At 54.3% G+C, this 55,991-nt stretch carries 59 protein-coding genes, 2 rRNA genes and 7 pseudogenes (1 of these 68 running past the window's edge); 55 read left to right on the top strand and 13 right to left on the bottom strand.

Going from position 1 to position 55,991, the window contains the following annotated elements; translation table 11 throughout:
* From LH86_RS00300 to LH86_RS00290, 3 genes are all read left to right on the top strand, one after another.
* Positions 1-2,521: ribosomal RNA gene (locus LH86_RS00300) — 23S ribosomal RNA — on the top strand; it begins 385 nt to the left of the window's first position.
* A 92-nt stretch (positions 2,522-2,613) separates the two neighbouring features.
* Positions 2,614-2,729: ribosomal RNA gene (gene rrf, locus LH86_RS00295) — 5S ribosomal RNA — on the top strand.
* 385 nt (positions 2,730-3,114) lie between these two features.
* Complete coding sequence (locus LH86_RS00290; RefSeq protein ID WP_039297379.1) at positions 3,115-4,413, top strand: MFS transporter; 1,299 nt, start codon at positions 3,115-3,117, stop codon at positions 4,411-4,413.
* Between the two features lie 34 nt (positions 4,414-4,447).
* Here the strand turns inward: LH86_RS00290 and pssA are convergent, their stop codons facing one another.
* The 4 genes from pssA to trxC form a co-directional block, all read right to left on the bottom strand.
* Positions 4,448-5,803 carry a CDP-diacylglycerol--serine O-phosphatidyltransferase gene (gene pssA, locus LH86_RS00285; RefSeq protein WP_039297376.1) on the bottom strand — a complete coding sequence of 452 codons (1,356 nt, stop codon included), beginning with the start codon at positions 5,801-5,803 and terminating at the stop codon, positions 4,448-4,450.
* 114 nt (positions 5,804-5,917) lie between these two features.
* Positions 5,918-8,578: a bifunctional acetate--CoA ligase family protein/GNAT family N-acetyltransferase gene (locus tag LH86_RS00280; protein WP_039297373.1), complete on the bottom strand. Its 2,661-nt coding sequence runs from the start codon at positions 8,576-8,578 to the stop codon at positions 5,918-5,920.
* A gap of 32 nt (positions 8,579-8,610) precedes the next feature.
* Entirely contained in the window at positions 8,611-9,312 is a 702-nt protein-coding gene (locus LH86_RS00275; protein ID WP_039305796.1) for a tRNA-uridine aminocarboxypropyltransferase, read from the bottom strand.
* 76 nt (positions 9,313-9,388) lie between these two features.
* Positions 9,389-9,808 carry a thioredoxin TrxC gene (gene trxC, locus LH86_RS00270; protein WP_038479759.1) on the bottom strand — a complete coding sequence of 140 codons (420 nt, stop codon included), beginning with the start codon at positions 9,806-9,808 and terminating at the stop codon, positions 9,389-9,391.
* Positions 9,809-10,014: 206 nt separating this feature from the next.
* Between trxC and LH86_RS00265 the strand changes: the two genes are divergently transcribed.
* The gene (locus LH86_RS00265; protein ID WP_039286821.1) at positions 10,015-11,085 is read left to right on the top strand and encodes a tRNA/rRNA methyltransferase; all 1,071 of its coding nucleotides are present in this window, start codon (positions 10,015-10,017) and stop codon (positions 11,083-11,085) included.
* A gap of 56 nt (positions 11,086-11,141) precedes the next feature.
* Here LH86_RS00265 and ung read toward each other — a convergent pair whose 3' ends face one another.
* Positions 11,142-11,831, bottom strand: coding sequence for a uracil-DNA glycosylase (ung, locus tag LH86_RS00260; protein ID WP_039297370.1), 690 nt, complete (start codon positions 11,829-11,831; stop codon positions 11,142-11,144).
* A 319-nt stretch (positions 11,832-12,150) separates the two neighbouring features.
* Here ung and grcA point away from each other — a divergent pair, with 319 nt between their 5' ends.
* The gene (gene grcA, locus LH86_RS00255) at positions 12,151-12,534 is read left to right on the top strand and encodes an autonomous glycyl radical cofactor GrcA (protein WP_008459527.1); all 384 of its coding nucleotides are present in this window, start codon (positions 12,151-12,153) and stop codon (positions 12,532-12,534) included.
* Between the two features lie 49 nt (positions 12,535-12,583).
* On the opposite strand, the gene eamB is transcribed toward grcA, so the two are convergent.
* Positions 12,584-13,171, bottom strand: a complete 588-nt coding sequence (gene eamB, locus LH86_RS00250) for a cysteine/O-acetylserine transporter (protein WP_039297368.1) — start codon at positions 13,169-13,171, stop codon at positions 12,584-12,586.
* A gap of 104 nt (positions 13,172-13,275) precedes the next feature.
* Between eamB and LH86_RS00245 the strand changes: the two genes are divergently transcribed.
* Positions 13,276-14,160, top strand: coding sequence for a LysR family transcriptional regulator (locus tag LH86_RS00245; RefSeq protein ID WP_039297366.1), 885 nt, complete (start codon positions 13,276-13,278; stop codon positions 14,158-14,160).
* A gap of 28 nt (positions 14,161-14,188) precedes the next feature.
* Here LH86_RS00245 and srmB read toward each other — a convergent pair whose 3' ends face one another.
* Positions 14,189-15,526 carry an ATP-dependent RNA helicase SrmB gene (srmB, locus tag LH86_RS00240; protein ID WP_039297364.1) on the bottom strand — a complete coding sequence of 446 codons (1,338 nt, stop codon included), beginning with the start codon at positions 15,524-15,526 and terminating at the stop codon, positions 14,189-14,191.
* A gap of 121 nt (positions 15,527-15,647) precedes the next feature.
* On the opposite strand from srmB, the gene trmN reads away from it, so the two are divergent.
* Positions 15,648-16,385, top strand: a complete 738-nt coding sequence (gene trmN, locus LH86_RS00235) for a tRNA(1)(Val) (adenine(37)-N(6))-methyltransferase TrmN (protein ID WP_008459522.1) — start codon at positions 15,648-15,650, stop codon at positions 16,383-16,385.
* Here the strand turns inward: trmN and nadB are convergent.
* Positions 16,370-17,986 carry an L-aspartate oxidase gene (nadB, locus tag LH86_RS00230; RefSeq protein WP_039305794.1) on the bottom strand — a complete coding sequence of 539 codons (1,617 nt, stop codon included), beginning with the start codon at positions 17,984-17,986 and terminating at the stop codon, positions 16,370-16,372. The genes trmN and nadB overlap by 16 nt on opposite strands.
* 175 nt (positions 17,987-18,161) lie before the next feature.
* Here nadB and rseD point away from each other — a divergent pair, with 175 nt between their 5' ends.
* From rseD to acpS, 12 genes are all read left to right on the top strand, one after another.
* Positions 18,162-18,422, top strand: a complete 261-nt coding sequence (rseD, locus tag LH86_RS23000) for a rpoE leader peptide RseD (RefSeq protein ID WP_039297362.1) — start codon at positions 18,162-18,164, stop codon at positions 18,420-18,422.
* Positions 18,419-18,994, top strand: coding sequence for an RNA polymerase sigma factor RpoE (gene rpoE, locus LH86_RS00220; protein WP_008459517.1), 576 nt, complete (start codon positions 18,419-18,421; stop codon positions 18,992-18,994). Before rseD ends, rpoE begins: the two co-directional genes overlap by 4 nt.
* A gap of 31 nt (positions 18,995-19,025) precedes the next feature.
* A complete protein-coding gene (rseA, locus tag LH86_RS00215) occupies positions 19,026-19,673 on the top strand; it encodes an anti-sigma-E factor RseA (RefSeq protein ID WP_039286790.1) in 648 nt (215 codons plus the stop codon).
* On the top strand, positions 19,673-20,638 hold the full coding sequence (gene rseB / locus LH86_RS00210) for a sigma-E factor regulatory protein RseB (protein WP_039297360.1): 966 nt from the start codon (positions 19,673-19,675) through the stop codon (positions 20,636-20,638). The genes rseA and rseB overlap by 1 nt, the downstream gene beginning before the upstream one ends.
* Positions 20,635-21,117: a SoxR-reducing system protein RseC gene (gene rseC, locus LH86_RS00205; protein WP_039297358.1), complete on the top strand. Its 483-nt coding sequence runs from the start codon at positions 20,635-20,637 to the stop codon at positions 21,115-21,117. Before rseB ends, rseC begins: the two co-directional genes overlap by 4 nt.
* A gap of 194 nt (positions 21,118-21,311) precedes the next feature.
* Positions 21,312-23,111 (top strand): translation elongation factor 4, encoded by a 1,800-nt coding sequence (lepA, locus tag LH86_RS00200; RefSeq protein ID WP_039297355.1) that lies wholly within the window; start codon positions 21,312-21,314, stop codon positions 23,109-23,111.
* 14 nt (positions 23,112-23,125) lie between these two features.
* Entirely contained in the window at positions 23,126-24,100 is a 975-nt protein-coding gene (gene lepB / locus LH86_RS00195) for a signal peptidase I (protein WP_008459507.1), read from the top strand.
* A gap of 172 nt (positions 24,101-24,272) precedes the next feature.
* Positions 24,273-24,953 (top strand): ribonuclease III, encoded by a 681-nt coding sequence (rnc, locus tag LH86_RS00190; protein ID WP_008459505.1) that lies wholly within the window; start codon positions 24,273-24,275, stop codon positions 24,951-24,953.
* Positions 24,950-25,858 (top strand): GTPase Era, encoded by a 909-nt coding sequence (gene era / locus LH86_RS00185; protein WP_039297352.1) that lies wholly within the window; start codon positions 24,950-24,952, stop codon positions 25,856-25,858. Before rnc ends, era begins: the two co-directional genes overlap by 4 nt.
* Positions 25,859-25,863: 5 nt before the next feature.
* Positions 25,864-26,601 carry a DNA repair protein RecO gene (gene recO, locus LH86_RS00180; protein WP_039297349.1) on the top strand — a complete coding sequence of 246 codons (738 nt, stop codon included), beginning with the start codon at positions 25,864-25,866 and terminating at the stop codon, positions 26,599-26,601.
* A 74-nt stretch (positions 26,602-26,675) separates the two neighbouring features.
* Positions 26,676-27,407: a pyridoxine 5'-phosphate synthase gene (pdxJ, locus tag LH86_RS00175; protein WP_039297347.1), complete on the top strand. Its 732-nt coding sequence runs from the start codon at positions 26,676-26,678 to the stop codon at positions 27,405-27,407.
* The gene (gene acpS, locus LH86_RS00170; protein ID WP_008459499.1) at positions 27,407-27,787 is read left to right on the top strand and encodes a holo-ACP synthase; all 381 of its coding nucleotides are present in this window, start codon (positions 27,407-27,409) and stop codon (positions 27,785-27,787) included. Before pdxJ ends, acpS begins: the two co-directional genes overlap by 1 nt.
* Here the strand turns inward: acpS and LH86_RS00165 are convergent.
* Positions 27,784-28,044 carry a YfhL family 4Fe-4S dicluster ferredoxin gene (locus tag LH86_RS00165; RefSeq protein WP_039297344.1) on the bottom strand — a complete coding sequence of 87 codons (261 nt, stop codon included), beginning with the start codon at positions 28,042-28,044 and terminating at the stop codon, positions 27,784-27,786. The genes acpS and LH86_RS00165 overlap by 4 nt on opposite strands.
* A 261-nt stretch (positions 28,045-28,305) precedes the next feature.
* Between LH86_RS00165 and LH86_RS00160 the strand changes: the two genes are divergently transcribed.
* From LH86_RS00160 to LH86_RS21780, 21 genes are all read left to right on the top strand, one after another.
* Positions 28,306-29,052 carry a LexA family transcriptional regulator gene (locus LH86_RS00160; protein ID WP_008459494.1) on the top strand — a complete coding sequence of 249 codons (747 nt, stop codon included), beginning with the start codon at positions 28,306-28,308 and terminating at the stop codon, positions 29,050-29,052.
* A gap of 286 nt (positions 29,053-29,338) precedes the next feature.
* On the top strand, positions 29,339-29,674 hold the full coding sequence (locus LH86_RS00155; RefSeq protein ID WP_039297341.1) for an antitermination protein N: 336 nt from the start codon (positions 29,339-29,341) through the stop codon (positions 29,672-29,674).
* A gap of 57 nt (positions 29,675-29,731) precedes the next feature.
* Positions 29,732-30,031: a hypothetical protein gene (locus tag LH86_RS00150; protein ID WP_039297337.1), complete on the top strand. Its 300-nt coding sequence runs from the start codon at positions 29,732-29,734 to the stop codon at positions 30,029-30,031.
* Entirely contained in the window at positions 30,031-30,522 is a 492-nt protein-coding gene (locus LH86_RS00145; RefSeq protein ID WP_039297335.1) for a lysozyme, read from the top strand. The genes LH86_RS00150 and LH86_RS00145 overlap by 1 nt, the downstream gene beginning before the upstream one ends.
* Positions 30,519-30,971, top strand: coding sequence for a lysis protein (locus tag LH86_RS22390; RefSeq protein WP_039297332.1), 453 nt, complete (start codon positions 30,519-30,521; stop codon positions 30,969-30,971). The genes LH86_RS00145 and LH86_RS22390 overlap by 4 nt, the downstream gene beginning before the upstream one ends.
* A gap of 50 nt (positions 30,972-31,021) precedes the next feature.
* Complete coding sequence (locus LH86_RS00135) at positions 31,022-31,900, top strand: esterase/lipase family protein (RefSeq protein ID WP_039305791.1); 879 nt, start codon at positions 31,022-31,024, stop codon at positions 31,898-31,900.
* Positions 31,901-31,944: 44 nt separating this feature from the next.
* Positions 31,945-32,484: a hypothetical protein gene (locus LH86_RS00130; RefSeq protein WP_039297331.1), complete on the top strand. Its 540-nt coding sequence runs from the start codon at positions 31,945-31,947 to the stop codon at positions 32,482-32,484.
* A gap of 3 nt (positions 32,485-32,487) precedes the next feature.
* Complete coding sequence (locus LH86_RS00125) at positions 32,488-33,627, top strand: DUF3383 domain-containing protein (protein ID WP_039297328.1); 1,140 nt, start codon at positions 32,488-32,490, stop codon at positions 33,625-33,627.
* A 10-nt stretch (positions 33,628-33,637) separates the two neighbouring features.
* Positions 33,638-34,078, top strand: coding sequence for a phage structural protein (locus tag LH86_RS00120; RefSeq protein ID WP_039297325.1), 441 nt, complete (start codon positions 33,638-33,640; stop codon positions 34,076-34,078).
* 3 nt (positions 34,079-34,081) lie between these two features.
* On the top strand, positions 34,082-34,495 hold the full coding sequence (locus LH86_RS00115) for a phage tail assembly chaperone (RefSeq protein WP_039297322.1): 414 nt from the start codon (positions 34,082-34,084) through the stop codon (positions 34,493-34,495).
* Positions 34,495-34,683 carry a DUF6889 family protein gene (locus LH86_RS00110; protein ID WP_052045528.1) on the top strand — a complete coding sequence of 63 codons (189 nt, stop codon included), beginning with the start codon at positions 34,495-34,497 and terminating at the stop codon, positions 34,681-34,683. The genes LH86_RS00115 and LH86_RS00110 overlap by 1 nt, the downstream gene beginning before the upstream one ends.
* Positions 34,673-36,424 (top strand): hypothetical protein, encoded by a 1,752-nt coding sequence (locus tag LH86_RS00105; RefSeq protein ID WP_039297320.1) that lies wholly within the window; start codon positions 34,673-34,675, stop codon positions 36,422-36,424. The genes LH86_RS00110 and LH86_RS00105 overlap by 11 nt, the downstream gene beginning before the upstream one ends.
* A complete protein-coding gene (locus LH86_RS00100; RefSeq protein ID WP_039297317.1) occupies positions 36,424-37,002 on the top strand; it encodes a phage baseplate protein in 579 nt (192 codons plus the stop codon). Before LH86_RS00105 ends, LH86_RS00100 begins: the two co-directional genes overlap by 1 nt.
* Before the next feature lie 9 nt (positions 37,003-37,011).
* Positions 37,012-37,320 carry a phage baseplate plug family protein gene (locus tag LH86_RS00095; RefSeq protein ID WP_039297315.1) on the top strand — a complete coding sequence of 103 codons (309 nt, stop codon included), beginning with the start codon at positions 37,012-37,014 and terminating at the stop codon, positions 37,318-37,320.
* A 10-nt stretch (positions 37,321-37,330) separates the two neighbouring features.
* Complete coding sequence (locus tag LH86_RS00090) at positions 37,331-38,332, top strand: hypothetical protein (RefSeq protein WP_039297313.1); 1,002 nt, start codon at positions 37,331-37,333, stop codon at positions 38,330-38,332.
* A 44-nt stretch (positions 38,333-38,376) separates the two neighbouring features.
* A complete protein-coding gene (locus tag LH86_RS00085) occupies positions 38,377-39,060 on the top strand; it encodes a Gp138 family membrane-puncturing spike protein (protein WP_039297311.1) in 684 nt (227 codons plus the stop codon).
* On the top strand, positions 39,057-39,407 hold the full coding sequence (locus LH86_RS00080) for a hypothetical protein (protein ID WP_039297308.1): 351 nt from the start codon (positions 39,057-39,059) through the stop codon (positions 39,405-39,407). Before LH86_RS00085 ends, LH86_RS00080 begins: the two co-directional genes overlap by 4 nt.
* Positions 39,408-40,607, top strand: a complete 1,200-nt coding sequence (locus LH86_RS00075; RefSeq protein WP_039297306.1) for a baseplate J/gp47 family protein — start codon at positions 39,408-39,410, stop codon at positions 40,605-40,607.
* Positions 40,604-41,284 (top strand): DUF2612 domain-containing protein, encoded by a 681-nt coding sequence (locus tag LH86_RS00070; protein ID WP_039297303.1) that lies wholly within the window; start codon positions 40,604-40,606, stop codon positions 41,282-41,284. The genes LH86_RS00075 and LH86_RS00070 overlap by 4 nt, the downstream gene beginning before the upstream one ends.
* A complete protein-coding gene (locus LH86_RS22385; protein WP_081942985.1) occupies positions 41,284-41,970 on the top strand; it encodes a hypothetical protein in 687 nt (228 codons plus the stop codon). Before LH86_RS00070 ends, LH86_RS22385 begins: the two co-directional genes overlap by 1 nt.
* 13 nt (positions 41,971-41,983) lie before the next feature.
* Positions 41,984-42,169: a hypothetical protein gene (locus LH86_RS21780; RefSeq protein WP_039306461.1), complete on the top strand. Its 186-nt coding sequence runs from the start codon at positions 41,984-41,986 to the stop codon at positions 42,167-42,169.
* Here LH86_RS21780 and LH86_RS00060 read toward each other — a convergent pair.
* The gene (locus LH86_RS00060) at positions 42,150-42,749 is read right to left on the bottom strand and encodes a tail fiber assembly protein (protein WP_039297299.1); all 600 of its coding nucleotides are present in this window, start codon (positions 42,747-42,749) and stop codon (positions 42,150-42,152) included. The genes LH86_RS21780 and LH86_RS00060 overlap by 20 nt on opposite strands.
* Complete coding sequence (locus tag LH86_RS21775) at positions 42,749-43,228, bottom strand: phage tail protein (RefSeq protein ID WP_071842800.1); 480 nt, start codon at positions 43,226-43,228, stop codon at positions 42,749-42,751. Before LH86_RS21775 ends, LH86_RS00060 begins: the two co-directional genes overlap by 1 nt.
* Positions 43,229-43,257: 29 nt before the next feature.
* Between LH86_RS21775 and LH86_RS00055 the strand changes: the two genes are divergently transcribed.
* Positions 43,258-43,815, top strand: coding sequence for a recombinase family protein (locus LH86_RS00055; protein ID WP_039297296.1), 558 nt, complete (start codon positions 43,258-43,260; stop codon positions 43,813-43,815).
* Here LH86_RS00055 and LH86_RS00050 read toward each other — a convergent pair.
* On the bottom strand, positions 43,812-44,660 hold the full coding sequence (locus LH86_RS00050) for a MurR/RpiR family transcriptional regulator (protein ID WP_039297293.1): 849 nt from the start codon (positions 44,658-44,660) through the stop codon (positions 43,812-43,814). The two genes, LH86_RS00055 and LH86_RS00050, sit on opposite strands and share 4 nt — an antisense overlap.
* A 265-nt stretch (positions 44,661-44,925) precedes the next feature.
* On the opposite strand from LH86_RS00050, the pseudogene yfhb reads away from it, so the two are divergent.
* Both yfhb and tadA read left to right on the top strand, forming a co-directional pair.
* Positions 44,926-45,497 (top strand): annotated as a pseudogene (gene yfhb, locus LH86_RS00045) (phosphatidylglycerophosphatase C).
* A 96-nt stretch (positions 45,498-45,593) separates the two neighbouring features.
* Positions 45,594-46,064, top strand: a complete 471-nt coding sequence (gene tadA, locus LH86_RS21770) for a tRNA adenosine(34) deaminase TadA (RefSeq protein ID WP_286175196.1) — start codon at positions 45,594-45,596, stop codon at positions 46,062-46,064.
* On the opposite strand, the pseudogene mltF reads toward tadA, so the two are convergent.
* A pseudogene (gene mltF, locus LH86_RS00035) lies at positions 45,955-47,504 on the bottom strand (membrane-bound lytic murein transglycosylase MltF). The gene tadA and the pseudogene mltF overlap by 110 nt on opposite strands.
* A gap of 267 nt (positions 47,505-47,771) precedes the next feature.
* On the opposite strand from mltF, the gene LH86_RS22995 reads away from it, so the two are divergent.
* The 12 genes and pseudogenes from LH86_RS22995 to LH86_RS00005 all read left to right on the top strand — a co-directional run.
* The gene (locus LH86_RS22995; protein ID WP_419656283.1) at positions 47,772-47,933 is read left to right on the top strand and encodes a hypothetical protein; all 162 of its coding nucleotides are present in this window, start codon (positions 47,772-47,774) and stop codon (positions 47,931-47,933) included.
* Complete coding sequence (locus tag LH86_RS22990; protein WP_039297287.1) at positions 47,930-48,160, top strand: hypothetical protein; 231 nt, start codon at positions 47,930-47,932, stop codon at positions 48,158-48,160. The genes LH86_RS22995 and LH86_RS22990 overlap by 4 nt, the downstream gene beginning before the upstream one ends.
* Positions 48,157-50,114 (top strand): annotated as a pseudogene (gene purL / locus LH86_RS22985) (phosphoribosylformylglycinamidine synthase); the annotation flags it as partial. The gene LH86_RS22990 and the pseudogene purL, both read left to right, overlap by 4 nt.
* A complete protein-coding gene (locus LH86_RS22980; protein WP_419657220.1) occupies positions 50,088-50,516 on the top strand; it encodes an AIR synthase-related protein in 429 nt (142 codons plus the stop codon). The pseudogene purL and the gene LH86_RS22980, both read left to right, overlap by 27 nt.
* Positions 50,517-50,634: 118 nt before the next feature.
* A complete protein-coding gene (locus LH86_RS22975; protein ID WP_419656281.1) occupies positions 50,635-50,790 on the top strand; it encodes a hypothetical protein in 156 nt (51 codons plus the stop codon).
* Positions 50,791-50,840: 50 nt separating this feature from the next.
* The gene (locus tag LH86_RS22970; RefSeq protein ID WP_419656279.1) at positions 50,841-51,194 is read left to right on the top strand and encodes a phosphoribosylformylglycinamidine synthase subunit PurQ; all 354 of its coding nucleotides are present in this window, start codon (positions 50,841-50,843) and stop codon (positions 51,192-51,194) included.
* The gene (locus tag LH86_RS22965; RefSeq protein WP_419656277.1) at positions 51,109-51,369 is read left to right on the top strand and encodes a phosphoribosylformylglycinamidine synthase subunit PurQ; all 261 of its coding nucleotides are present in this window, start codon (positions 51,109-51,111) and stop codon (positions 51,367-51,369) included. The genes LH86_RS22970 and LH86_RS22965 overlap by 86 nt, the downstream gene beginning before the upstream one ends.
* A gap of 35 nt (positions 51,370-51,404) precedes the next feature.
* On the top strand, positions 51,405-51,689 hold the full coding sequence (locus LH86_RS22960) for a phosphoribosylformylglycinamidine synthase subunit PurQ (RefSeq protein WP_419656275.1): 285 nt from the start codon (positions 51,405-51,407) through the stop codon (positions 51,687-51,689).
* 595 nt (positions 51,690-52,284) lie between these two features.
* Positions 52,285-53,719: pseudogene (locus tag LH86_RS00020) on the top strand (sensor histidine kinase).
* A pseudogene (gene qseG, locus LH86_RS22955) lies at positions 53,712-54,470 on the top strand (two-component system QseEF-associated lipoprotein QseG). The pseudogenes LH86_RS00020 and qseG overlap by 8 nt, the downstream one beginning before the upstream one ends.
* A pseudogene (glrR, locus tag LH86_RS22950) lies at positions 54,467-55,789 on the top strand (two-component system response regulator GlrR). The pseudogenes qseG and glrR overlap by 4 nt, the downstream one beginning before the upstream one ends.
* A 66-nt stretch (positions 55,790-55,855) precedes the next feature.
* Positions 55,856-55,990, top strand: a pseudogene (locus LH86_RS00005) (P-II family nitrogen regulator); the annotation flags it as partial.
* Position 55,991 lies beyond the last annotated feature (1 nt).

The raw sequence follows: 55,991 nt of genomic DNA, 5'->3' as shown, positions 1-55,991 counted from the left end.
GTGGTATCCTGTCTGAATATGGGGGGACCATCCTCCAAGGCTAAATACTCCTGACTGACCGATAGTGAACCAGTACCGTGAGGGAAAGGCGAAAAGAACCCCGGCGAGGGGAGTGAAAAAGAACCTGAAACCGTGTACGTACAAGCAGTGGGAGCCTCTTTATGGGGTGACTGCGTACCTTTTGTATAATGGGTCAGCGACTTATATTCTGTAGCAAGGTTAACCGTATAGGGGAGCCGCAGGGAAACCGAGTCTTAACTGGGCGTTAAGTTGCAGGGTATAGACCCGAAACCCGGTGATCTAGCCATGGGCAGGTTGAAGGTTGGGTAACACTAACTGGAGGACCGAACCGACTAATGTTGAAAAATTAGCGGATGACTTGTGGCTTGGGGTGAAAGGCCAATCAAACCGGGAGATAGCTGGTTCTCCCCGAAAGCTATTTAGGTAGCGCCTCGTGAACTCATCTTCGGGGGTAGAGCACTGTTTCGGCTAGGGGGCCATCCCGGCTTACCAACCCGATGCAAACTACGAATACCGAAGAATGTTATCACGGGAGACACACGGCGGGTGCTAACGTCCGTCGTGAAGAGGGAAACAACCCAGACCGCCAGCTAAGGTCCCAAAGTCATGGTTAAGTGGGAAACGATGTGGGAAGGCACAGACAGCCAGGATGTTGGCTTAGAAGCAGCCATCATTTAAAGAAAGCGTAATAGCTCACTGGTCGAGTCGGCCTGCGCGGAAGATGTAACGGGGCTAAACCATGCACCGAAGCTGCGGCAGCGACACTATGTGTTGTTGGGTAGGGGAGCGTTCTGTAAGCCGTTGAAGGTGAACTGTGAGGTTTGCTGGAGGTATCAGAAGTGCGAATGCTGACATAAGTAACGATAAAGCGGGTGAAAAGCCCGCTCGCCGGAAGACCAAGGGTTCCTGTCCAACGTTAATCGGGGCAGGGTGAGTCGACCCCTAAGGCGAGGCCGAAAGGCGTAGTCGATGGGAAACAGGTTAATATTCCTGTACTCGGTGTTACTGCGAAGGGGGGACGGAGAAGGCTATGTTAGCCGGGCGACGGTTGTCCCGGTTTAAGCATGTAGACGGGAAGTTTAGGTAAATCCGGACTTCTGTTAACGCTGAGGTGTGATGACGAGGCACTACGGTGCTGAAGTAACAAATGCCCTGCTTCCAGGAAAAGCCTCTAAGCATCAGGTAACATTGAATCGTACCCCAAACCGACACAGGTGGTCAGGTAGAGAATACCAAGGCGCTTGAGAGAACTCGGGTGAAGGAACTAGGCAAAATGGTGCCGTAACTTCGGGAGAAGGCACGCTGTCGTTAGGTGAAGGGATTTACTCCTGGAGCTGAAGGCAGTCGAAGATACCAGCTGGCTGCAACTGTTTATTAAAAACACAGCACTGTGCAAACACGAAAGTGGACGTATACGGTGTGACGCCTGCCCGGTGCCGGAAGGTTAATTGATGGGGTTATCCGTAAGGAGAAGCTCTTGATCGAAGCCCCGGTAAACGGCGGCCGTAACTATAACGGTCCTAAGGTAGCGAAATTCCTTGTCGGGTAAGTTCCGACCTGCACGAATGGCGTAATGATGGCCAGGCTGTCTCCACCCGAGACTCAGTGAAATTGAAATCGCTGTGAAGATGCAGTGTACCCGCGGCAAGACGGAAAGACCCCGTGAACCTTTACTATAGCTTGACACTGAACATTGAGCCTTGATGTGTAGGATAGGTGGGAGGCTTTGAAGCGTGGACGCCAGTCTGCGTGGAGCCAACCTTGAAATACCACCCTTTAATGTTTGATGTTCTAACGTAGACCCGTGATCCGGGTTGCGGACAGTGTCTGGTGGGTAGTTTGACTGGGGCGGTCTCCTCCTAAAGCGTAACGGAGGAGCACGAAGGTTAGCTAATCACGGTCGGACATCGTGAGGTTAGTGCAAAGGCATAAGCTAGCTTGACTGCGAGAGTGACGGCTCGAGCAGGTGCGAAAGCAGGTCTTAGTGATCCGGTGGTTCTGAATGGAAGGGCCATCGCTCAACGGATAAAAGGTACTCCGGGGATAACAGGCTGATACCGCCCAAGAGTTCATATCGACGGCGGTGTTTGGCACCTCGATGTCGGCTCATCACATCCTGGGGCTGAAGTAGGTCCCAAGGGTATGGCTGTTCGCCATTTAAAGTGGTACGCGAGCTGGGTTTAGAACGTCGTGAGACAGTTCGGTCCCTATCTGCCGTGGGCGCTGGAGAATTGAGGGGGGCTGCTCCTAGTACGAGAGGACCGGAGTGGACGCATCACTGGTGTTCGGGTTGTCATGCCAATGGCATTGCCCGGTAGCTAAATGCGGAAGAGATAAGCGCTGAAAGCATCTAAGCGCGAAACTTGCCCCGAGATGAGTTCTCCCTGACCCTTTAAGGGTCCTGAAGGAACGTTGAAGACTACGACGTTGATAGGCTGGGTGTGTAAGCGTAGCGATACGTTGAGCTAACCAGTACTAATGATCCGTGAGGCTTAACCTTACAACACCGAAGGTGTTTTAGAGAGATTTTCAGCTTAGTTCAGGATTAGATTGATGGTTGTGTGCAAGCATAACGGTCAATAACAGAATTTGCCTGGCGGCCGTAGCGCGGTGGTCCCACCTGACCCCATGCCGAACTCAGAAGTGAAACGCCGTAGCGCCGATGGTAGTGTGGGGTCTCCCCATGCGAGAGTAGGGAACTGCCAGGCATCAAATAAAACAAAAAACCTCAGCCTGACGGCTGGGGTTTTTTGTTTATCTGGTATCAGGAAATTCTCTGCACGAGCATGGGCATGCGACAAAAGTGTCGGGAACACTTTTGAACACCGCTCGCGGCGGCCCCGGAGGGGCGAGTATCAGGATGATACGAGTATTGTAGGGAACTGCCAGGCATCAAATTAAGCATTAACCCCGACCGAAAGGCCGGGGTTTTTTGCTTTTCAAGCCATACATTTCGCAAAAAGATCCGTCCGCTCACAAAAGTCAATGTAACAACTCCGCAACAAGATACTTCACCTCACAAAATTTCTTTCTCCTGCTTTACTGGATCCTGGGCTATTAGACCCATTCAGGAAGACAGGAGAAGAAAATAAAATGATTGAAACAACAAGTGAAGTAAATGTTGTGGCGTCGGCGGCCGATACCCGCCGTCGCGTTTGGGCCATTGTGGGTGCTTCATCGGGAAATCTGGTTGAGTGGTTTGATTTTTATGTTTATTCGTTCTGCTCGCTCTATTTCGCACATATCTTTTTCCCAACGGGAAACACCACGACTCAGCTTCTGCAAACCGCCGGCGTTTTTGCCGCAGGTTTTTTGATGCGGCCGATTGGAGGTTGGTTATTCGGATACATTGCCGATAAACATGGACGTAAAAACTCCATGCTGATCTCCGTATGTATGATGTGTTTTGGATCGCTGGTCATTGCCTGCCTGCCAGGATACGCCACCATTGGTACATGGGCCCCGGCGTTATTACTATTAGCTCGCCTGTTCCAGGGCTTATCTGTTGGAGGGGAGTACGGCACCAGCGCAACTTACATGAGTGAGGTGGCGGTTGAAGGCCGTAAAGGGTTCTATGCCTCATTCCAGTACGTTACGCTCATTGGTGGCCAACTGGCTGCGTTGCTTGTTGTGGTTGTTCTCCAGCAAGTACTAAGTGATGAAGATTTGCGTAGCTGGGGATGGCGAATTCCTTTTGCTATTGGGGCCGTACTGGCTATTGTTGCTCTCTATCTTCGCCGTTCTCTGGATGAAACATCGGATAAAGCAACCCGCTCGCACAAGGATGCCGGTACGCTTTCCGGGCTATGGAAAAATAAAAAAGCTTTCATTATGGTGCTTGGCTTCACCGCCGGCGGCTCCCTGGCTTTCTATACCTTCACCACCTATATGCAGAAATACCTGGTAAATACCGCTGGAATGCATGCGAATACGGCCAGCGCGTTGATGACCTTTGCGTTATTTATCTTTATGGTACTTCAGCCGTTCTTCGGTGCGCTGTCGGATAAAATTGGTCGTCGAAGCTCTATGCTTTGCTTTGGTGGACTGGCAGCGGTGCTGACTGTGCCTATTTTAACGGCTCTGCAGAATGTTAGCTCACCGTATGCAGCCTTTGCTCTGGTGATGGTGGCGATGCTAATTGTCAGTTTTTACACTTCAATCAGCGGCATCCTTAAGGCAGAAATGTTCCCGCCGGAAGTCCGTGCGCTAGGTGTAGGCCTGTCTTATGCGGTTGCGAATGCCTTGTTTGGTGGCTCGGCAGAATATGTCGCCTTATCGCTGAAATCGATGGGCAGCGAAACAACCTTCTTCTGGTATGTCTCTGCGATGGGGGCGCTGGCATTTGCTGTTTCTCTGCTGCTGCACCGCAAAGGGAAAGGGATCAAGCTCTAGAAAGAAAAAGCCCTGCAGTGCAGGGCTTAAACGTTTAGAGAATACGGCTTATTAGTCGGTCGATACGGATACGGCGCAGGCGGCGAATCAGCTTGCGAACCTTCACCGGATATTCGGCGATGCTTTGCAGATCGCGATAATGCTTAACAACCGTTGTATGAGTGCGGATAAGCTCCAGCTCCTTGGTGCGAATACCCTCAAGCTCTCTTTTGGGATCGTGAATCAGCAGGGCATTTTCCAGATCCAGGCGCCAGGCGCGCGGATTAAGGTTATTCCCGGTCAGCAGCATCCACTCGTTGTCCACCCACATGCCTTTCAGGTGGTAACTGTTATCCCCATCTTTCCACAAACGCACAATCAACTGTCCGGTATTCACATAATATTGCAGGCGGCTGAGGAAGCGGCGCAGGTTAATTTCATAGAGATAAGGCAGCGCGCCAATAATCTTGAATGGCTGATCTTCCGGAATATAGAAGTCATTCGCTGTCTTATCGCCAACGATAATCTCAACCTGTTTACCGTCCCGCAGCAGCTGTATGATATTGCGGACCAGGACAGCTGGCAGGTTGAAATATGGCGTGCAGATAGTCAGCTTCTGCTCTGCGCAAGGCATCAGATGGAAGATGGTTTTATTCAGCAGGCTGGATTTTCCCAGCCCGACCAGCGGCGTAACCGAAAGCTGATCGTTATCTGCATCGCCCTGGAAGACAAAGTTAGCGTCACGCAATTCCTGGCGGAAGAGGCGGATATCGTTTTTGATTTCCGGGCTTTTTACGCGCTCGGCGACATCCAGACGATGAACCGCCCGGCCATTCACCAGATTTTGGTTAACCCAGCCATGCATGATATCTGCCAGGGCGCGGTTGCGAATGATTTGATAGCGGTCATAGCGATATTTATCATGCTGATGCAGGTAAACATCGTTGAGGCTGGCGCCGCTATAGATGACGCTGTCATCAATAATAAAGCCTTTGAAATGCAACACGCCAAGGGCTTCGCGAGTATTGACGGGAACGCCATAGACAGGAACACTCACATCGGGGAACTGCTCGGCCATGCGGTGATACCAGTCCGCATTGGTGTTGGATGCGGCAACACCAATACGTCCGCGCTGGGCGCGGTGCCAGTCAACCAGCACGGAAACATCTAAATCTGGCCGCTGCTGTTTGGCTTGATAAAGCGCGGACAGAATTCCTTTGCCGCCGTCATCCTGTTCAAGATACAACGCGATAATGCAAATACGCCGCGTTGCGCTGGCGATTTTTTTCAACAGCGTTTCACGGAAATCCGCTGGGGAGAACAGGGTTTCTACATCATCAACTGATTGAGAAAGCTTCGGTAGCTGGGCAAGGTGTTGTTGATGTTTATTACGCTTAAATTTAGACAACATCACAGTGCTTATCTTCTCTCTTCATTGGATGGCCTTCTGCAAAATCCAGACGTCAGAACTTGCTGATAATACCACTACTGCTGCGCAAAGTGAGTATGTTTTCCAGTACCTTACTCACGAATCTGCGCTTTTGCTCAGTGGGAGCGTCAGACTGACAATGCCGTCTTCCAGCTGAATATCGACGCTGAAACCCAGTTTGCGGGCCAGGGTAATCATGCCCTGGTTGTTCGGCATCGTGATGCCATTCAGTCGCTGAAGGCCATGTTGTCTGGTGTAATCGATGAGCTTAGTCAGTAAGCGTCGGCCGAGCCCGAGGCCTTTTAAGTCGGAGCGAACCAGCACGGCGAACTCGGCATCAACGTTGTCAGGGTCAGAAATGGCGCGTGTGACGCCGAGGATTTCATCGTTGCCTTTTGTTCTTCTGACTGCCACGAACGCCATTTCTCGATCGTAGTCGATCTGCGTCATATTGGCTAAATCTTCGTGGGTAAATTCATTGATCTCGCTGAAATAGCGATAGTAGAGATCTTCTTTTGTTACCTGGGCAATAAAACGCTGCAGCTGAGGTTCGTCCTCGGGCAGGATCGGCCGGAACAGGCAGCGGTCACCGTTTTTCAGCTGCACCAGCTCCTCAAGCTGATGAGGATAAGGACGCACGGCCAGCCTGGCATCCGCATCCCCCGTAAACTCGGCCAATTCCAGAGTGACATCGAGCAGGGTGAATTCACTGCCTGATGCCAGTAGAGGGTGAATATCGAGTCTGACAATCTCGGGGCAATCAACGATCAGGTTAGAGACTTGCACCAGGACTTCGCTGATCCCGGCGATATCCAGCGGGCGTAATGCGCTTCGGCTGCGGATCTTGCCGCTTTTGATCGCCTGAATGACAAGGTATCGGGCCAGATTCATGTTTAGCGGGGGGAGAGCAACCGCCGCCTGTCTCTCAGGTCGCCACTCTACGCCGCCTTCGCCCAGCATGATCAATGGGCCAAATACCGGATCGTGCTCAACGACGACTCTTAGTTCCTGCGCGCCTGCGCGGTTTGCCATGCTTTGTACTAGCAAGCCGTGAATACGAGCCTGAGGCCACGCCATTTTTACACGATCGATGATGGCTTCGGCGGCCTGCTGCACTTCACTGGCCGTTCTCAAATAAAGCATAACGCCCTGAACTTCCGACTTATGGGGAATATCCGGAGAACGAAGCTTTAATGCGACGGGATAACCAATTTGCTCGGCAATATGCACCGCTTCTGCACTGTCTCCCGCAATCCATGTCGGCAGGGTTGTTAAGCCATAAGCTTCAAGTACCGGCCTGACTTCATGGGTATCCAGCGTTGTTGCTCCCTGATGCAATGCCTGCTGAATCAGATGGTGAGCGTCGCTGGTATTGGCCGTCAGGTTTGCCGGCAGTGCAGGGGTTTCGCGCAGCTGTTTCTGATTACGGCGATACTCGACCATGTGCATAAACGCCGTGACCGCGCCCTCTGGCGTTCTGTAAGTCGGAATACCGGCATCGCTAAACAGGCGCCTGGCCTCCTGGGAGGAATACTCCCCGCACCAGTTGGTGACAATGGTGAGATATTTGCCACGAGGATGCCGCTGCAGCAGATCGATCAGCGCCAGAGCGCTGGCGGTTCCTGGAGCGGCGGCGCTGGGGGAATGAATAACCATTAAGGCATCAAAATCATGGCTATCCAGCAATTTCTCTACAGCCAGCAGGTAGCGGCCGGGCGTGGCATCATCCCGCAGATCTATCGGGTTTCCGGCCTCAACGCCAGGAGGGAGCACTTCAGCCAGAGACTGCAGGGTTGCTTCATTTAACGTCGCCAGTTTGCCGTTACGTAGCCACAGCTCATCAAGTGCCAGCGCTGCAGGTGCCGCGCCGTTACTGACAATCATCAGCCGCTCACCGCGCAGGGGCCGCATGTGGCTGAGGGTTTCTACGGCGGAAAACAGCTCATGTGTATCCTGTACCCGAAGCAAACCTGCTCGTTGGATAGCTGCGTCCCAGGCGGCATCCAGGCCCGGATGGGTTTTCAGTAGCGTTTGTGCTTTGCTGCTGCGCCCGCTTTTGATGACCAGAATCGGCTTGTTGCGTGAGGCGCTTCTTGCGGCGGAAACAAAGCGTCGGGCATCGCTCAGATGTTCAAGATACAGCAGGATGGCGCTGGTTTTGGTATCTCTGGAGAGATAATCAAGCAGTTCATCCACATCGATATCCAGGCTATCGCCAAGCGCAATAAACCAGGAGAAGCCCATCTCGCGCTGCTGCGCCCAGTCCAGAATGGTGTTGGATACCGCTGCCGACTGAGAAATAAACGCCAGTTTACCCTTTTGGATAGGGACAGGAGAGAAGCTGGCATTTAGTCCCTGCCACGGAGCCAGAAGGCCAAGGCTGTTCGGCCCAAGCAGACGAATTTGCCAGCGAGCGGCGCAGGCCAGCAATTCGGGTAATTGCTCAGGTGGGGCAGATAAGATAATGCAGGCCTTGCAGCCTTTATTACCCAGTGCTTCCAGTAGCGTTAGGTTACGTCGGGAATTCGTACAGATAATCGCGAGGTCGGGAGTCATCGGCAGGCTGGTAATATCCGGCCAGGCAAGCACCCCGCACACGGCTTTATGAGTCGGTGTCACCGGCAATACCGGACCGTTGAATCCACCAGCGAGCAAGTTACGCATCATTAAATAACCGGCGCGGTCGGTTTTTGCCGAAGCGCCGATAACGGCAATGGATTTTGGACGCAGCAGCGCTTCCAGGCCTCGTTGACTCACGACTCTCTCCCCTGAGTGATGTTCAGGAGAGTCTAAACGTTTTCTTCCACTTCTGCTGTGATGCTGCCCTGATGATGGGGTTTCCCCGCCAGATAGCGCTCGCGGAAAAGGGTGAAGTGTTGAGTTAGCCCTTCTGAGGCTACCGTATCACCCGCCAGTTCTAGCAGGGCTGCGGCAACTTCCGCGGTGCAATACTGGCCGTCCGCATGGGCCTCGCGCAGGCGATAAGCCGAGGTAATACTTAAATCTACGGAAATTACCGGTAGCGCATCGAGATAAGGGCTTTTACGAAACATTTTACGCGCTTCAGTCCACGTGCCATCAAGCATGATAAACAGCGGCGGCTTGCCGGTGGTTGGCGGCGTGGTCAGCACCTCGCGACTGGCATCGGCATAAGAGGCGGGAAAAACCACCATTGGCTGGTAATCCGGATTAGCAACAAGATCCAGCAGCGCCTGAGGTGGCTCCGTGCGTGACCACTGAAATGCTTCGGTTTCCGGCAAAATATCGGCAATAAGCCGCCCGGTATTGCTCGGCTTCATGGGTTCGGTGTCAAACATCACCAGGCAAAAGCGGCTGCGTGCATGTTGCGGCTGAAGCGTCTCACACAGGCAGTTTTTTAACGGCAGCAGGCAGCGCTGGCAGCGACGAACGCGATTACCACGGGCAAGAAAGGGACGAGTTGCGCGAGCAAGGCGGACGGCACGAAGGCGAAGAACGGCGTTTTCGGTCATTAATGAAGGATATTTGGCTAAAAACGCCATTCTACCGTAGATAGAGAAAGGGGGCTTAAAAAATGCCCCCTCATGATCAGATATTTTCGTCCAGCCAGCTATCAAACGGGGCTTTCGGCATAGCACCATTTAGCATATCGACGACCTGGCCATTTTTGAAAATCATAATGGTTGGGATGCTTCTGATGCGAAAACGTGCGCTCAGCTCCTGCTCCGCTTCTGTGTTGACCTTCACAAAGCGAACTTTGCCGCTGCGCTCTTCGGCAACATCTTCAAAAATAGGGGCGAAGTTCACGCATGGGCCGCACCACGGCGCCCAAAAATCAACCACCACTGGCAGCTCATCTTTCAGGAGCTTATCCAGAGTCGCCGTCGTGGCGTTGACGACTTCACCGTCAAACAGTTCATGACCGCAGCGACCGCATTTTGCACCGTCATCGATACGGTCGTCAGGAATGCGGTTAATAGCCTGGCAGTCGGCACAAACGGTATTCATAACTAACCTCAAAGAGAATGATTGAAATCGGTGTCACGCACCGCGGATGTTTCAAATATGTTACATATTATCGGCGAAGATGGGGAGGCCAACAAAGTGATTTATTCGATGAGTACAATAGTTTTTAGCTTTTAAGCAAAGTTAATGGCTAACCCATGGCACATCAGGTAATCTGCGCGCTTCGCGCTCAGCCAGGTGGAGGAACAATGAACGACGAATTTAAAGGTAAAAGCGGCAAGGTCAAAGTGATGTATGTCCGCGGTGACGACGAAAGCGAACAGCGCAGCCAGAACCCGCGTACCGGGAAAGGCGGTGGGCGTCCTGCCGGTGCGTCACGTGGTGAAGGCGGCGGTCGCCGTCAGGCTCGTCACGATGATAAACCTCGCGGCGGGCGCGATCGTAATGAACGTAGCGACAGAGGCGATCGCGGTGAAGCGGCTTCTCCATGGCGTACGGTTTCCCGTGCCCCGGTAGACTCTTCATCGTCGGCTTCTGACAATGAAGGTACAACTAAGCACATCGTTGACCCGGAAGTGATTCGTCGCCAGCGCGCCGAAGAAGCCCGAGTATACGGGGAGAATGCTTGTCAGGCACTGTTCCAGAGTCGCCCGGAAAGCATCGTGCGTGCCTGGTTTATCCAGAGCGTTACGCCTCGCTTTAAAGAAGCGCTTCGCTGGATGGCGGCAAATCGCAAGGCTTACCACGTGGTGGATGACGCCGAGCTGACAAAAGCCTCAGGTACGGAACACCACGGTGGCGTTTGCTTCATTATTAAAAAACGCAGCGGCATCAGCGTACAGACCTGGCTGAACAAAGCCGGGGAAGAAGACTGCGTGCTGGCACTGGAGGATGTGGGCAACCCACACAACCTGGGCGGAATCATGCGTAGCTGCGCACACTTCGGTGTGAAAGGCTTGTTGATTCAGGATGCTTCTCTGCTGGAATCCGGCGCGGCGATTCGTACCGCAGAAGGTGGTGCCGAGCACGTGGTGGCGATCAGCGGCGAGACGTTTGGTGATGGGCTGGAAGCTTTCCGTAAAGCGGGCTACACCATCGTGACAACGTCAAGCCACCAGGGCACTCCGCTGTACAAAGCTGAGCTGCCGAAGAAAATGGTGCTGGTGCTGGGCCAGGAGCGCGATGGTGTTTCCGATACCACCTTTGAAAGCGCAGATATGAGCGTAGCCATTGAAGGTACCGGGAATGTTGAAAGCCTCAACGTATCGGTAGCGACCGGCGTGCTGCTGGGCGAATGGTGGCGTCAAAACAAGGCCTAAGACCTTCTCCAGCTATAAAAAACCAGCGTAATTGCTGGTTTTTTTTCGCCACAATTTTAGCCATTTTCTTGTGGCAACTGCGGCACCCAATCAACGGGTTGTTCTCCGCGTCCGGCCAGATACTCATTCGCTTTAACAAAATGCCCGCAGCCCAGAAAACCACGATGCGCAGAAAGCGGAGAAGGGTGTGGGGCGGTCAGGACGTGGTGGCGCTGGCGATCGATAATGCTGCCTTTGCGTTGGGCATGAGCCCCCCACAGCAGGAACACCACGCCTTCACGGTGTTCATTAATGAGGGTGATAACCTTGTCGGTAAACGTCTCCCAACCAAAATTAGCATGAGAATGTGCTTTGCTTGCTTCGACGGTAAGTACGGTATTGAGCAGTAACACGCCCTGCCGCGCCCAACTTTCCAGGTAGCCGTGCGTAGGGCGGGTAAAGCCGGGGACAGAAGCCTCCAGCTCTTTATACATATTGACCAGCGAAGGCGGGGGCGCAATGCCTGGACGAACGGAGAAAGAGAGCCCGTGCGCCTGGCCTGGCCCATGATAGGGATCCTGCCCCAGAATCACGACCTTGACATCGCCCAGCTCGGTAAAGCGAAAAGCGTTGAAAACATCCTTTTGCGGGGGGTAAACGGTCACGCCCGCAGCGCGCTCTGCCGCGACGGCGCTGAGCGTATTGATAAAGTAGGGCTGCTGTTTCTCTTCTGCCAGCACATCGTGCCAGGTGAGGTGGGTGGTCATCTCGCTCTCCCGCGAATCTGTATTGCCCGATAGCTTAACTGCTTCTTCCTCCTGAGCAAAATAGTGCGTGGCATCAATGAGCTACGACACCAAATAAAGTTGAAAATTTACAAAAGTTTTAGCATGCAGAGGATGGGCTAAGTTGATGTAAAACAAATAAAACCAGTTAAAGCCATTTTTAGTGTGTGGATTTAATTGATTTAAGTCAAAGAATCGCACCTGGTGGACTGATATAAGAACAACAAAGCAACAAAGGTTTTACCAATGAGCCAGAACGCTGGCCCAAAGAATCAGCACATTACCCTGAGGGAGAAATAAAATGATTACTGGTATCCAAATTACTAAAGCGGCAAACGACGAACTTCTGAACTCTTTCTGGCTGCTCGACAGTGAAAAAGGCGAAGCTCGCTGCGTGTGCGCGAAAGCAGGTTTTGCGGAAGATGAAGTAGTAGCGGTCAGTAAACTGGGCCAGTTTGAATACCGCGAAATTCCAATGGAAGTGAAACCGGAAGTTCGCGTTGAAGGTGGGCAGCACCTGAACGTTAACGTTCTGCGTCGTGAAACGCTGGAAGATGCGGTTAAGCATCCGGAAAAATATCCGCAGCTGACCATTCGTGTTTCCGGCTACGCAGTGCGCTTTAACTCCCTGACCCCGGAACAGCAGCGCGACGTGATCACCCGTACTTTCACAGAAAGCCTGTAATTCAGTTCCTGCCGTTATGAAAAAGAGCGCCTTCTGGCGCTCTTTCAAATTAATAGAAGATCCTTACCGCGCAGTAAACCAGCATCAGCGCCAGAATAATATTCAGCGCGCGTCCAAATCGTAGAAATACTTTCTGGAACACATGGCCTGCCAGCGCCCAGCAAAGATTCCCCAAACTTCCTATCGCCGCCAGCACCACGCTCATTCCCACGATGCCGCTTATCTCCGTTGTATGCGGCAGGACAAAAGTTGATAGAGCGGTGATGCCGTAAAGAATAATTTTTACGTTCAAGAACTGCAGGCCGAAACTGGTCCAGAAGCCGATTTGCTGAGCAGCCGCCGCAGAACCTGAAGGCTTACTGGTGGCTATCTTCAGCGCCAGCCACAGAATGTAAATTGCGCCCACCCAGCTAAGAATGCGAGTAAATCTCGGGTCGAGGCTGACCAGTGAAAAAGCAATACCGGCGCAAATCAGCATGATTATCAGAAATCCGAGGCTCATGCCTGCCAGCACGCGGGTGCTTTGCCGCAGGCCGTGGCTGGTCGCAGTACTCAGCGCCAGAATGTTGTTAGGCCCAGGGGTCAGGGCGGTAATCAGGGTATAGGTCCAAAAAGCGCTAAAGAAAATGGCGATCACTTGAGTTCTCCTTTGTTTTCGCAGAGAGTACGCAAAGCCTAATGTTTAAAAAAATGAATATTTTTACATTCTGAGTTCGATGGTTTCGATGTATTGGGGGCTGGATGGATTTACGTCGGTTTGTCACGTTAAAAACAGTGGTCGAAGAGGGCTCGTTCCTGCTTGCCTCACAAAAGCTGTGCTGCACGCAGTCGACGGTCACTTTTCACATTCAGCAGCTTGAGCAGGAACTCTCGCTGCAGCTGTTTGAGAAAATTGGCCGAAGAATGCGCCTGACAGAAAGCGGTAAAAAGCTCATGCCACATGTTTACGAGCTGACTCGCGTCATCGATACCATAAGGCAGGCCGCCAGACAGGATGCTGAGCCTGAAGGCGAACTCAGGGTTGCCAGCGGTGAAACATTGCTGGCGTATAAAATGCCGCATGTGTTGCAGCGTTTTAAGGAAAGGGCGCCGAGAGTGAAACTCTCCCTGCAATCGCTGAACTGCTACACCATTCGTGATGCGCTGCTGGACGACCGTGTCGATCTGGGCGTGTTTTATCGGGTTGGCAATGATGAGGCGCTACATATGCAGGCTATCGGCGAACCACCTTTGGTGCTGGTGGCATCTCCGGCGCTGAAAGATGTCGATTTCCGGCAGCCGGACAGGCATATCCCGGTCAGTTTTGTGATCAATGAGCCTCAGTGCGTGTTCCGGCTGATCTTCGAAGAACAGCTAAGGCAGCGCAGGATCACGCTGGAAAATACTATCGAGCTTTGGAGTATAGAAAGCATTAAGCAGTGTGTTGCGGCAAACCTGGGTGTGAGCTTCCTGCCTCGTTTTACCGTTGAAAAGGAGCTGTCATCCGGTGAGCTAGTGGAGCTGGCGTTCAGCGAGCAGCCGTTGATGCTTAACGCGATTTGCGCACACCACGCGGGGAAGGTGGTTAGCCCGGCGATGAAGACATTTATGGAGTGTTTGCAGGAAAACGCAGAATCCGGGCAATAAAAAACGCCGGGATTTCCCGGCGTTAGTATTATTCGTCGACTTTCGGCGACTCTGTCGTGGTAGCCGCAGTTGGCTTCCGGCGCTTACCGACGTTTTTCTTGTCGCGATGGCGTACTTTAACGCGCGGCTTCTCTTTGTCTTTCTCTTTCTTCTTCTCTTCGCGCTTAGCCAGCACTTTTTTGGATGGCTTACCGGTCAGCTTTTCGCTTGGCGCACGCGTCGTTGGACGCAGGTCGTCGATGACGCGGGATTTTAGCGGCTCTTTCATGTAGCGGGTAATTTTACCCAGCAGCAGATGATCGTGCGCTTCAACCAGCGAAATCGCGGTTCCTTTCATGCCAGCGCGACCGGTACGGCCGATACGGTGCAGATAGATATCCGCCGTACGCGGCAGGTCAAAGTTGAACACGTGGCTAACGTCAGGAATATCGATCCCGCGGGCAGCAACATCGGTAGCGACCAGAACGTTTACGCGACCATCGGTCAGGCGTTTGATGGCCTCGTTACGTTTGGCCTGCACCATTTCGCCTTCGAGATAGCAGGTGTTGATGCCCGCTTCGCGCAGCCAGGCAACCAGCTCATGCACACGCTCCCGCTTACGTACAAAGACGATAGAACGGGTGGTATCAGGCTGGTTCAGCAAATGAACGAGCAACTTCGTTTTGTGCTCAACGTCATCGGCGCGGTAGTACCACTGATGGATCTTCTTGCGCTCGCGCGTGGATGGCGTGGCGGAAACTTCAACCGGATCTTCCAGCAGGCGTTCAGCAAAGTCTTTAACTGCGTTGCCTTCCAGGGTAGCGGAGAACAGCATGGTTTGCTTGCGCCAGCGGGTTTCTGCTGCAATGGTTTCAATGTCTTGTGCAAAACCCATGTCCAGCATGCGATCTGCTTCATCAAGGATCAGCGTTTCAACCGCGCGGCAGTCGAAGTTCTCTTCCTTTATGTATTGCAGCAGTCGGCCGGTGGTGGCGACCACGATATCCTGGTTCTCGCTGAAAACTTCAGCGTGATTCATATAGGCTACGCCGCCGGTGATGGTGGCGATATCCAGATGGGTATGTTTTGCCAGTTCACGCGCGTGGTCGGCGACCTGCATAGCGAGTTCACGGGTTGGCGTGACGATCAGAATACGCGGCGGGCCAGATTTCTTACGAGGAAAGTCGACCAGATGCTGTAGCGCTGGCAGCAGGTAAGCTGCGGTTTTACCGGTACCCGTCGGTGCTGAGCCCAGCACGTCGCGTCCTTCAAGTGCAGGAGGAATGGCCGCAGCCTGGATGGCAGTCGGGCGAGTAAAGCCTTTCTCCTGGAGCGCGTCCAAAAGGCTTTCATCAAGTTCGAGTTCGGAAAAAGTGCTTACAGTCATGGTCTACCTCTGTTTGGGACGCCGATTATAGACATAATGACCGCGATCTTCATCTGTTTGTGTCTTTCCGTAGGTGTCCGTTTCACTTATGCTACGGCGGTTTCTTTGCAAGGTAGATAAGATGTCGGATCAAAAAGCGGTATTACGTCGGGATGGTTTCACCTTCAAACAGTTCTTTGTGGCGCACGATCGCTGCGCCATGAAGGTGGGAACAGATGGGACGCTGCTCGGTGCATGGGTGCCGGTAGTTAACGTAAAAAGCGTTCTGGATATTGGCACCGGCAGCGGTTTGCTGGCGCTGATGCTCGCCCAGAGAACCGCTGATGACGTCACGATTGAAGCCGTGGAACTGGATCCGGTTGCTGCAGAACAGGCGGCAGAAAACGCCAAAGGCTGCCGCTGGGCTTCGCGTATTCACGTTCACTGCGCGGACATCCGCGAGTGGGCGCAGCAGGCCACTCAGCGCTACTCTTTAATTGTCAGTAATCCGCCGTTCTTCGAGCAGGGCAGCAACTGCGCATCGCCAGAACGAGCTCAGGCACGCTATACCACGACGCTGGATCATCAGGCCTTGCTTAGCAGCGCTGAACAGCTGATCACCGAAGACGGTTTCTTCTGTGTGATCATGCCGGAAACTGCCGGCACTGCATTTAGCGAGCTGGCAAAATCACAGGGTTGGCACGTTCGTTACCGTACCGATGTGGCCGATAATGAAACTCGCCTGCCGCATCGGGTGATGCTCGCGCTTTCTCCAACCGGCGGAGAATACTACAACGACCGCCTGGTGATTCGTGGGCCAGACCAAACCTACTCTGAAGGTTATTGCAGCCTGACCCAGGACTTCTACCTGTTTATGTAGAGCGGGGAAAGCACGCTTGGGCCGGATTCAGCGAGCTGATCCGGATAATCCAGCGTGTAGTGCAGGCCCCGGCTCTCTTTACGCTGCATGGCGCAGCGCACGATGAGTTCGGCAACCTGCACCAGGTTTCTCAGTTCAAGCAGATTGTTTGAAACGCGGAAATTGGCATAGTACTCATCAATCTCTTGCTGCAGCATGGTAATTCTTCGCAGCGCCCGCTCCAGCCTGCGCGTGGTGCGAACGATCCCAACGTAGTCCCACATAAAGAGCCGCAGCTCATGCCAGTTGTGCTGGATAACAACCTGTTCGTCTGGATTATCCACACGGCTGTCATCCCAGTCGGGCAGATTTTTACTTTCACGCGCATACGGCAGGCGCTTCAGAATATCTTCCGCGGCAGACCAGCCATAAACCAGGCATTCGAGCAGAGAGTTTGAGGCCATTCGGTTAGCGCCGTGCAGGCCGGTATACGTCACTTCGCCAATGGCATACAGCCCGTCAACGTCGGTGCACCCGTGTTCATCTACCATTACGCCACCGCAGGTATAATGCGCGGCAGGGACTACCGGAACCGGATCTTTGGTTAAATCGATGCCCAGCCCAAGCAGCTTCTCATAAATGGTGGGAAAGTGCTGGCGGACAAACGCTTCTGGCTTATGGCTGATATCCAGATACATGCAGTCTGCGCCCAGGCGCTTCATTTCATGATCGATAGCCCTGGCGACAATATCACGCGGGGCAAGCTCGGCACGTTCATCAAACTCCGGCATAAAGCGTGAACCATCCGGACGCTTCAGGTATGCGCCTTCCCCGCGTAACGCCTCGGTCAGCAGGAAGTTTCGCGCCTGGGGATGGAACAGCGCCGTCGGGTGAAACTGGTTGAATTCCAGGTTGGCAACCCGGCAGCCTGCGCGCCATGCCATCGCGATACCGTCTCCGGACGCAATATCAGGGTTTGTTGTGTATTGATAGACCTTTGAAGCACCACCGGTGGCTAAAACGACGGATTTGGCACGGCAGGTTTCGACCTTTTCAAGATTCCGGTTCCAAACCCATGCGCCAACGACTCGCCGTGTACCCGGCAGACCTATTTTGTCAGAGATAATCAGGTCTACGGCGTTGCTGCGTTCGATGACCCGAATATTTGGGTGATTGAGGGCTTTACCGACTAGCGTGGTTTCCACTTCCTTCCCGGTGGCATCTGCCGAATGAAGAATTCGGCGATGACTGTGGCCACCTTCACGCGTTAAATGGTAGCTCTCTTCACCATTCGCTAGCGTGTGGGTATCGAACATAACGCCCTGATCAATCAGCCACTGGACGCAGTGCTTTGCATTGCTTGCCACAAATTCTACGGCGTCACGATCGCAAATTCCCGCCCCGGCTATCAGCGTATCGTCAATGTGGGAAGCGATGCTGTCTGTTTCATCGAAAACGGCAGCAATCCCTCCCTGTGCATAAAAAGTTGAGCCTTCGTTAACCGGGCCTTTGCTTAGCACAATGACCTTGCTGGTTTGAGCCAGACGCAGCGCGAGAGAAAGGCCGGCGGCGCCGCTTCCGACAATTAATACGTCACAGTTCAGATCGCTATTCGTGTTCATGGTGTTTAATTTACTAAACAAGAGTGGCCCGAGCATAGCACCGGGTGAGATGCTGAACACGCTTTTTTTGTTTTAGCGTTGTGCAGACTAAACAGACTCGTCGATAAAGTTATTGGGAGGGATTGTGCAAACTGCGTAAATAAATCTCACTACTGGAGGATAAATGGCAGATTAGATGATGAAATACCCTGATTCATGCGATACTCTGCTCGCTAACTTTTTGAGCATTGATTCAGAAGAATCGGCGTTACCGTTTTGCGAAGCGGAACTTATAATGAAAAGATGCAATCCGCTAAACATGACAGAAAAACAAAGGCGTAACGGAACTTTGCTGGCCTCGGGCACTCAAACTCAAAGCTTGCTCAAAAATGCAGGGTTCGAGTGGCATTTCGATTACGCGTGGAAATTGGGTTTGGGGAGACATTACCTCGGATGAGCGAGCAGTTAACGGATCAGGTCCTCGTCGAACGGGTCCAAAAGGGAGATCAGAAATCATTTAACCTACTGGTGATACGCTACCAGCATAAGGTTGCGAGCCTGGTTTCCCGCTATGTACCTTCGGGAGATGTACCCGATGTGGTGCAGGAATCTTTTATTAAAGCTTATCGCGCGCTGGATTCATTCCGTGGCGATAGTGCGTTTTATACGTGGTTGTACCGCATCGCGGTTAACACGGCTAAAAATTATCTGGTTGCTCAAGGGCGACGTCCGCCATCAAGTGATGTGGACGCCATTGACGCTGAAAACTACGAAAGTGGCAGCGCATTGAAAGAAATTTCGAACCCTGAGAACTTAATGTTGTCTGAAGAACTGAGACAAATAGTTTTCCGTACTATTGAGTCGCTCCCGGAAGATTTACGCATGGCAATTACGTTGCGGGAGTTGGATGGCCTGAGCTATGAAGAGATAGCCGACATCATGGATTGCCCGGTAGGTACTGTGCGTTCTCGTATTTTCCGCGCAAGGGAAGCTATTGATAATAAAGTTCAACCGCTTATCAGGCGTTGACGATAGCGGATTACTGGAAGGGTATTTAGGCATGCAGAAAGAACAACTTTCCGCTTTAATGGATGGCGAATCTCTCGACAGCGAGCTGCTCAATCGCCTGTCAAACGACAGTGAATTGCAGCAGAGCTGGGAGAGTTACCACCTTATCCGCGACACAATGCGCGGAGATACCAGCGAAGTGCTCCACTTTGATATTTCTGCCAACGTGATGGCGGCTATCGCAAATGAACCTGCGCGTAACGTCGCGCCGCTCATTACCGAGTCTCAGCCGCAGCCTCAGCAGTGGCAGAAAATGCCGTTCTGGCACAAGGTACGTCCGTGGGCAAGCCAGCTTACCCAAATGGGCGTTGCTGCGTGCGTATCGCTTGCGGTTATCGTGGGTGTGCAGCACTATAATGGCCAGTCTGACAGCACCGCACAGCCGGAAACGCCGGTGTTTAACACCTTGCCGATGATGGGCAAAGCCAGTCCGGTAAGCCTGGGCGTACCGTCTGACACGACCGCCAGCAACAGCAGTCAGCAAGTACAGGAACAGCGTCGTCGTATTAACGCTATGCTGCAGGATTACGAATTGCAGCGTCGTTTACACTCCGAGCAGCTCCAGTTTGAACAGGCGCAAACCCAGCAGGCTGCTGTGCAAGTGCCAGGAAACCAAACTTTAGGAACGCAATCGCAGTAATGAAGCAACTTTGGTGTGCCCTGTCTCTCGTGGCAGGCAGCCTGTTGTTCACCTCCAGCGCCTCGGCGGACACTGTTTCGTCCGGGGCGTTGTTGCAGCAGATGAACCAGGCTAGTCAGTCACTCAATTATGAGCTGGCGTTTATCAATATCAGCAAACAAGGGATTGAGTCCCTTAGTTATCGCCATGCACGTCTTGATAATCGCCCGCTTGCGCAATTCCTGCAGATGGACGGCCCGCGCCGCGAAGTCGTTCAGCGCGGCAATGAAATCAGCTATTTTGAGCCTGGGCTCGAGCCATTCACGCTCACCGGGGACTATATCGTCGATTCTCTGCCTTCCATCGTCTATACCGATTTTAAGCGCCTGACGCCGTATTACGACTTTATTTCTGTCGGGCGTACGCGTATTGCCGACAGACTATGCGAAGTTATTCGCGTCGTTGCTCGGGACGGCACTCGCTATAACTACATTGTTTGGCTCGATACCGAAACCAAGCTGCCACTTCGCGTTGATTTACTGGATCGCGACGGCGAAACGCTCGAACAGTTCCGGGTTGTGTCATTCTCTGTCGAAAACCAGGCTAGCGGGCTTCTGCAGAATTTAGCGAAGGCGACGCTGCCTCCGCTGCTGTCCGTACCAGGTGCAGAAAAGGCCAGTTTTACATGGGCACCGACATGGCTGCCGCAAGGCTTTAGCGAAGTGTCGAGCAGCCGCCGGCCATTGCCAACCGTGGGCGTGCCTATCGAATCCCGGCTTTATTCTGATGGATTATTCAGTTTCTCGGTAAACATCAGTCAGGCCCCGGCTCAGGCAAGTAATGGCGAACAGCTTGTGCGGACCGGTCGTCGGACAATTAGCACAGAAATTCGTGATAAAACCGAAATTACCGTTGTCGGTGAGTTGCCTCCACAAACGGCGAAACGCATTGGCGATAGCGTGAAGTTTAACGGAGCGACGCAATGATTAAAGAATGGGCGACGGTCGTCTCCTGGCAAAATGGTGAAGCGTTGCTGCACTGTGATGTTAAAGCCTCTTGCAGCAGCTGCGCTTCGCGCTCGGGATGTGGTACTCGTGTCCTGAATAAACTGGGGCCACAAACCAGCCATCTGCTGTCTGTGCCAAGCGAACAGCCGCTGGTTGCCGGGCAAAAAGTGGAGCTGGGTATTGCGGAAGGTAGCCTGTTAGGGTCCGCGCTTCTGGTGTACATGTCGCCGTTGGTTGGGCTATTTTTGTGCTCAGGTCTTTTCCAGACGCTGTTTGGCACCAACCTGGCCGCTATGTGCGGGGCTTTGCTTGGCGGCGTAGGGGGCTTCCTGCTTGCTCGCGGTTTTTCCCTGCATTTCAGCCGCCGTGAGAGCTGGCAGCCGGTGATTCTAAGCGTTGCGCTTAGCCCGGATGCACTGCGCGTCGATACGTCCGCACCGCCGGCTGAAAATCAATAAATTCCCTTCAAATGACATCTCTTTGCACATCCTGCTTATCGCTTACCTAAGCTTGCAGGATGAGCAGTTTCCTCACTTTCTGGTTGTAGTGTAGAATGCGGCGTTTCAGGCAGAAGACAGTCTCTGACATCCTGCTCCGTACAGCGCGAAGCGCCGAGCTCACAGGCCATTTGTAAGGCATAAAACCTCTAACTATGAAGAATATACGTAACTTTTCTATTATTGCCCACATCGACCACGGTAAATCGACGCTGTCTGACCGTATCATCCAGATTTGCGGCGGCTTGTCCGACCGCGAAATGGCCGCGCAGGTTCTTGACTCAATGGATCTGGAACGCGAACGTGGTATTACCATCAAAGCGCAGAGCGTCACGCTCGACTACAAAGCCAGCGACGGTGAAACTTACCAGCTGAACTTCATCGATACCCCAGGGCATGTTGACTTCTCTTATGAAGTATCCCGCTCGCTTGCGGCCTGTGAAGGCGCGCTGCTGGTGGTGGATGCCGGGCAGGGCGTTGAGGCTCAAACCCTGGCGAACTGCTACACGGCGATGGAAATGGACCTGGAAGTGGTTCCGGTTCTGAACAAAATTGACCTGCCGGCGGCCGATCCTGAGCGCGTAGCGGAAGAGATTGAAGACATCGTGGGCATCGACGCCACTGACGCAGTGCGCTGCTCGGCGAAAACCGGCGTTGGCGTACCTGATGTATTAGAGCGCCTGGTGCGTGATATCCCCGCGCCGGAAGGCGATCCAGATGCACCGCTGCAGGCGCTGATCATCGACTCCTGGTTCGATAACTACCTGGGCGTTGTTTCCCTGATCCGCGTGAAAAACGGCACCCTGCGTAAAGGCGACAAAGTCAAAGTAATGAGCACCGGCCAGGTGTACAACGCCGATCGTCTGGGCATCTTTACGCCTAAGCAGATCGACCGTAACGAACTGAAATGCGGCGAAGTAGGCTGGCTGGTTTGTGCAATCAAAGACATCCTGGGCGCACCGGTAGGCGATACTCTGACACTGTCCCGTAACCCGGCGGACAAAGCGCTGCCAGGCTTCAAAAAAGTGAAACCGCAGGTTTATGCCGGTCTGTTCCCGGTAAGCTCCGACGACTACGAAAACTTCCGTGATGCGCTCGGCAAGCTTAGCCTGAACGACGCCTCTCTGTTCTACGAGCCAGAAAGTTCCACGGCGCTGGGCTTCGGCTTCCGCTGCGGCTTCCTGGGCCTGCTGCACATGGAGATCATTCAGGAGCGTCTGGAACGTGAATACGATCTCGACCTGATCACCACCGCGCCAACCGTAGTTTACGAAGTGCAAACGACCAGCAAAGAGATTGTCTACGTTGATAGCCCGTCTAAGCTGCCGCCGCTTAACAACATTGAAGAGCTACGTGAGCCGATTGCGGAATGTCACATGCTGCTGCCGCAGGAGTTCCTCGGCAACGTGATCACGCTTTGTATCGAAAAACGCGGCGTGCAAACCAACATGGTTTATCACGGCAACCAGGTTGCGCTGACCTATGAAATCCCGATGGCGGAAGTGGTGCTCGACTTCTTCGACCGCCTGAAGTCCACTTCTCGTGGCTATGCGTCCCTGGATTACAATTTCAAACGTTTCCAGGCTTCCAACATGGTGCGCGTTGATGTACTGATCAATGGCGATCGCGTTGATGCGCTGGCGCTTATCACACACAACGACAATGCGCCGTACCGTGGCCGTGAGCTGGTGGAAAAAATGAAGGATCTGATCCCTCGCCAACAGTTCGACATCGCGATTCAGGCTGCCATCGGCAACCATATTATTGCGCGTTCGACGGTGAAACAGCTGCGTAAAAACGTTCTGGCTAAGTGCTACGGCGGCGACGTCAGCCGTAAGAAAAAGCTGCTGCAGAAACAGAAAGACGGTAAGAAACGCATGAAGCAGGTCGGCAACGTCGAACTGCCTCAGGAAGCGTTCCTGGCCATTCTGCACGTTGGCAAAGACAGCAAATAATCTAAGGAGTTGGCATGGCGAATATGTTTGCTTTGATCCTCGTGGTAGCCACGCTGGTGACGGGCATTTTGTGGTGTCTGGACAAGTTTATCTTTGCACCAAAACGTCGTGAAAAACAGGCGGCAGCGCAGGCTGCCACCGGTGATGCGCTGGACAAAAAGACGCTGAAAAAAGTCGGCCCTAAACCAGGCTGGCTGGAAACTGGTGCGTCGGTGTTTCCGGTGCTGGCGATTGTGCTGGTGGTGCGCTCATTTATTTATGAGCCTTTCCAGATCCCTTCCGGTTCGATGATGCCAACGCTGTTAATCGGTGACTTTATTCTGGTAGAGAAATTTGCCTATGGCATTAAAGATCCTATTTATCAGAAAACCTTAATTGAAACCGGGCACCCTAAACGCGGCGATATTGCGGTATTTAAATACCCTGAAGATCCGCGCCTGGATTATATTAAGCGCGTTGTAGGGCTGCCGGGCGACCGGGTAAGCTACGACCCACAGTCGAAAGAAGTTACCGTTCAGCCTAATTGCAGTTCCGGCCAGGCCTGCGACAACGCGCTGCCAATCACGTATTCCAACGTTGAAGCCAGTGATTTTGTGCAGACGTTTGCCCGCCGCAACGGCAGTGAAGCCACCTCCGGTTTCTTCCAGCTGCCGAAAGATCAGACCCGTGAAGACGGTGTCCGCCTGAGTGAGCGTAAAGAAACGCTGGGTAACGTCACCCATAACATTCTGACGGTGCCTATCGCTCAGGATCAGGTGGGGATGTACTACCAGCAGTCCGGATTGCCGCTCGCGACATGGATTGTTCCGCCGGGTCACTATTTCATGATGGGTGATAACCGCGACAATAGCGCAGACAGCCGCTATTGGGGCTTTGTGCCGGAGCAAAATCTGGTCGGTAAAGCGACAGCAATTTGGATGAGTTTCGAGAAACAAGAAGGTGAATGGCCAACGGGTGTTCGTTTAAGCCGAATTGGCGGCATTCATTAAACAATTAATCCCACAAACTAACGACATCCCCTGTCGTTGTGTATAGAATATTCCCGCCTTTAAAGATTGGCTCCCGAAAGGGAGCCACGGCACACGAAACAGCGTTGATTTCTTTTTTTCAGGTCTGTTCCGTGTGCTGAATAGTTGACGCATTCATTAATTTTGGTATCGCATGAATCCCATCGTAATAAATAGGCTGCAGCGGAAGCTGGGCTACACTTTTCAACATCAGGATCTGTTGCAACAGGCATTAACCCATCGGAGTGCCAGCAGCAAACACAACGAGCGTCTTGAGTTTTTGGGTGACTCCATTCTCAGTTATGTTATCGCGAATGCGCTGTATCACCGTTTTCCTCGCGTAGATGAAGGCGACATGAGCCGCATGCGCGCGACGCTGGTGCGCGGCAACACGCTGGCGGAAATCGCCCGTGAGTTCGAACTGGGTGAGTGCCTGCGTCTTGGGCCGGGTGAACTGAAAAGTGGCGGCTTCCGTCGGGAGTCGATTCTTGCCGATACCGTGGAAGCGCTGATCGGTGGCGTCTTCCTCGATAGTGACATTCAGAACGTTGAGCGTCTGATTCTCTCCTGGTATCAGACCCGTCTCGACGAAATCAGCCCAGGCGACAAACAAAAAGATCCGAAAACGCGTCTGCAGGAGTACCTGCAGGGTCGCCATCTGCCGCTGCCGTCGTATCTGGTGGTGCAGGTGCGCGGTGAAGCGCACGATCAAGAATTTACCATTCACTGTCAGGTGAGTGGCCTGCCTGAGCCTGTCGTAGGGACAGGGTCAAGCCGCCGTAAAGCGGAACAGGCTGCGGCTGAGCAGGCGCTGAAAAAGCTGGAGCTGGAATGAGCGAAGAAAAAACGTATTGCGGCTTCGCGGCCATTGTTGGTCGCCCGAACGTCGGCAAATCCACGCTGCTGAATCAGCTGCTTGGGCAGAAAGTCTCTATTACCTCGCGTAAGGCGCAGACCACGCGCCACCGCATCATGGGCATCCATACCGAAGGGCCATATCAGGCGATTTATGTCGATACCCCTGGGCTGCACATGGAAGAAAAACGCGCGATTAACCGCCTGATGAACCGTGCAGCGAGCAGCTCCATCGGTGACGTAGAGCTGGTTATCTTCGTGGTTGAAGGCACCCGCTGGACGCCGGATGATGAAATGGTGCTGAACAAGCTGCGCGACAGCCGTGCGCCGGTAATCCTGGCCGTCAACAAAGTTGACAACGTTCAGGATAAAACCGCTCTGCTGCCGCACCTGCAGTTCCTCGGCAGCCAGATGAACTTCCTCGATATCGTGCCTGTTTCGGCTGAAACTGGGATGAACGTTGATACCATCGCGGAAATCGTCCGTAAGCACCTGCCGGAAGCTACCCACCACTTCCCGGAAGAGTACATCACCGATCGCTCCCAGCGCTTCATGGCGTCTGAGATCATTCGTGAAAAGTTGATGCGCTTCCTGGGTGCCGAACTGCCGTATTCCGTGACCGTGGAAATCGAGCAGTTTGTCACTAATGAACGCGGCGGCTACGACATCAACGGGCTGATCCTCGTTGAGCGTGAAGGGCAGAAGAAGATGGTGATTGGCAACAAAGGGGCCAAAATCAAAACCATCGGCATCGAAGCCCGTAAAGACATGGAAGAGATGTTCGAAGCCAAAGTTCACCTCGAGCTTTGGGTGAAGGTGAAATCCGGCTGGGCCGATGACGAGCGTGCGCTGCGCAGTCTCGGTTATACCGACGACCTGAGCTAAAACTTATGGAAGGCTGGCAACGGGCTTTTGTCCTGCATAGTCGCCCCTGGAGCGAAACCAGCCTTCTGCTCGACCTGTTTTCCGAAGAATCCGGGCGCGTTCGCCTGATTGCCAAAGGCGCGCGCGCTAAACGCTCAAACCTGAAAGGCACTCTGCAGCCTTTTACCCCTCTGCTGGTTCGCTGGGGCGGCCGTGGCGAAGTCAAAACACTGCGCAGCGCCGAAGCGGTTTCGCTGGCCCTTCCTTTAAGCGGTATCGCACTCTACAGCGGCCTGTACGTCAATGAACTGGTGGCTCGCGTCCTCGAACAGGAAACTCGCTTCTCCGAACTGTTTTTTGATTACCTCCACTGCATTCAGGCCTTAGCTGGGGCTACCGGTACGCCGGAGCCTGCGCTGCGTCGTTTTGAGCTGGCACTGTTGGGGCACCTTGGCTATGGCGTGGATTTCCTGCATTGCGCCGGCAGCGGGGCAGGCGTCGATGACACCATGACCTACACCTATCGTGAAGAGAAAGGCTTTATTGCCAGCGTGGTGATCGGCCACAGCAGCTTTACTGGCCGCCAGCTCAGAGCCCTTGCCGAACGCGAATTTCCCGACGCCGACACGCTCCGTGCCGCCAAGCGTTTCACGCGTATGGCCCTCAAGCCGTATCTGCAGGGCAAGCCCCTCAAAAGCCGCGAACTGTTCCGCCAGTTTGTGCCTAAAAAAACACCACCTGAGCCTTCAGATAGCTCACAGTAATCACAGACCGTAGCCAGGCTTTCCCCGGCAGGTGTACACTGCCCGGCATCTGTCTGCGAACTCTGAGGATTGTCATGGCTGAATTACTGTTAGGCGTCAACATCGATCACATCGCTACCCTGCGTAACGCACGCGGTACGGCATACCCGGATCCGGTTCAGGCCGCATTTATCGCGGAGCAGGCGGGGGCCGATGGCATTACCGTACACCTGCGTGAAGATCGCCGCCATATTACCGACCGTGACGTTCGCGTTCTGCGTGAAACCCTCGATACCCGCATGAACCTGGAAATGGCCGTCACCGAAGAGATGATCGCTATTGCCTGCCAGACTAAGCCGCATTTCTGCTGCCTGGTGCCGGAAAAGCGCCAGGAAGTAACCACCGAAGGCGGCCTGGATGTTGCCGGTCAGCTGGATAAAATGCGCGATGCCTGCCAGCGCCTGGCTGACGCCGGTATTCTTGTGTCTCTGTTTATTGATGCCGACCACGCGCAGATTGACGCGGCGGTGGCTGTGGGCGCGCCTTACATTGAAATTCACACCGGCTGCTATGCGGACGCTGAAAACGAAGCGACCCAGGCCAAAGAACTGGCTCGTATTGCTGAAGCCGCGAGCTATGCCGCTGCTAAAGGGCTGAAGGTGAATGCTGGCCACGGTCTGACGTATCACAACGTTCAGGCCATCGCGCGGCTCCCTGAAATGCATGAGCTGAATATCGGCCACGCGATTATCGGACGTGCGGTCATGAGCGGTCTTAAAGAGGCCGTGGCTGAAATGAAACGCCTGATGCAGGAAGCGCGCCGCTAATGGCCATTCTGGGCCTCGGTACGGACATTGTGGAAATTGCGCGCATTGAGAGCGTAATTTCCCGCTCCGGTGACCGGCTGGCGAAGCGCGTACTGAGCCAAAATGAATGGGTGTTGTACCAGGCTCATCAGCAACCGGTGCGTTTTCTGGCCAAGCGTTTTGCGGTAAAAGAGGCGGCAGCGAAAGCTTTTGGTACCGGAATTCGCAACGGGCTGGCGTTCAACCAGTTTGAAGTGTTTAACGACGCGCTGGGCAAACCTCAACTGCGGTTTTGGGAAGAGGCAGAGCGGCTGGCTGAAAAAATGGGCGTCCGCTCAGTTCACGTTACCCTGGCGGATGAGCGCCATTACGCCTGCGCGACCGTGATCATCGAAAGCTAAAGTTTATCTGCATGGTGGAGCAGCACGAACTTATCCCACAGCTGCTCTTCATTCTCAATGTGCGCCGGGTCGCTAATAATCGTGCTGGGGATCGGGCAAACTTTCTGGCAGGTCGGGGTTTCGTAATGGCCAACGCATTCCGTGCAGCGGTCGGTATCGATCTGATAGATAGCGTCGCCCATGGAGATGGCCTGATTCGGGCACTCCGGCTCGCACATATCGCAGTTGATGCACTTCTTCGTAATTAATAACGCCATTTCAACCTGTTACCAGCCCCACCTTACTAAAAGATATATTCATATTTCGCGCCCAAAACATTGCAAAAGACTGTATATTTAACCAGTATTAAATCTGATTAAAGATAATGGCTAAGGCAGGGACGTTTCGATGGCGCGCACTTTACCACAAAAGCAGATCATCCCCAATGATACTGCGCCTTTAAGTTTTGTGCTTTGTGTACTTTCAGTACATGTTATCATTGAACTATTGGTCACGATAAACACGGTGGGATCGTACTTATGGTACAGAGAGAACAACTGCGCGAAGCTTTTTCCCGCAGGCTGGCGCAGGCCTGCAGCGAAGCAAACCTCGATGAGTTCGGGCGCGGTATGGCGATAGCGCGCGCGCTGGGCGTTTCCTCCAAGGCCGTCAGTAAATGGCTTAACGCCGAAGCGATCCCCCGGCAGGATAAAATGTACGAGCTGGCGACGTTTCTGCGGGCAGATGCGCTCTGGCTTCAGCACGGCAGCGAAACAGGCTATCAAAGCGAAGGGCGCGAGAATGCGGCCAGCCATGAAGAGGCGGCCATTTATCCTTTCCAGCCGCGCGAAGAGCAGGGCTTTCGCATCGACGTGCTGGACATTGAGGCTAGTGCGGGGCCGGGGCGACTGGTCTCCAGCGAAGTGACCGAAACCATTAACCATATTGTCTACGACAGCCAGGAAGCGCTGGAACTGTTCGGCCACCGTCCGGCTTCAACAATAAAAGTCATTACCGTCACCGGCGACAGCATGTCCGGCACCATTGAACTGGGTGACTATATCTTTGTGGATATCGGCAAAGATTATTTCGATGGGGACGGCATCTACGTGTTCCTCTATAAGGGACAACTGCTGGTGAAGCGCCTGCAGATGACCCACGACTGCCTGCTGGTGCGCTCGGACAACCCCAAATATGCCGACTGGCGCATTAGCGAAGAGAACGAACAGCACCTCAAAATCATTGGCCGGGTGATGTATAGCCATTCAATTCGCCGCCACGCCTGAATCGTTTCCCTCTGCTGATGCTTTGAATCCCGCCCAGGCGGGGTTTTTTTTGCTCTATATTTTAATATGTTATCGAATCCAGGCATTTTCTTAACGATATTTCGTACTTTTGGTTCTTGACGTTGTTGTACTATTGGTTCAATATCAATTCATCGGCAGGACGCACCGACTCACAAGGCAAGTGAACGCTCCTTAACATCAGGCCCTGAAAAAGGGCACATACACCAAAGCAAGAAGCTTTGGGATATCAGAGAGATATCACCAAAGTTGATTGACAGGAGGTTGTATGGACGCACAGGCACGTCGCCGACAGCGCCGCGAAGCTAAACAGGCCGTCTGGAAAGCTGCCAACCCGCTGTTAGTCGGGGTAAGAGCGAAACCTGACTTACGGCTTACTCTCTCGCTAGCCCGCAAGCCCAGGTATCGCCCCGACAAGGCGCTGGAGGTTATTAACATCTATGGCCTGCAAATCATCCAGCAGGCAGAGCATTATCAGCGGCTGCGCCAGAAGTTAGACGCCAGGCAAAAAAGCGTCTATCAGGCCGCGCCTCGCAGCGAATCCGGCTTACCGGCAGCGACCGGGAAGCAAGCCCGACGCGGAAAACCTATTCCGCTGATTTAACGCTACACCGCATCTTTACCCCAACGGCAGTTCGACACCTCAACCGAAGGTTCTTCCATGAACGACCAACCCGCAAATCTGGTCACGCAGTCTTTTGCGTGGCTGGCGGCGCTTGCCGCCGGTCTGGGTATCACGACACAGGATATGGTCTACATGATATTCGGACTGCTTAGCGTACTGATTTCACTGGCTTCGTGGCTGGGGGGCAGGCTGGATGCCCACCGGCAGCACCTCGAAGATCAAAAGCGCACCCGCATTCTCCAGACGCTGGCGGATGACTTGCAAACCCTAAACCGAGCCGAGCAGATTGAGATTATCAGGGCAGTCAGCGAGGTACTGAAAAAGGCAGGTAACTGATGGCTCTTTCTCCCGGACTCAGAAAAACATTACTCGGATTGTCAGGGGCGGGCGCTCTGACGATTGCAGGCTCGCTCCTGCCCGAGCTGGAAGGTGTGAGCTACACGCCCTATTACGATGTCGCCGGGGTGCTGACCGTTTGTTACGGCCATACCGGCAAAGACATTATTCCCGATAAAACTTACACCCCGGCTGAGTGCAGGCGCTGGCTCGATCGGGATCTCCGCCCTGCGGCTCAGGCGGTCTCAAGGGCCGTCACCGTCCCGGTTAGTGAGTACCAACGAGCCGCTTTGATCAGCTTTACCTACAACGTTGGTACAGCCGCTTTTCTGCGCTCTTCCGTGCTCAGGATGTTAAACGCGGGCGAGTACGAACAGGCCTGCGCTGGGCTGAAAAAATGGATCTGGGCGGGGGGGAAGCAGTGGCAGGGGCTGATCAACCGCCGCGAGGTGGAATACCAGCTTTGTACCTGGCCGGAGGCGGAAAAATGAAGCCGCTGACCTCACTTGTGCTGGCGGCCTTTATGCTACTCATTGCCAGCAGCTGGTGGTTTCACCAACGGTATGCCGTGCAAAAACAAAGAGCAGAGTCAGCCCTGGAGCAGCTGGCTCAGCAAAAAAATGAGCTGCAAAACCTTGTCCGGCGCCAGCAGGCGGTAGCCGAGTTGGATGTCCACTATAGCGAGGAGTTAACCCATGCCCGGCTCACCATTGAAAACCTGCAGCGTGATGTGGCTGCTGGCACTCAGCGGCTGCGCGTCAGCGCCACCTGCAAAGCAGTGCCTGGTGCCACCACCACCTCCAGGCTGGATGATGTTGCCACCCCCGGACTTACTGACGCCGCTCAACGGGATTATTTCCGTCTCCGGGAGCGAATTGAAACGAGCAACAAGCAGCTAGCGGGGCTGCAGGAGTATATCCGCAATCAGTGCCTGAACTAAGCCTCGAATTTTCGGGGCTTTTTTATTCCTACGTCAAAGAGGTCATTCCTATGTCTACATCCCTGAAGTACCCGATTGTTCTGGTCCACGGTCTGTTCGGTTTCGACAAAATTGGCGGGATCTATCCCTACTTCTACGGCATCAAAGAGGCGCTGGAGAAAGCCGGGGCGAAGGTCTACATCGCCACTATTTCCGCGCTAAACAGCAATGAAATGCGCGGCGAGCAGCTGCTGGAATTTATCCGTAAAGTTCGGGCCGAAACCGGTGCGGCGAAAGTGAACCTGATTGGTCACAGCCAGGGGCCGCTGGCCTGCCGCTACGCTGCAGCGACTCACCCTGAACTTATCGCCTCGGTTACTTCCGTGAATGGCGTTAACCACGGCTCCGAAGTGGCAGACCTGGTTCGCCTGGCGCTGAAACCTGGCCGCCTGCCAGAGTCTATCGCCAATGCGGCCCTGTCGGCCTTCGGGCAACTGCTTTCCGCCCTGGCCGGGGCACCTCGTCTGCCTCAATCCGGTGTGGATGCCCTGGATGCGTTGACCAGCGAAGGCGTGGCCGCCTTTAACAAGAAGTACCCGCAGGGGCTGCCTGCGCAGTGGGGCGGCCAGGGCAAAGAGCTGGATAACGGCGTCTACTACTACTCGTGGAGCGGGATTATCGACTACAACCCGCTGAACCAGGGCGCGAACAACCTCGATCCGCTGCACGTGGCGATGCTGGCGTTTTCCATCCTGTTTACCAACGAGCGCTTCCAGAACGATGGCCTGGTCGGCCGCTACAGCAGCCACCTGGGCAAGGTGATTGGCTCTGACTATTCGATGGATCACGTCGATGCCATCAACCAGCTTGCTGGCGTGGTGGCCAGCAACAGCGATCCGGTCAAGCTGTACGTCGACCACGTTGCTCGCCTGCAGGCTAAAGGGCTGTAAGCCTTATCTGACCGCCTTCGGGCGGTTTTTCTTTGGAGAAATCAATGAATGACACCACGCGTCCGGGCTTTCTGACGCCGCTGGCGGCATCGCCACATTATGACGATGCGCTTGATGCGGACCTTACTGGCTGGATTGTCGGCGTATCAGGCCTGCCGCCGGAAATGGTAATGGCGAAGTGGAGCGATCCGCCGCCCGCCACGCCGGAGGCCGGCATCACCTGGTGTGACTTTTTTACCAACGTGAAGCAGGCGGAAACGCCTTTCTTCCACTCGCAGGACAGCGATCAAAGTGTACTTCAAAGCACCGAGTCCGTTGACGTGACCTGTGGCTTTTACGGTCCCGGCGCTCAGGCGGTTGCCGCTCTGTTTCGTGATGGTCTGAACGTGCCGCAAAACAACGCCGAGCTGAACCGGCTGGACCTGACGTTTCTGCAGTGCGGCGACATTACGCCAGACCCTGAATTTATTAATAACCAGTGGCTACGCCGCTACACCCTCACCGTGGCGCTAAAGCGCAGTATTGTCCGGCGCTACGGTATTCGTTCCATCCTTTCATCCGCAGTAAAAATCATTGGAGAGTAAGCTATGTCACAGGGTTTACCTGTATCTAACATTGTCAGCGTGACAGTGAATATGGCGCCACGAGCGGCGCAGTCCCGTAACTATGGTGCGCTGCTGGTCGTCGGCGCAAGCAACGTTATTGACGCGAAAGAGCGTATGCGCGCTTATTCCAGCCTGAGCGGCGTTGCCGCAGACTTTGGTCTTGAGGCGCCGGAATACAAAGCCGCCAGCCTCTACTACCAGCAGTCTCCGCAGCCTGCCGACCTGTATATCGGACGCTGGGTAAAAGAAGGCAGCGAGGGCAAAGCCGGCGAAACCATCGCCGAATGCGTCTCCGCGCTGAGTGCGCACTCGACCGACTGGTATGGTCTGGTGATTGCAGACGACACCATTACCGATGAAGCCGTGCTGGCCGTGGCGGCAGTCATTGAAGGCGACGGTGTCTCCCGTATCTTTGGCCATACTTCTGCCAGCGCGAAAGTGCTGGATGCCAACGACAACACCGATGTCTTCAGCAAGCTGAAAGCGGCTAAGTTCGCCCGCACTTTTGGTCAGTACTCCAGCGCCACGCCGTTTGCGGCTGCCTCCCTGTTTGGCCGGGCGTTTACCGTTAATTTCAACGGCAATAACACCACCATCACCCTGAAATTTAAGCAGGAGCCGGGGATTACCGCAGAAACGCTGACCCAAACAGAAATCAACGCCCTGTCCGCGAAAAATGCCAACGTCTTTGTGAATTACAACAACGACACCGCCATTATTCAGGAAGGCGTAATGAGCAACGGCAGCTTTATTGATGAGCGCCACGGCCTGGACTGGCTGCAAAACTATGTGCAGACCAACCTCTACAACCTGCTTTACACCAGCACCACCAAAATCCCACAAACCGATGCCGGTGTTACCCGTCTGCTGAGCAACGTTGAGCACTCCATGGCTCAGGCGGTCACCAATGGTCTGGTCGCGCCAGGTGTCTGGAATGGCGCCGATATTGGTCAACTGGCCTCCGGCGACACGCTGACCAAAGGCTACTACGTCTACGCCCCTGCAGTTGCCACTCAGGCACAGTCGGACCGCGAAGCGCGTAAAGCGCCGGTGATTCAGGTGGCCTGCAAACTGGCGGGTGCTGTGCACTTCGCCGATGTCGAAATCAATGTTGTTCGTTAAGGAGATTTAAATGGGTACTTATTCTTTTATGGATGTTACGGCTTCTCTTGTGGGGCCAACCGGCGTGATTGATTTGGGCGCGGGCAGTGCAAACGGCGACACCGGGATCAAAGTGGAAATGGCGACCACAAAAAACACCATGACCGTCGGCATTGACGGCGAGGTGATGCATAACCTCTCTCCGGCCAAAAACGGTTCTATCACCGTGACGCTGATGAAAACTTCCCCGGTGAATAAAAAGCTGATGCAGGCCTATAACGCTCAAACCCTCTCTTCGGCACTGTGGGGTAAGAACACAATTGTGGTGCGCAATACTGCTTCCGGCGATTTGGTTTCGGCCAGCAGTGTGGCGTTTTCTCAGCTTCCAGCGAACAGCAATGGCAAAGATGCCGGCACCATGGACTGGAAGTTTGACTGCGGCAAAATCGATCAGCTGCTCGGGGAGTTCTAAACCATGGAAATTACCCTGAAAGCGGTGAACTACCGCATTGGCAAGCTCGGCGTTTTCGAGCAGCTCAGCGTTGCACGCAAACTGCTGCCGGTTCTGGCGGGCGTTGTGGGTGATTTTCGCAGCTTACAGGGTAAGGAGGGCGGAAACGCCCTCGAAACCGTACTGCCTAAAATTGCCCGCACCCTTGCCGACCTCTGCGATGAGGACTGCAACACCATTCTGTATCCATGCCTGTCGGTCGTGACGCGTGAACACATGAAGGGCTGGGTGCCGGTCTTTAGTCAGGGCGCATTGTCTTTTGACGATATTGACCTGATGACGCTGTTGCAGCTGGTGGCCCGGGTGGTGGCCGACTCGCTGGGAAATTTTTTGCAAGAACTCCCCGGCAGCGAAAACCCGGCCCCGTCGGCGGCCTGATGCTGGAGACGCTGCCGGGCGGGGAGGACTATATTCTTCGCCCGGCGGAGGTCTTCGGCCTCAGCTGGCGGGATCTGAAAAGCGGCGCGGTGGATCTTTACGACATTGCGCTGATGAATGATTACCTTGAGATGCAGGCTGATAATAAGGCCTGTATTACACGCTGGAGAGAGGAAAATGAGCGCTAGCACACAGCTTGTTCCTTACGTCCCGATCCCAGATTTTTTTTATCAAGAAGACCTTAGCTCGCGAATCAACGCCGCTTTTGGTGAACTGGATAAAACGCTGAAAAAGGGAAAAGAAGAGGCGGCAAAAGTTGATTTTGAAAAACTGACCAAAAGTTTCGAAAACTTCAGTAATCAGGTGCTGTCTCCGCTAGCAAAAGCGGGAACGTGGTTTGAAAAGCGGCTGTCTGGCATCGAGAAGGACGCGCAGTCATCCCAATCTCTGAACGCTGATTTAGAAACTTACAAGGCACTGCAATACGGTGCCAGCCAGTCAGGCGCAGACATTGGTGCGCTGCAAAAGTCGATTAAAAACGTCAGTGAGTATGCGAACGGTGACTCGCTGCACGAGAGCCTGTTGAAAAGTCTTGGCGTAAAAACGCATGATGACGCCGGCTTAAAGCGGGATAACGCCGACATTTTCGCGCAGGTTGCCCGTTCTTTGGGCACAGTGAACAGAGACAGCGCTGATTTCTACGCATTGAATCTGGGGATTGATGACGACACGCTGCACGCGATGCAGCGCGGATTAGGCCAGTTTGCCGAAGAGTATCAGGACTTGTCCCTCCGCATCGGTGGAAGTGCAGAGCAAAGCGCCGACCAGTCCGAAAAATTTATGCAGTCCTGGCGTAAAGCAGACTCCGTGTTTGATTTGTTAGTAGCAAAATCAGGCGGCGATCTGGCCGAGAAATTGGCTGCGCCCGTCGAGAGGCTGGCCGAAAAAATGCTGGTTAAAGCGCCGCAAATTGAACGCGTGTTGGACAAAATTGGCGCCGTCGTTGAACAGTTTGCTGACATTTTCGTTGATGCACTGAGCGGCACCATCGATTGGGTTACCGACGTGATGGCCTGGTGGGATCGCCTTGATGAAGGTTCTCAGGGGCTAATCGGCGGTTTAGCGGGGCTAACCGCGGCCTGGGTAGTCCTGAATAGCGCATTTCTCGCGTCCCCTGTCGGGATTATCCTCTCGCTGGCTGCGGCCATTGGCCTGCTTTATAACGACTACCAGAAATGGAAAGCGGGGGAAGAGAGTTTTATTGACTGGGGAGAGTGGGGACCGGTTATTGAAATGGCTGCAGACACGATCGGCAGCCTCGCGAAAAACATAAAAGACCTTATTGTTGATATTGGCAGCCTGCTGGGTATCGATTTTAGCAAGTGGTCTATCAGCACCATCTTTAAGGGGCTTCTGGACAACTTTAATCAGTTAGGCGCCACGCTGAGACTGATTGGGAATCTGATCAATGCGCTAAAAGAGGGGAACTGGGCAGAAGCAGCCAGTATTGGCAAGTCTCTGGTGGCAAATGGGCTGTTCCAGACGCCGGGGAGCATAATTGCGGATGGTGCAGCGGGCGTTGTTAAAGAGAAGCTGTCCGCGGGATGGAAAAACTTCCGGGGCTGGCTGGCTGGAGATGAAGAAAAGGGAACTGGCGGAAAGTTATCTAATGCTGTCAATAACCTCAGCCAACCCGATCCTGTCTCAATGTTACTTCCCGCCGGGGTTGCCAACAATGAACGCCTGGCGACTTCGGGCGACTTCTCCACGGCGAGCAACAGCACTACGCATTCCCCGACGATTAACAGTAATACCCATATCGTTGTGAATGGTGTCTCTGAACCTCGTCTGGCGGCGGCCGAGACATCTGAGCGCTTGTTCAATGTCAATTCTCAACTGGCGCAGCAGTATGAAAGGAGGATGAGCTAATGGATATTTTTGGTGCTTACTTCCAGCCTCGCACGAGCTTCTCAGGTTTTCTGGTGCCGGATGTGGTGATCAGCGAATCCCATTCGGACACGCTGAAAATCGCCTCTCATCCCGTCGAGTTTGGCCCGAACATCAGCGACCATGCCTGGGCCCAGCCTGGCGAGGTAACGATTGATTGCCTCTTTAAAGCGGGTGGTTCACTGGTTGATTTTGCCAATACGACCGCGCTCGGCTCCTGGCTAAACGCAGGCCCCAGTCCGGCACAAATTTATCAACAACTACTTGATTTACAGACAAAAGCAGAACCCTTTAGGGTGATTACCCGCCGCCGCGCTTACGACAATATGCTGATCAAAACGTTGACGGTAACGACCGCCGCTAAATCGGAAAACATTCTTGGCTGCAAACTGGTGCTGGCAGAAGTATTAATGACGGCCACGGAAGCGCGCCCGGCAGCGCCTAAAACGGCAATGGATGAAGGGGTAACGACAACTTCAGTCGGCGATAAGGGCGAAAAAGTGGTTACCACTCCCAAGGGGGCGGGAATAATTACGCCACTGCAGCCTGATAAAAAATGAGGAGAGACGATGTCAATTGCAGAAATTCCCCTCAGCGCGGATAACCAGGTCTTTACGATCCAGCTTGCCGGGCAGACCCTGCGCATGCGGCTGCTTTATCGGGATGTCGCTGGCTGGGTCATGGATATTCTCGATGCGGACAACCAGCCCATCGTGAACGGGATCCCGCTGGTGGCCGGTGCCAATTTATTGGCGCCATATACCTGGCTTGGGTTTGGCGGAGGCCTATGGATCGGCTGTGATAATGAGGCTCAGGATTACCCGAGCAAAACCGATCTCGGGCGCGGCAGCCATCTTTACTTCGTGACGGCAGATTAAGGAGGAGGAGATGAGTCAAAACTGGTCTCGCCACTTTGAGCTCCAGCTTCTGAAGGAAGACGGCAGCGGTATTGCGCTCTCTGGTTTTAAGGTGACGTTTAAAATCGACTGGCATGCCGGCAGCTCACCCAAAACGGCCGAGGTGAAAATCTATAATCTTGCGCCGGACAACGTGAATCGTATTGCCCAGAAGGAGTACAGCAAAATCCGGCTGATTGCGGGCTACAACGGATTAGAACCGGTGGTAAGCAGCAGCGAAGTGGGAAAAATCCGGGTTGTCGAGCCTGTCGAGTGGGGGCCGAGAGATGGCATGAACTTTGGGGTGATCTTCAGCGGGGACATTCGCATCTGGATGACGGGGCGAGAGGATACCCCTGACGACTGGATTTTAATTCAGGCCGTTGATGGCCATGAGGCGCTAATGTCCGCAGTGCTCAGCGCCACGCTTGCTAAAGGCTACACGGTATATGACATGTACCAGCTCGCGGCCGGCGCGCTGAAACCTTTTGGCGTTCTGCCCGGCAGGCTGCCGCCTTTTCCTGAAACAAAGTTTCCCAGAGGGTATACCTTTCACGGCAAGGTCAGCAGCTATCTCGACCAAATCGGTAAGCTGTGCAAGGCCACCTGGAAGCTGTCGAATGATCGGCTGGACTATTACAACGCGGCTGAGAAAGCACACCCGCCCGTAAGCCTTAATAGCCAGAGCGGCCTGATTGGGCGACCGCAAACGTCAACGGATGCGGGCGTAACCCTGAAATGCCTGATTAACCCCACAATCCTGCTCCACGGCCAGCTGAAGTTAGATCAAAACACGCTCTATAAGCCTGCGTTGACTGCTGATGATGACTATATCCGGCCCTCGCCGGACGGCGTGTACGATATTTATGGCATTACCTACAACGGGGATACCCGGGAGGATCAATGGTATATGACCATGATGTGCTTCCCTGCTGGCCAGTACGTTGAGGATGTGGGAGAGGCGTGGAAAAAACATTCCGCCTCTAATAAATAAAAGCCAGACCCGCCTTTGCGGGTTTTTTTATCCCTGGAGGAATCATGGCTCTGACGACTTCGGCTCTCAGCGGTGAGCTGGCCGATACGCTTGCGGCCAGCCGGGCCGCATTAAGCAACGATCTTCGGGTCGCGTTACCCGGCATTATTCAGTCTTTCGACCCCGCTTCAGTGACCTGCGAAGTGGCGCCAGCAATCAGAGGCACGCAGTTTGCCAGAGACGGATCTGTGTCTCCGGTCAATTATCCGCTGCTGGTGGATGTGCCTGTTGTTTTCCCGCATGGCGGAGGCTGCTCGCTGACGTTTCCGCTGAAAAAGGGGGACGAATGCCTGGTTATTTTCGCCGATCGCGCCATCGATTTTTGGTGGCAAAGCGGGGGTATTCAGGAGCCAGTTGATGCCCGGCAGCATTCGTTGTCTGACGCCTTCGTGTTGCCCGGCCCTCAGTCACAGGCGAAAAAAATCAGCGGCATCAGCCCCACGGCGGTTCAACTGCGCAGCGAAGACGGCAAAGCCTTTGTGGAGCTGGATCCCGGCAGCCACGGGATCACGCTCGCTACGCCGGGAAAACTCACTGCGACGGCGGCCAGCATTGATCTGACCGGTGAGGTCAATATCAAAGGCAACGTGACCGTGAGCGGTGATGTCTCGGCCAGCGGAATAAGCCTGACGAAGCATCGCCACGGTGGCGTGCAGTCCGGCGGGGCGAACACGGGAGGTCCGGTATGAAATACCGCAGAGAGAACAGCGACGGAGATTACACCTTTGGTCAGGGAGAAAACACCTTCCTGGAAAACTCGCCGGAGTGCGTGGCTCAGGCGGTTAGTACCCGGCTCAAGCTGTGGCAGGGCGAGTGGTTTCTGGACAATCGTACCGGCACACCTTACCGCCAGTCCGTGCTTGGCAAGCAGCAGGATGACACCTGGGTATTAATGCTGATTGACCGCGTCAGCCAGACCATGGGCGTTAAGTCCGTGCTGGAGGTCACCGCCGCGCGCACTGAAAAACGCACCGTAACCTTCAACGCCACCATCGACACCGTTTACGGTCCCACCACTATAAACAGCGAGGCATAAATGGCCCTCAATTCTGAAACGCTGGGGTTATCGGCAACGGTAACGGCCCAGGGGATAACCGCGCCTGATTATCAAAGCCTGTTAGGGACTTTGATGGATGCGTTCAGGCAAATCTACGGCACCGATGCGTACCTGGAGCCGGACAGCAAAGACGGGCAGCTTATCTCGCTGGTGGCGCTGGCCATTCACGACGCCAACAACGCGGCGATTGCCGCCTACAACAGCTTTTCGCCTGCGACGGCGATGGGGCGGGCGTTATCGAGCAACGTTAAGATCAACGGTATTGTCAGGCGGGCAGCGACTTTCTCGACGGTCGATCTGCTGTTGACGGGCATTCCCGGCACGACCATCACCCGCGGTTCCGTCAGGGATGACAGCGGCGTGACGTGGTTATTGCCTGAGGTGGTGTCGATAGGCGTCGATGGCTCAGTCATCGCCACCGCAACCTGTGCCAGCAGCGGCGTAATGGCAGCCCCTGCGGGGTCTATTACCATTATGGGCACCCCAACGCGCGGCTGGACTGCGGTCACGAACCCTCAGGCTGCCACGCCGGGCGTGGCGCCGGAAACCGATGCCGAATTGCGCATCCGGCAGTCGCAGAGCGTTGCCTTGCCTGCGCTCACGCCGTTCGAAGCGGTTGAAGGAGCGATTGCCAACATAGCAGGCGTAACACGGCATAAGCTCTACGAAAATGATACCGGCACTGTCAACGCCAATGGTCTGCCTCCGCATTCCATTGCCGCGATTGTGGACGGCGGGGATGTGACGGACATTGCCCAGACGATCAGGGGCAAAAAGGGGCAGGGCGTCGCCACCTTTGGCGCAACGTCCATTGTGGTGCCCGATCTCTACGGTAATCCCCACTCGATTGCATTTTCGCGCCCCGGCAATGTGCCGGTTTACGTCGACATCGTGCTGAAAGTGTTCACCGGCTATACGTCACAAATCAGCGAGCAGATGAAACAGGCGATTGCCGACTATATCAATGGCCTTGGCATTGGCGATAGCGTGCTGCTGAGCCGCATTTACTCCCCGGCCAACCTCGGCGTGGTTAGCGGCGGAAAAGCGCGGTATTACGACATCACCGACTTGCTGATCGGTAAATCCTCCTCTGCGGTCGCGGCGGCTAACGTCAATATCGGCTACAGCGAAGCGGCCTCCTGCAGCGTGGACAACATCAATATCATGGTGAGCGCATGAGTAAATATACCGGGCGCATCACCAGCTACCACGCCAGCAAGCCCCTGTTTTTTGCCCACGTTGATCTGAGCACCCGTCCTTTCACTGAGACCGCTAATACAACCGTAAGCCTGATCAACGCATTTGATATCGACACTGCGGTTGGGGTTCAGCTTGATGCGCTGGGACTGTGGATTGGGCGAAGCCGCATCGTCAGTCAGCCCATTTCCGGCGTCTATTTTAGCTGGGACACCGACGGCCTGGGCTACGACCAGGGCGTGTGGCAGGGGCCTTACGATCCCGATGCAGGCTACACCTCACTGAGCGATGAAACCTACCGCATCATCCTCAAGGCAAAAATCGCGATGAACAACTGGGACGGGCAGAACGACACGCTGCCCGCAATTCTGGATGCCGCCACGGCAGGGGCGGGGCTGCGAATGCAAATCGTCGACAACCAGGACATGACCATTTCTGTCTGGGTGCTGCCGGAAACGGATATCGCTGACGTGTCCCTCGAGCTTCTCGCGGCCATTAAACAGGGATACCTGACGGTGAAAGCGGCGGGCGTCTGGGCGGGAGATATTCAGACCCCGTCGGTGGAAGCGCCGTCGCAGGGCGGCAAATTCTTTGGCTTTGATATCAACAATCACTATATCGCCGGTTTTGACGACGGCGCATGGGAGAGAAAACTCTAATGGCTACAAATCAGTTTAAACCTTTTGCAACCCGGCCTGACGCCAACGTCACGCCGCAAAATGAATGGGAAAATTTGCCCGCGCTGTTAAGCGGTTTTACCGGCGGTAAGGCTAGCAGCGCTCAGGTGAACAAGGCGCTGCGCCAGACGTCCTTTATTGCCGCCGCGCTGGCGCAGTTCGTCAGCGATAAAAGTGGCCAGGACGTGCTGGATGACGGTGATATTGCCGCTTTCCTCGCGAAGCTTACTTCCGGCTTCGGGAAGCAATATCTCAGCCGCCAGAATCCCTTCGCGGATATTAAGGCTGATGGCGCCACAGCGGTTTCTTCGGCTCTCGCAAATCTTGGTTTGGGGGATGCGAAGTTTGTCACTAGCCGGGGGACAAATGCTAATGGAAATTGGACAATCTGGTCAGATGGCTCTATAGAGTTGAGTGGCTATAACTCAACTATTGTAGAGGGTCTTGCGACCGTTACTTTTCCTATAACCTTGCCAAAAGTGGCCGTAAATATCTCTATAGCTGAGCATTTAAGCGTAGACCTTGGTTCTTCAGTTCAGCAATTGCATGTTTCTATGGTTGTTGATAACACAATTACAACCAGCGGATTCAAAGCCCGCTGTCAATTGGCAAATGGGAGTCCATCAGGATATGGATTCTCCTGGCATGTTTACTGCCCATCTAATTAATAAAGAGAACACTATGCGTTATTTTAATTCTGCAACAATGACTGAGGCTTTGCCGGATATACATAATACTGCTGGCGCTATTATGTTGCCGGATGATAATTGGTTTTTTACATCATCATATATGCCACAAGGAAAGATGCTCGCAGTTAATGAAAACGGCGAGCCCATATTAATTGATGTTACTGATTTGGAACAGTAGGCCATTCGATATCAGGTGCGGTGGAGGTATCTATCGCTTTCACCGCTTTGATATATTCCATCCAGGCAATAAGATTTTCTTTATCAGAATCGCTGATAACACCGAGGGTGAGTTCCGTTCGCCAATCCGCAGTGGTATTGTTTGCTTCGCTTAGCAGCGTTTTCCGTTTTAGTTCTGCATCAGAAATATCTCCTGCTTTCTTCGCAACAACATCTGTTACCCATTTTTCGCCGTTCCATTTATCATAGACAGTTGCAGGGGGGGTTGTCGTTGTGTCCGATGGGTAGTCACCTAGTGTTGAAATAGTGATTTTTTCACCATCAAGCTTGCTATAAACCGTTTCCCCTCTGTGGTCGGGGATATATTCCCAAGCCGTAAGATTGGCATTTCGGCAAATGGCAAAACCTTTTTTACTTTCACCCGGTTGTTCAACACATGAGTATGCAGGTATTCCAACACCTAAAGGAATATATTCAACGGATGAAAAAATTAATTCTCTGGTTCTCTCATCATAGCTATAAATAAGAATATCACCTGCAACCAGAGCTATTTGTTCGTTATTTAATTTAGCCTTATTCATTATGCTGCCCTTACAATATAGTTAAAGACGATGTTGCACGGTGCTGTTTCATTGTCACCTTCAGGACTTATATAAAGCCCACTTTTCCCCGAGGCTGCATAATAAATTAACGAAGAACTTTTTCGGAAAGCTTCATGCACAGCAGGAACCTCACCCCCATCACCATTACCAAATAACAATGAATGTGTATGTGACCTCAATTTATCTGATGCGAATGATAAAAGATTTCTCCCTGGATCAATATTTCTCCCATCATCAAACCCCCTAATAAAAATCCCACGTAAATCAGGCAATACAAGCGCTGGATATACCTGTGCAAGCTTTGGATATTGAGCCGCTGAAAATGCCGCACCATTACATTTCAACCATCCTATAGGTGCTGCCGACAATGCCCACGGCACAGGCACACCCACAGGTAAAGCCGACCCCTCCCCCAAACCAACCTTTAAGAAAATGCACATCCTGCCGCGCCGTGGCATGCTTTCAGCCTTTTATGAGGCAAAACGTCATGCTGGTAGGCTATGTCAGGGTGTCAACAAATGACCAAAACACCGCGCTACAGAAAAATGCGCTGGAGTGTGCAGGATGTGAGCTGATTTTTGAGGATAAAATCAGCGGTAAAACGGCGGACAGGCCAGGGTTAAAAAAGGTACTCAGAACTCTCAGCGAAGGTGACACATTGGTCGTCTGGAAGCTTGACCGGCTTGGGCGCAGCATGCGTCACCTTGTTTCGCTGATTGAAGAGCTGCGTTCGCGCGGGATTAACTTCCGCAGCCTGACGGACAGCATTGATACCTCTACGCCAATGGGGCGGTTTTTCTTTCACGTAATGGGTGCGTTGGCCGAGATGGAACGCGAGCTTATCGTCGAAAGAACCCGGGCCGGACTGGCTGCGGCAAGAGCGGAAGGGCGAATTGGCGGGCGGCGGCCTAAACTGTCGGCAATGCAATGGGCGCAGGCCGGGAGGTTAATTGCCGCCGGAGAAACAAGGCAGCAGGTGGCGATTATTTATGATGTCGGCGTCTCTACGCTGTATAAAAAATTTCCGGCAAATGCGAAACCCTAAACCAGCTTCTTCACCAGCGCCTCGCTCTGGCGGATCCGCTCCGGCGCGTTTTCCAGGTCCTGCTGCACCAGGGCCATAAACAGCAGATCGGTCAGCATCATCTGGGCGCTGGTGGAGGAAATTGCGGCGCTGCGCGTGGCCTGTTCTTCCGCGATGGTATACAGGCACAGGCTGGCGCGCTGCTGTAGGGCGTTAGGCGTGAAGCCGGTAATCGCGAGGATTTTCGCCCCGGCGTTCAGCGCTTCATCGGCAGCCAGATTGATCTCACGGCGCTCGCCCGAGTAGGAAATGGCAAGCAGTACGTCTTCCGGCGTCATCGCCTGCACCGTTGCGAGCAGGGCATGCATATCCTGCTCGGCGACGGCGTGAATACCAATCTTCATCAACTTCCACGAGAAATTCTTCGCTACCAGGCCAGACGCGCCTATTCCCACGAGCAGCACGCGCCGCGCATTGCGCAGCAGCGAAACGCTCGCCAGCAATTTATCTTCTGCATTAATATCCAGCGTGGCGTGCATCGCCGCGATGTTCTCTTTTATCAATTTTTCCCCAACAAGCCTCAGCGGATCGTCACCTAAAATTTGGTTGTGAACCGGGACAGAGTTAGGGTTTTGGCCGCTTGCCAGCGCTTCACTGATAGCCAGTTTCATCGCCGGGAAGCCCTTGAACCCCAGTTTCTGCGCGAATTTTACGACGCTGGACTGACTGACACCGGCTTCTTCCGCCAGCTGTTGTGAACTGAGATGGCGTGCGTGATCGGGCTCAGCGAGCAAAAAGTCGGCCAGCTTGCGGTCGCTTTGGGCCAGCATGGCGTAACGGCTTCGAATGCGCAGTAAACAGTTCATTTCACCTCCGGGGCGGCAATTCTGATAACGACTTGCTTTGGTAAGCATCTGAGCGAATTATAAATTCCATTATAGAGCAATGTTTCCGAATTAAATATTCTGTTGTGTTCAGCCTGGAAAGCGCGCGGAAAATCACGGGGCTATCTGTTAGGCTTTAGCTTGCGTCGTTTCGTGAACGCGAGTCCCAAAGGAGCCTGAATTGACACCTCATCACCCGCGCCGCGTCATCTTTTTTGACCTGGATGGCACCCTGCATCAGCAGGACATGTTCGGCAGCTTCATGTTTTATCTCCTGCGCCGCCTGCCGCTGAACGTGCCGTTGGTTATTATGTTGCTGCCGCTGATTGGCGGCATGATGCTGATCAAAGGCAGTGCGGCCCGACAGCCGATGAGCCTGCTGTTATGGGTATCACGTTTGGGCGCAGCGAGGCCCGGCTTCAGCAGCTGCAAAGCGAATTTGTCGCCTGGTTCCGGCAGAAGGTGAGGGCATTCCCCGTCGTCCAGCAGCGCCTCACGGATTATCTGCACAGCCCGGATGCCGACGTCTGGCTGATTACCGGCTCGCCGCAGCCGCTGGTGGAAAAAGTCTATTTTGATACGCCCTGGCTGCCGGAGGTCAAAGTCATTGCCAGCCAGATTGCACGGGCTCACGGCGGCTGGATATTGACCCTGCGCTGTCTCGGCCATGAGAAGGTGGTGCAACTGGAGCAGCATCTTGGCGCGCCGCTGCGCCTGTACAGCGGCTACAGCGATAGTCATCAGGATAATCCTCTGCTGTTTTTCTGCGAGCATCGGTGGCGCGTTACGCCTCAGGGAGAACTGCAGCAGCTCGAGTGAGGCGTTTTGAATCCGTTAAGCGGTGTGTATAATGCGCCGCCCACTTTTGCCGCGGAGAGCATTGTGTCAGACACAGAATTTACCCATGAACACTGGATGCGACACGCCCTGACCCTTGCTCAGAGAGCCTGGGATGAAGGCGAAGTGCCCGTTGGTGCGGTGCTGGTACACAATAATCAGGTCATAGGTGAAGGCTGGAATCGCCCGATAGGTCGCCACGATCCTACGGCTCACGCGGAGATCATGGCGCTGCGACAGGGCGGGCTGGTACTGCAAAATTACCGTCTGCTGGATACCACGCTCTATGTCACGCTCGAACCTTGCGTCATGTGCGCGGGGGCGATGGTGCATAGCCGCATTGGCCATTTAGTGTTTGGGGCGCGTGACGCTAAAACCGGGGCGATAGGCTCGCTGATGGACGTGCTCGGCCACCCGGGAATGAACCATCAGGTGCAGGTCAGTGAAGGGGTGCTCGCGACAGAGTGCTCAGCCATGCTGAGCGATTTTTTTCGCGCTCGTCGCCTTGAGAAAAAGGCCCTAAAGGAAAAGGCCCGTAAGACGGACTAGCCAGTTCAACCGGAGCAACCGTAGGGTAAGCCTCGGCAAACTTGTCCGCCTGGAGCGCCTTCTTCTGTTTCTCCTGCAAATATCCTTCCAGACTTAGCTGATACTTGCGAATGTTTTCTACATACGCGTAAGCCTCGTGTCCACGAGCATATCCATAGGTTGTTTTGCTGTAATAAGGCTTCAGGCTCAGCAACGGCAGACGTGTTTTCACATCGGCCCAGCTGTCCGGGTTGCCTTTCTGTTTGGCCGTCAGCTGACGGGCATCCAGCATGTGGGCATAGCCCATGTTATAGGCCGCCAGCGCGAACCAGATGCGCTCGTATTCCGGTACCGTGGCCGGCACTTTGCTCATCATATCTTTCAGATACCGGCTGCCGCCGCTGATGCTCTGTTCGGCATCCAGCCTGTCGGTGATACCGAGGCTTTGGGCCGTATTTTTTGTCAGCATCATTAACCCGCGCACGCCCGTAGGTGAAGTCGCGTGGGTATCCCAGTGGGATTCCTGATAGGAAATTGCAGCGAGCAGCGGCCAGTCAATGTCGTCGGAGTACTTTTCAAACAGCGGCTGGAGTTCCGGCAAAACGGCATCCACCGCGTTCAGGAAGGTTCGGGTATCGACGTAATCAAAATCGCCGATATGGCCCAGGTATTTCTCTTCAACCCTTGCCAGCGTGCCGTCGCTGCTGATCTGATTATAGAAATCGAGCAGTGCGGCGCTCATGCTGTCGTCACCATCGCGTTTAGAGAACCAGGTGACAGGCTGTTCATCGGTAACGTCCAGGGCAACGGCCAGTTGAGGATGTACGCGCTGGAAGAGGCTGATGGCGATGGAGTCCGAGATGGTAAACGCGATATTGCCATCAACCACCTGCTGTAAGAGCTGGTTGCTGGTTTGTTTGGCGTCGATGCTCCAGCTCAGGTCGGGGTACTGAGCATCTTTTAGCTTTTGTAGATCGCTCACCACTGCCTGCCAGAAGAAAGCACCAGCTGCGATGGCTTGACGCCACCAAGAGACTTAGGGCGCGGCTACCCACGCGATAGACCATCTGCTGCGAAACGGAATAATAGGTCGGCCCCGCCTGGTAGTCACTGCTGCGGCGAGAGTTATACACCAGGCCTGCGGCGAGCAGGTCGGCGTTGTCATTGTCCAGGTCATCAAACAGCGCGTTAATGTTTGGCCGCACGACCACTAACAGCTTCACGCCCAGGTAGTCTGCAAACTGTTTCGCGAGTTCGTAATCGAGACCTGTCGCCTTGCCGTTAACCATCGTCCAGGTGAGCGGCGATGAAATGGTACTGACGCGCAAAACCCCCCGCGCTTTGATTCGCGGCGATACGGTTTTCGGCCTGATTGAAACCTGGAATGGAGGGCCATAAAGCCACTGCCAGCAACAAGGTGACGATACCGATAAGCAGATAATTAATCTTTATTCTTTTCAAATAGATAACATTCTGCAGGCAGGATGAGCCTTAGCCAACAATAACCATGATTTGTCTGAACCCGTCAGTGAATGAGGCGCATTTTGCGTAAGAAAACGCCAGTAAGCAACTTTTTAAGAATATATCGTTTACTTTTCGTGCAATAAAAACTTCTGCCTGTTATTTCTACGCAAACGGTTTCGTCGCGGCGGAGGATTCTCTATAATGACGCCCGTTTTCCCCGCCTTCGCCCTGAAGACGAGAGATCTTTAATGATGGAAATTCTGCGTGGTTCGCTCTGCTCTTTCGGCATTTCGTATTAACAAACTCCTGGCCCGTTTCAACGATGCTCACCTCCCGGTAAGCGATATTTATGCCGAGTATGTTCATTTTGCCGACCTCGAAGCGCCGCTGAACGCTGACGAGCTTGCCGCCTGCAGCGGCTGTTGAAATATGGTCCAACCCTCGCAGAGCATGCGCCGGAAGGCACCCTGCTGCTGGTGACCCCGCGCCCTGGCACCATCTCCCCCTGGTCTTCTAAAGCTACCGATATCGCCCACAACTGTGACCTGCCGCAGATTAAACGCCTTGAGCGCGGTGTGGCCTGGTATGTTACCGGCAGTACGCTGACCGCAGAGCAGCTGCAGGACGTTGCGCTCTGCTGCACGACCGCATGATGGAGAGCGTGTTTACCTCTCTGAACGACGCGCAGCAGCTGTTTACCCGGCAGCAGCCGGCTCCGGTGCAGAGCGTTGATCTGCTCGGGAAAGGGCGCGATGCGCTGGTGGAAGCGAACATTCGCCTCGGCCTGGCGCTGGCGGAAGACGAAATTGACTACCTGCAGGATGCGTTCAACAAGCTTGGCCGCAACCCGAACGACATCGAACTGTACATGTTTGCTCAGGCGAACTCCGAGCACTGCCGCCATAAAATCTTTAACGCCGACTGGATTATCGACGGGCAGAAACAGCCGAAGTCGCTGTTCAAAATGATCAAAAACACCTTCGAGAAAACGCCGGATTACGTGCTGTCTGCCTATAAAGACAACGCGGCGGTGATGGAAGGTTCCGCCGTCGGCCGCTTCTTCGCCGACCGTGAAGCGGGGCGCTATGACTTCCACCAGGAAGACGCGCATATCCTGATGAAGGTTGAAACCCACAACCACCCGACCGCCATCTCTCCGTGGCCGGGCGCGGCAACCGGCTCAGGCGGTGAAATCCGCGATGAAGGCGCGACCGGGCGCGGCGCTAAGCCAAAAGCTGGCCTGGTGGGCTTCTCCGTGTCTAACCTGCGTATTCCGGGCTTCGAACAGCCGTGGGAGCAGGATTTCGGCAAGCCAGACCGCATCGTTACCGCGCTGGATATCATGACCGAAGGCCCTCTGGGCGGAGCGGCGTTTAACAACGAATTTGGCCGTCCGGCGCTGACCGGCTACTTCCGTACCTATGAAGAGCAGGTGAACAGCCACAACGGCGTGGAGCTACGTGGCTACCACAAACCTATTATGCTCGCGGGCGGGATCGGCAACATTCGTGCCGACCACGTTCAGAAGGGCGAAATCACTCCTGGCGCCAAGCTGATTGTGCTGGGTGGCCCGGCAATGAACATCGGCCTGGGCGGTGGGGCGGCTTCCTCGATGGCTTCCGGCCAGTCTGATGCGGATTTAGATTTTGCTTCCGTGCAGCGCGACAACCCGGAAATGGAACGCCGCTGCCAGGAAGTGATCGACCGCTGCTGGCAGATGGGCGACGACAACCCAATCCTGTTTATCCACGACGTTGGCGCGGGTGGCCTGTCCAACGCCATGCCGGAGCTGGTCAGCGATGGCGGACGCGGTGGCCGCTTCGAGCTGCGCGATATCCTCAACGACGAACCGGGCATGAGCCCGCTCGAAGTCTGGTGTAACGAATCTCAGGAACGCTATGTGCTGGCCGTTGCGCCAGAGCAATTGCCGCTGTTTGATGAACTTTGCCGCCGCGAGCGTGCGCCGTATGCGGTGATTGGTGAAGCCACCACCGAACAGCATCTAACGCTCAACGACAGCCACTTTGATAACCAGCCAATCGACATGCCGCTGGACGTGCTGCTGGGCAAAACGCCGAAGATGGAGCGCAACGTCGAGACGCTGAAAGCGAAAGGTGATGCCTTCAACAGCAGCGAAATTTCCATTGCCGATGCGGTGAAGCGCGTTCTGCACCTGCCGACCGTGGCTGAAAAAACCTTCCTCGTGACCATCGGCGACCGCACGGTAACCGGCATGGTGTCCCGCGATCAGATGGTTGGTCCGTGGCAGATCCCGGTCGCCAACTGCGCGGTGACTACCGCCAGCCTGGACAGCTACTACGGTGAAGCGATGTCTATCGGTGAACGCGCGCCGGTGGCCCTGCTGGACTTCGCGGCATCCGGTCGTCTGGCCGTGGGTGAAGCCTTAACCAACATTGCCGCGACCCAAATTGGCTCCCTGAAGCGCATTAAGCTCTCCGCGAACTGGATGGCCGCAGCCGGTCACCCTGGCGAAGATGCTGGCCTGTATGAAGCGGTTAAAGCCGTGGCGAAGAACTTTGCCCGGCGCTGGGGATCACTATCCCGGTGGGCAAAGACTCCATGTCGATGAAAACCCGCTGGCAGGAAGGTAACGAGCAGCGCGAGATGACTTCTCCGCTGTCGCTGGTGATCACCGCGTTTGCCCGTGTAGAAGACGTACGTGGCACCGTGACGCCACAGCTGAGTATCGAAGACAACGCCCTGCTGCTAATCGATTTAGGCAAAGGCCATAACGCGCTGGGCGCTACCGCGCTGTCCCAGGTTTATCGTCAACTGGGCGATAAGCCTGCGGACGTTCGCAGCGTTGAGCAGCTGAAAGGCTTCTGGGACGCGATGCAGGCGCTGGTGGCGGATCGCAAACTGCTGGCCTGGCACGACCGCTCCGACGGCGGGCTGCTGGTGACCCTGGCTGAAATGCCTTTACCGGCCACTGTGGCGTTGAGGTTGATATTGCCGGTCTTGGCAGCGATCGCCTGGCCGCATTGTTAACGAAGAGCTCGGCGGGCGTGATCCAGATTCGCGCTGAAGACCGCGAGGCCGTTGAGGCGCTGCTGGCTAAGCATGGCCTGGCTGACTGCGTACCATTACCTCGGTAAAGCTGTCGAAGGTGACCGCTTCACCATTAGCGCTGACGGGCACGCTGTGTTCAGTGAAAAGCCGCACCACGCTGCGTATGTGGTGGGCAGAAACCACCTGGCAGATGCAGCGTCTGCGTGATAACCCGGCCTGTGCGGACGAAGAGCACAAACGCCAAGGCGAATGATAACGATCCTGGCCTGAACGTGAAGCTGAACTTCGATATCAAAGAAGATATTGCGGCGGCCGTTCATCGCCACGGGCGCGCGTCCTAAAGTGGCCATCCTGCGTGAGCAGGGCGTTAACTCTCACGTTGAGATGGCGGCCGCCTTCCACCGTGCGGGCTTTGACGCCATCGACGTGCATATGAGCGACCTGCTGGCGGGCCGCACCGGGCTGGAAAGCTTCCATACGCTGGTGGCGTGCGGCGGTTTCTCCTACGGTGACGTGCTGGGCGCGGGTGAAGGCTGGGCGAAATCCATCCTGTTCAACGCTCGCGTGCGTGATGAGTTCGAAACCTTCTTCCATCGCCCCGGAAACGCTGGCGCTTGGCGTTTGCAACGGCTGCCAGATGATGTCCAACCTGCGTGAGCTGATCCCCGGCAGTGATTTGTGGCCGCGCTTTGTGCGTAACCAGTCCGATCGCTTTGAAGCGCGCTTCAGCCTGGTTGAGGTGACCTCCACCCGTCGCTGCTGCTGCAGGGCATGGCCGGTTCCCATATGCCTATCGCGTTTCTCACGGCGAAGGTCGTGTGGAAGTGCGTGACGCGCTCATCTCGCCGCGCTTGAAAGCAAAGTCTGGTGGCGCTGCGCTTCGTGGATAACTTCGCGAACGTAACTGAAACCTACCCGGCTAACCCGAACGGTTCGCCGAACGGCATCACCGCGGTGAGCAACGAAAGCGGGCGCGTTACTATCATGATGCCGCACCCGGAGCGCGTGTTCCGCACCGTGAGTATTCCTGGCACCCGGCGGAGTGGGGCGAAGACAGCCCGTGGATGCGTATTTTCCGCAACGCACGTAAGCAACTGGGTTGATTACCCTCACCCCGACCCTCTCCCTAAAAGGGAGAGGGGAAAATCGTAAAAGGTTTCTCCCTTGCTCCTTTGCTTTTAGAGGGCGGGAAATAGCAGACAGGCTCCGATCCAGTTCCCTCTCCTCTTTGGGAGAGGGCCAGGGTGAGGGGCTTTTTTGTCACTAAATCCCGACACTTCTGCTTTTAATGTGTCTCCAAAAAGAGACATTTAACTCATTGATTTTTAATGATGTAATTGAGCAGGTTGCAGAGGTGTGTGAAATGGCGACACAGCGAACAAAAAACACGCACAATATATTCTTAATCTTTTGATTTAATATTAATTAAAACAATGAATTGAATTGATTTGAGTAAAGTTGGCACGATATCTGCTTAATAAGGCCCAGTGGCTCATTCAATCTCTTATGTCAGCGTCTTTTCAGACAGACTACATAAACCGCCGAATGACGCACAAAAAGGTGCCTACCGTCCGATTTTTGATAAATGCCTTTCGGCTTATCATGCTCCGGGCGAAACGTTGAGTAAGGCGCCGCCTAATTCCTAAACAAAGGCAGGGTTTTTGACCCTGCCTTTGTTGTTTCCGGGAATCGCACCTTTCCACCACGCGCAATCGCGGCTAGCATCGTGTCATACAGGTAATGTGAGATGAAGCTATTGAACCAGTGGCATTTTTTCCCTCGATCTTTACGCCAGCTTGTCATGATGGCCTTTTTATTGGTGCTTGTACCGCTGCTGGTGCTTGCGTGGCAGGCGTGGCAAAGCCTTAACGCTCTGAGTGCTCAGGCCGCGTTGACCAACCGCACCACGCTGACCGATGCCCGCCGCAGCGAAGCAATGACCAATGTTGCGCTGGAAATGGAGCGGAGCTACCGTCAATACTGCGTGCTTGATGACTCGCGCCTTGCCCAACTGTATCAGGGGCAGCGCCAGCGTTACGCTCAAATGCTTGAGGCGCACGCCTCCGTATTACCCGATCCGAAACTCTACCAATCGCTCAGCCAGTCTTGAGCGATCTGGCTGAACTGAAATGTAAAAACAGCGGGCCGGAAGCGCCTGCGGCAAACCAACTGGAACAGTTCGCCTCAACCAATGCCGAAATGGTGCAGGCCACGCGGCGGTGGTGTTCTCTCGTGGACAGCAGCTGCAGCAGGAAATTGCTGAACGAGGCCAGTTCTTCGGCTGGCAGGCCTTAGTGCTGTTTCTGCTCAGCCTGGGGCTGGTCATTATCTTCACCCGCATGATCATCGGACCGGTTAAGGGTATCGAACGGATGATCAACCGGCTGGGGGAAGGGCGCTCTCTCGGCAACAGCGAAGTATTTAAAGGGCCGCGTGAGCTGCGTTCCGTTGGCCAGCGTATTGTCTGGTTAAGCGAGCGCTTGTCCTGGCTTGAGTCCCAGCGCCACGAGTTCCTCCGCCATCTTTCCCATGAGTTAAAAACGCCGCTCGCCAGCATGAGAGAAGGGACGGAACTGCTTGCTGACCAGGTTGCCGGGCCGCTCAATGCCGACCAGAAAGAGGTTGTTGCCATTCTGGACAACAGCAGTCGCCACCTGCAAAAGCTGATTGAACAGCTGCTGGACTATAACCGCAAGCTGGCGGACGGCACGGTAACGCTGGAAAGGGTCGAGCTGGCTCCGATTGTGGAGATGGTTATCTCTGCCCACTGTCTGCCGGCGAGGGCTAAAATGATGCATACCGATATTCAATTAAGCCCAAAAGCCTGCCTCGCAGAGGCGACGCTGCTGATGAGCGTGCTGGATAATCTCTACTCCAATGCGGTGCACTATGGCAGTGAATCCGGTACCATTTATCTCCGGAGTTTGCAGGTGGACGCGATGCTGTACATTGAGGTCGCGAATACCGGCGAGCCAATTCCGGCCACGGAACAAGAGATGATTTTTGAGCCTTTCTTCCAGGGCAGTCACCAGCGGAAGGGCTCCGTAAAGGGAAGTGGGCTGGGGTTAAGTATCGCCAGGGATTGCATTCGACGTATGCACGGAAAACTTAGCCTGATCAATGCTAACAGCGCGGAAGTGTGCTTCCGTATCGAATTACCGGTTTTCCCTGAGAATGATTAAAACGATGAAAGTACTTTTATTGCGTGAACCACGCCGCGGGTCTTTGACTCGCCTGATTTGCTGGTATCTGGGGCGCTCGTTGGCGCGACGCTGTTGACAGGATGCGCCCCCGCAAGCGTGTCCAGCAGCCTGGATGAGGCCCACAAACCGCATGTTCCGGAACAACAAATTCCTGATTACCTGTCGACGGACTGCACCGAAATATGGGATCTGACGGGCATGACGTCAGCAGCAACCCGCTTTACTGGCTGCGCGGCATGGATTGCGCCCAGCGCCTGCCGCCGGCAGAAGCCCGCGCGGAAGCTCGCCAGTGCCAGCAGAGAAACCTGGCAGGACACGTTTAAGCGCGGCATTTTGCTGTCTACGGCTAAAATTACCCCGACCGAGCGCCGCGCCGCTACATGACCCAGCTCGACACCATGACCAGCGAAGTGCCTGTGCAGGTACGTTCCCTGTTTGAGATTTGGCGCGACGGGCAACAGTCTCAGCTTAAACTTTCGGATGAGCGCACGCGCTACAGCAAGCTGCAGCAGTCAACCGACGGCGAGCTGGATACGCTGCGGAGCAGCAGCAGCGCCTGCGTAGCCAGCTCGATCTTACTACGCGCAAGCTGGAAAATCTGACTGACATTGAGCGTCAGCTTTCCAGCCGCAAGCCGGGAAGTAATCTTGCACCCGACACGCACAGCACGGATGACAATGACGACGATAGCGGTACGTCAAACAAATCGCAGCCGGAGGCAAAACCATGACGCAAAGGAAACCCGCGCGCTTATTATTAGTGGATGATGACCCAGGTCTGCTCAAGCTGCTGGGAATGCGCCTGTCGAGCGAGGGCTATACGGTCACCACGGCGGAAAGCGGTGCTGAGGGGCTGAAAGTCCTGGCACGAGAAAAAATCGACCTGGTGATAAGCGATCTCAGAATGGATGAAATGGACGGCATGGCGCTGTTCGCGGAGATCCAAAAAGGCCAGCCGGGATGCCGGTGATCATTCTGACAGCGCACGGTTCTATCCCTGATGCCGTGGCGGCGACACAGCAGGGTGTATTCAGCTTCCTCACCAAGCCGGTGGACAGAGACGCGCTTTATCAGGCTATCGACAATGCCCTTGAGCACACTGTTATCGCTGGCGATGACATGTGGCGTGACACCATTGTGACCCGCAGCCCGATTATGCAGCGTTTGCTCGAGCAGACGCGCATGGTGGCACAGTCGGACGTTAGCGTGTTGATTAACGGCCAAAGCGGCACCGGGAAAGAGATTCTGGCCCAGGCGATACACAACGCCAGCCCACGTAGCAAAAAAGCGTTTATTGCGATTAACTGTGGCGCGCTGCCTGAACAGTTGCTTGAATCTGAGCTGTTCGGCCACGCTCGCGGGCATTTACCGGAGCAGTTAGCAGCCGCGAAGGTCTGTTCCAGGCGGCAGAAGGCGGTACGCTCTTTCTCGATGAAATCGGCGATATGCCTATCCCGCTGCAGGTTAAGCTGCTGCGCGTTTTGCAGGAGCGGAAAGTTCCCGCTGCAGCAACCGCGATCTGGACATCGACGTGCGGATCATCTCCGCCACGCACCGGGACTTGCCGAAAGCTATGGAGCGCGGAGAGTTTCGTGAAGATCTCTTCTATCGCCTTAACGTTGTGAACCTGAAAATTCCTGCGCTGCATGAACGCGCCGAAGATATCCCGCTGCTGGCGAATCATTTGTTACGCCAGTCGGCCGACAGGCACAAGCCGTTCGTTCGGAGTTTCTCCACCGATGCCATGAAGCGGCTGATGACCGCAAGCTGGCCGGCAACGTGCGCCAACTGGTGAACGTGATTGAGCAGTGCGTCGCTGACCTCAGCCCCGGTGATTGGCGAAGCGCTGGTGGAGCAGGCGCTGGAAGGTGAAAACACCGCCTTGCCGACATTTGTCGAAGCCCGTAACCAGTTCGAGCTAAACTACCTACGTAAGCTGCTGCAAATTACCAAATGTCACCACCCGCGCGCATGGCGGGGCGTAAACCGAACCGAATTCTATAAATTACTGGCCAGGCATGAACTCGAGGCCAATGACTTTAAAGAGTAGGCTGTGGTAGTGTGAGCAACCGATTACTAACAGTACAAAACGCCGCGCGGGGACACCGGTAATACCATGAAAAAAATTGATGCGATTATTAAACCTTTCAAACTGGATGATGTGCGCGAAGCGCTGGCTGAAGTGGGCATTACCGGCATGACGGTGACGGAAGTCAAAGGCTTTGGCCGTCAGAAAGGGCATACCGAACTGT

Origin of the sequence: Cedecea neteri (genome assembly GCF_000758325.1) — a bacterium.
GTDB classification, from domain to species: domain Bacteria; phylum Pseudomonadota; class Gammaproteobacteria; order Enterobacterales; family Enterobacteriaceae; genus Cedecea; species Cedecea neteri_B.
This window is presented reverse-complemented; position numbering and strand designations above follow the sequence as displayed.

Coding starts and splice junctions, on each gene's coding strand:
- LH86_RS00290 (WP_039297379.1), top strand. CDS start 3,115: ATGATTGAAACAACAAGTGAAGTAAATGTTGTGGCGTCGGCGGCCGAT.
- pssA (WP_039297376.1), bottom strand. CDS start 5,803: ATGTTGTCTAAATTTAAGCGTAATAAACATCAACAACACCTTGCCCAG.
- LH86_RS00275 (WP_039305796.1), bottom strand. CDS start 9,312: ATGACCGAAAACGCCGTTCTTCGCCTTCGTGCCGTCCGCCTTGCTCGC.
- trxC (WP_038479759.1), bottom strand. CDS start 9,808: ATGAATACCGTTTGTGCCGACTGCCAGGCTATTAACCGCATTCCTGAC.
- LH86_RS00265 (WP_039286821.1), top strand. CDS start 10,015: ATGAACGACGAATTTAAAGGTAAAAGCGGCAAGGTCAAAGTGATGTAT.
- ung (WP_039297370.1), bottom strand. CDS start 11,831: ATGACCACCCACCTCACCTGGCACGATGTGCTGGCAGAAGAGAAACAG.
- grcA (WP_008459527.1), top strand. CDS start 12,151: ATGATTACTGGTATCCAAATTACTAAAGCGGCAAACGACGAACTTCTG.
- LH86_RS00245 (WP_039297366.1), top strand. CDS start 13,276: ATGGATTTACGTCGGTTTGTCACGTTAAAAACAGTGGTCGAAGAGGGC.
- srmB (WP_039297364.1), bottom strand. CDS start 15,526: ATGACTGTAAGCACTTTTTCCGAACTCGAACTTGATGAAAGCCTTTTG.
- trmN (WP_008459522.1), top strand. CDS start 15,648: ATGTCGGATCAAAAAGCGGTATTACGTCGGGATGGTTTCACCTTCAAA.
- nadB (WP_039305794.1), bottom strand. CDS start 17,986: ATGAACACGAATAGCGATCTGAACTGTGACGTATTAATTGTCGGAAGC.
- rseD (WP_039297362.1), top strand. CDS start 18,162: ATGATGAAATACCCTGATTCATGCGATACTCTGCTCGCTAACTTTTTG.
- rpoE (WP_008459517.1), top strand. CDS start 18,419: ATGAGCGAGCAGTTAACGGATCAGGTCCTCGTCGAACGGGTCCAAAAG.
- rseA (WP_039286790.1), top strand. CDS start 19,026: ATGCAGAAAGAACAACTTTCCGCTTTAATGGATGGCGAATCTCTCGAC.
- rseB (WP_039297360.1), top strand. CDS start 19,673: ATGAAGCAACTTTGGTGTGCCCTGTCTCTCGTGGCAGGCAGCCTGTTG.
- rseC (WP_039297358.1), top strand. CDS start 20,635: ATGATTAAAGAATGGGCGACGGTCGTCTCCTGGCAAAATGGTGAAGCG.
- lepA (WP_039297355.1), top strand. CDS start 21,312: ATGAAGAATATACGTAACTTTTCTATTATTGCCCACATCGACCACGGT.
- lepB (WP_008459507.1), top strand. CDS start 23,126: ATGGCGAATATGTTTGCTTTGATCCTCGTGGTAGCCACGCTGGTGACG.
- rnc (WP_008459505.1), top strand. CDS start 24,273: ATGAATCCCATCGTAATAAATAGGCTGCAGCGGAAGCTGGGCTACACT.
- era (WP_039297352.1), top strand. CDS start 24,950: ATGAGCGAAGAAAAAACGTATTGCGGCTTCGCGGCCATTGTTGGTCGC.
- recO (WP_039297349.1), top strand. CDS start 25,864: ATGGAAGGCTGGCAACGGGCTTTTGTCCTGCATAGTCGCCCCTGGAGC.
- pdxJ (WP_039297347.1), top strand. CDS start 26,676: ATGGCTGAATTACTGTTAGGCGTCAACATCGATCACATCGCTACCCTG.
- acpS (WP_008459499.1), top strand. CDS start 27,407: ATGGCCATTCTGGGCCTCGGTACGGACATTGTGGAAATTGCGCGCATT.
- LH86_RS00165 (WP_039297344.1), bottom strand. CDS start 28,044: ATGGCGTTATTAATTACGAAGAAGTGCATCAACTGCGATATGTGCGAG.
- LH86_RS00160 (WP_008459494.1), top strand. CDS start 28,306: ATGGTACAGAGAGAACAACTGCGCGAAGCTTTTTCCCGCAGGCTGGCG.
- LH86_RS00155 (WP_039297341.1), top strand. CDS start 29,339: ATGGACGCACAGGCACGTCGCCGACAGCGCCGCGAAGCTAAACAGGCC.
- LH86_RS00150 (WP_039297337.1), top strand. CDS start 29,732: ATGAACGACCAACCCGCAAATCTGGTCACGCAGTCTTTTGCGTGGCTG.
- LH86_RS00145 (WP_039297335.1), top strand. CDS start 30,031: ATGGCTCTTTCTCCCGGACTCAGAAAAACATTACTCGGATTGTCAGGG.
- LH86_RS22390 (WP_039297332.1), top strand. CDS start 30,519: ATGAAGCCGCTGACCTCACTTGTGCTGGCGGCCTTTATGCTACTCATT.
- LH86_RS00135 (WP_039305791.1), top strand. CDS start 31,022: ATGTCTACATCCCTGAAGTACCCGATTGTTCTGGTCCACGGTCTGTTC.
- LH86_RS00130 (WP_039297331.1), top strand. CDS start 31,945: ATGAATGACACCACGCGTCCGGGCTTTCTGACGCCGCTGGCGGCATCG.
- LH86_RS00125 (WP_039297328.1), top strand. CDS start 32,488: ATGTCACAGGGTTTACCTGTATCTAACATTGTCAGCGTGACAGTGAAT.
- LH86_RS00120 (WP_039297325.1), top strand. CDS start 33,638: ATGGGTACTTATTCTTTTATGGATGTTACGGCTTCTCTTGTGGGGCCA.
- LH86_RS00115 (WP_039297322.1), top strand. CDS start 34,082: ATGGAAATTACCCTGAAAGCGGTGAACTACCGCATTGGCAAGCTCGGC.
- LH86_RS00110 (WP_052045528.1), top strand. CDS start 34,495: ATGCTGGAGACGCTGCCGGGCGGGGAGGACTATATTCTTCGCCCGGCG.
- LH86_RS00105 (WP_039297320.1), top strand. CDS start 34,673: ATGAGCGCTAGCACACAGCTTGTTCCTTACGTCCCGATCCCAGATTTT.
- LH86_RS00100 (WP_039297317.1), top strand. CDS start 36,424: ATGGATATTTTTGGTGCTTACTTCCAGCCTCGCACGAGCTTCTCAGGT.
- LH86_RS00095 (WP_039297315.1), top strand. CDS start 37,012: ATGTCAATTGCAGAAATTCCCCTCAGCGCGGATAACCAGGTCTTTACG.
- LH86_RS00090 (WP_039297313.1), top strand. CDS start 37,331: ATGAGTCAAAACTGGTCTCGCCACTTTGAGCTCCAGCTTCTGAAGGAA.
- LH86_RS00085 (WP_039297311.1), top strand. CDS start 38,377: ATGGCTCTGACGACTTCGGCTCTCAGCGGTGAGCTGGCCGATACGCTT.
- LH86_RS00080 (WP_039297308.1), top strand. CDS start 39,057: ATGAAATACCGCAGAGAGAACAGCGACGGAGATTACACCTTTGGTCAG.
- LH86_RS00075 (WP_039297306.1), top strand. CDS start 39,408: ATGGCCCTCAATTCTGAAACGCTGGGGTTATCGGCAACGGTAACGGCC.
- LH86_RS00070 (WP_039297303.1), top strand. CDS start 40,604: ATGAGTAAATATACCGGGCGCATCACCAGCTACCACGCCAGCAAGCCC.
- LH86_RS22385 (WP_081942985.1), top strand. CDS start 41,284: ATGGCTACAAATCAGTTTAAACCTTTTGCAACCCGGCCTGACGCCAAC.
- LH86_RS21780 (WP_039306461.1), top strand. CDS start 41,984: ATGCGTTATTTTAATTCTGCAACAATGACTGAGGCTTTGCCGGATATA.
- LH86_RS00060 (WP_039297299.1), bottom strand. CDS start 42,749: ATGAATAAGGCTAAATTAAATAACGAACAAATAGCTCTGGTTGCAGGT.
- LH86_RS21775 (WP_071842800.1), bottom strand. CDS start 43,228: ATGCCACGGCGCGGCAGGATGTGCATTTTCTTAAAGGTTGGTTTGGGG.
- LH86_RS00055 (WP_039297296.1), top strand. CDS start 43,258: ATGCTGGTAGGCTATGTCAGGGTGTCAACAAATGACCAAAACACCGCG.
- LH86_RS00050 (WP_039297293.1), bottom strand. CDS start 44,660: ATGAACTGTTTACTGCGCATTCGAAGCCGTTACGCCATGCTGGCCCAA.
- tadA (WP_286175196.1), top strand. CDS start 45,594: ATGCGACACGCCCTGACCCTTGCTCAGAGAGCCTGGGATGAAGGCGAA.
- LH86_RS22980 (WP_419657220.1), top strand. CDS start 50,088: ATGTCGATGAAAACCCGCTGGCAGGAAGGTAACGAGCAGCGCGAGATG.
- LH86_RS22965 (WP_419656277.1), top strand. CDS start 51,109: ATGAGTTCGAAACCTTCTTCCATCGCCCCGGAAACGCTGGCGCTTGGC.